Origin of the sequence: Bradyrhizobium sp. 21 (genome assembly GCF_023073335.1) — a bacterium.
Taxonomy (GTDB): Bacteria; Pseudomonadota; Alphaproteobacteria; order Rhizobiales; family Xanthobacteraceae; genus Bradyrhizobium.
Genome location: NZ_JADPJG010000035.1, coordinates 465,447 through 521,705, shown reverse-complemented (window position 1 = coordinate 521,705; position 56,259 = coordinate 465,447). Strand labels below are relative to the sequence as shown.

The 56,259-nt window shown below is 64.1% G+C and carries 52 protein-coding genes and 1 tRNA gene (1 of these 53 cut by a window edge); 25 read left to right on the top strand and 28 right to left on the bottom strand.

The genetic code is table 11. The features are described from left to right. Window positions 1-1,766, top strand: the 3' portion of a protein-coding gene (locus IVB31_RS31110) for a penicillin-binding protein 1A (protein WP_247331774.1). The gene continues 448 nt to the left of window position 1, outside the view; only the last 1,766 of its 2,214 coding nucleotides appear in the window; its start codon lies beyond the left edge, outside the window; it ends in the stop codon at window positions 1,764-1,766. Window positions 1,767-2,021: 255 nt separating this feature from the next. Here the strand turns inward: IVB31_RS31110 and IVB31_RS31105 are convergent, their stop codons facing one another. The 4 genes from IVB31_RS31105 to IVB31_RS31090 form a co-directional block, all read right to left on the bottom strand. Then, on the bottom strand, window positions 2,022-2,861 hold the full coding sequence (locus tag IVB31_RS31105; RefSeq protein ID WP_247331773.1) for a SprT family zinc-dependent metalloprotease: 840 nt from the start codon (window positions 2,859-2,861) through the stop codon (window positions 2,022-2,024). A gap of 217 nt (window positions 2,862-3,078) precedes the next feature. Further along, window positions 3,079-4,407, bottom strand: coding sequence for a polyhydroxyalkanoate depolymerase (phaZ, locus tag IVB31_RS31100; protein ID WP_247331772.1), 1,329 nt, complete (start codon window positions 4,405-4,407; stop codon window positions 3,079-3,081). 121 nt (window positions 4,408-4,528) lie between these two features. Further along, a complete protein-coding gene (locus tag IVB31_RS31095) occupies window positions 4,529-5,347 on the bottom strand; it encodes an ABC transporter permease (RefSeq protein WP_247331771.1) in 819 nt (272 codons plus the stop codon). Beyond that, a complete protein-coding gene (locus tag IVB31_RS31090; protein WP_247331770.1) occupies window positions 5,344-6,147 on the bottom strand; it encodes an ABC transporter ATP-binding protein in 804 nt (267 codons plus the stop codon). The genes IVB31_RS31095 and IVB31_RS31090 overlap by 4 nt, the downstream gene beginning before the upstream one ends. Before the next feature lie 182 nt (window positions 6,148-6,329). Here IVB31_RS31090 and IVB31_RS31085 point away from each other — a divergent pair, with 182 nt between their 5' ends. Further along, window positions 6,330-7,640, top strand: coding sequence for an ActS/PrrB/RegB family redox-sensitive histidine kinase (locus IVB31_RS31085; protein ID WP_247331769.1), 1,311 nt, complete (start codon window positions 6,330-6,332; stop codon window positions 7,638-7,640). A gap of 103 nt (window positions 7,641-7,743) precedes the next feature. Beyond that, entirely contained in the window at window positions 7,744-8,298 is a 555-nt protein-coding gene (locus IVB31_RS31080; protein WP_187436523.1) for an ActR/PrrA/RegA family redox response regulator transcription factor, read from the top strand. 96 nt (window positions 8,299-8,394) lie between these two features. Here the strand turns inward: IVB31_RS31080 and IVB31_RS31075 are convergent, their stop codons facing one another. Next, window positions 8,395-8,883 (bottom strand): MmcB family DNA repair protein, encoded by a 489-nt coding sequence (locus IVB31_RS31075; protein ID WP_247331768.1) that lies wholly within the window; start codon window positions 8,881-8,883, stop codon window positions 8,395-8,397. A 127-nt stretch (window positions 8,884-9,010) separates the two neighbouring features. Between IVB31_RS31075 and IVB31_RS31070 the strand changes: the two genes are divergently transcribed. Then, window positions 9,011-10,708 (top strand): alpha-amylase family protein, encoded by a 1,698-nt coding sequence (locus tag IVB31_RS31070; protein ID WP_247331767.1) that lies wholly within the window; start codon window positions 9,011-9,013, stop codon window positions 10,706-10,708. A 138-nt stretch (window positions 10,709-10,846) separates the two neighbouring features. On the opposite strand, the gene IVB31_RS31065 is transcribed toward IVB31_RS31070, so the two are convergent. Continuing rightward, the gene (locus IVB31_RS31065; RefSeq protein ID WP_247331765.1) at window positions 10,847-12,448 is read right to left on the bottom strand and encodes an alpha-amylase family glycosyl hydrolase; all 1,602 of its coding nucleotides are present in this window, start codon (window positions 12,446-12,448) and stop codon (window positions 10,847-10,849) included. A 171-nt stretch (window positions 12,449-12,619) separates the two neighbouring features. Between IVB31_RS31065 and IVB31_RS31060 the strand changes: the two genes are divergently transcribed. After that, window positions 12,620-13,345, top strand: a complete 726-nt coding sequence (locus tag IVB31_RS31060) for an MBL fold metallo-hydrolase (protein ID WP_247331763.1) — start codon at window positions 12,620-12,622, stop codon at window positions 13,343-13,345. Between the two features lie 3 nt (window positions 13,346-13,348). On the opposite strand, the gene IVB31_RS31055 is transcribed toward IVB31_RS31060, so the two are convergent. Continuing rightward, complete coding sequence (locus tag IVB31_RS31055) at window positions 13,349-13,717, bottom strand: helix-turn-helix domain-containing protein (RefSeq protein ID WP_247331762.1); 369 nt, start codon at window positions 13,715-13,717, stop codon at window positions 13,349-13,351. 194 nt (window positions 13,718-13,911) lie between these two features. Between IVB31_RS31055 and IVB31_RS31050 the strand changes: the two genes are divergently transcribed. Then, window positions 13,912-14,214, top strand: coding sequence for a hypothetical protein (locus IVB31_RS31050; RefSeq protein ID WP_247331761.1), 303 nt, complete (start codon window positions 13,912-13,914; stop codon window positions 14,212-14,214). Between the two features lie 71 nt (window positions 14,215-14,285). On the opposite strand, the gene IVB31_RS31045 is transcribed toward IVB31_RS31050, so the two are convergent. Continuing rightward, window positions 14,286-15,443, bottom strand: a complete 1,158-nt coding sequence (locus IVB31_RS31045; RefSeq protein ID WP_247331760.1) for a PHB depolymerase family esterase — start codon at window positions 15,441-15,443, stop codon at window positions 14,286-14,288. A 140-nt stretch (window positions 15,444-15,583) separates the two neighbouring features. Continuing rightward, a complete protein-coding gene (locus IVB31_RS31040) occupies window positions 15,584-15,916 on the bottom strand; it encodes a hypothetical protein (RefSeq protein ID WP_247331759.1) in 333 nt (110 codons plus the stop codon). Between the two features lie 211 nt (window positions 15,917-16,127). Between IVB31_RS31040 and sthA the strand changes: the two genes are divergently transcribed. From sthA to IVB31_RS31025, 3 genes are all read left to right on the top strand, one after another. Beyond that, the gene (sthA, locus tag IVB31_RS31035; RefSeq protein ID WP_247331758.1) at window positions 16,128-17,519 is read left to right on the top strand and encodes a Si-specific NAD(P)(+) transhydrogenase; all 1,392 of its coding nucleotides are present in this window, start codon (window positions 16,128-16,130) and stop codon (window positions 17,517-17,519) included. Window positions 17,520-17,666: 147 nt separating this feature from the next. Continuing rightward, on the top strand, window positions 17,667-18,902 hold the full coding sequence (locus IVB31_RS31030; protein WP_247331757.1) for an LLM class flavin-dependent oxidoreductase: 1,236 nt from the start codon (window positions 17,667-17,669) through the stop codon (window positions 18,900-18,902). A 216-nt stretch (window positions 18,903-19,118) separates the two neighbouring features. Continuing rightward, window positions 19,119-20,495, top strand: coding sequence for a cytochrome P450 (locus IVB31_RS31025; RefSeq protein WP_247331756.1), 1,377 nt, complete (start codon window positions 19,119-19,121; stop codon window positions 20,493-20,495). Between the two features lie 143 nt (window positions 20,496-20,638). On the opposite strand, the gene IVB31_RS31020 is transcribed toward IVB31_RS31025, so the two are convergent. Beyond that, the gene (locus IVB31_RS31020) at window positions 20,639-21,478 is read right to left on the bottom strand and encodes a glucose 1-dehydrogenase (RefSeq protein ID WP_247331754.1); all 840 of its coding nucleotides are present in this window, start codon (window positions 21,476-21,478) and stop codon (window positions 20,639-20,641) included. 195 nt (window positions 21,479-21,673) lie between these two features. Between IVB31_RS31020 and IVB31_RS31015 the strand changes: the two genes are divergently transcribed. From IVB31_RS31015 to IVB31_RS30970, 10 genes are all read left to right on the top strand, one after another. Then, entirely contained in the window at window positions 21,674-22,639 is a 966-nt protein-coding gene (locus IVB31_RS31015) for a sensor histidine kinase (protein WP_247331752.1), read from the top strand. 208 nt (window positions 22,640-22,847) lie between these two features. After that, a complete protein-coding gene (locus IVB31_RS31010) occupies window positions 22,848-24,584 on the top strand; it encodes an EAL domain-containing protein (protein ID WP_247331750.1) in 1,737 nt (578 codons plus the stop codon). 224 nt (window positions 24,585-24,808) lie between these two features. Beyond that, entirely contained in the window at window positions 24,809-25,993 is a 1,185-nt protein-coding gene (locus IVB31_RS31005; protein WP_247331748.1) for a substrate-binding domain-containing protein, read from the top strand. 185 nt (window positions 25,994-26,178) lie between these two features. Beyond that, window positions 26,179-26,955, top strand: a complete 777-nt coding sequence (locus IVB31_RS31000) for an ABC transporter ATP-binding protein (protein WP_247331746.1) — start codon at window positions 26,179-26,181, stop codon at window positions 26,953-26,955. Continuing rightward, entirely contained in the window at window positions 26,952-27,674 is a 723-nt protein-coding gene (locus IVB31_RS30995; RefSeq protein WP_247331744.1) for an ABC transporter ATP-binding protein, read from the top strand. The genes IVB31_RS31000 and IVB31_RS30995 overlap by 4 nt, the downstream gene beginning before the upstream one ends. After that, window positions 27,671-28,681 carry a branched-chain amino acid ABC transporter permease gene (locus IVB31_RS30990; protein WP_247331742.1) on the top strand — a complete coding sequence of 337 codons (1,011 nt, stop codon included), beginning with the start codon at window positions 27,671-27,673 and terminating at the stop codon, window positions 28,679-28,681. The genes IVB31_RS30995 and IVB31_RS30990 overlap by 4 nt, the downstream gene beginning before the upstream one ends. Continuing rightward, window positions 28,678-29,763, top strand: coding sequence for a branched-chain amino acid ABC transporter permease (locus tag IVB31_RS30985; RefSeq protein WP_247331741.1), 1,086 nt, complete (start codon window positions 28,678-28,680; stop codon window positions 29,761-29,763). The genes IVB31_RS30990 and IVB31_RS30985 overlap by 4 nt, the downstream gene beginning before the upstream one ends. Before the next feature lie 136 nt (window positions 29,764-29,899). Continuing rightward, window positions 29,900-33,022, top strand: coding sequence for an EAL domain-containing protein (locus tag IVB31_RS30980; protein WP_247331740.1), 3,123 nt, complete (start codon window positions 29,900-29,902; stop codon window positions 33,020-33,022). After that, entirely contained in the window at window positions 33,022-34,101 is a 1,080-nt protein-coding gene (locus tag IVB31_RS30975; protein ID WP_247331739.1) for a diguanylate cyclase, read from the top strand. Before IVB31_RS30980 ends, IVB31_RS30975 begins: the two co-directional genes overlap by 1 nt. A 151-nt stretch (window positions 34,102-34,252) precedes the next feature. Continuing rightward, a tRNA-Arg gene (locus tag IVB31_RS30970) sits at window positions 34,253-34,329 on the top strand. A 59-nt stretch (window positions 34,330-34,388) separates the two neighbouring features. On the opposite strand, the gene IVB31_RS30965 is transcribed toward IVB31_RS30970, so the two are convergent. From IVB31_RS30965 to IVB31_RS30940, 6 genes are all read right to left on the bottom strand, one after another. Continuing rightward, complete coding sequence (locus IVB31_RS30965) at window positions 34,389-35,261, bottom strand: amino acid ABC transporter substrate-binding protein (RefSeq protein WP_247331738.1); 873 nt, start codon at window positions 35,259-35,261, stop codon at window positions 34,389-34,391. A 79-nt stretch (window positions 35,262-35,340) separates the two neighbouring features. Beyond that, a complete protein-coding gene (locus tag IVB31_RS30960) occupies window positions 35,341-36,411 on the bottom strand; it encodes an NAD/NADP octopine/nopaline dehydrogenase family protein (protein ID WP_247331737.1) in 1,071 nt (356 codons plus the stop codon). 47 nt (window positions 36,412-36,458) lie between these two features. Continuing rightward, on the bottom strand, window positions 36,459-37,187 hold the full coding sequence (locus IVB31_RS30955; RefSeq protein WP_247331736.1) for an amino acid ABC transporter ATP-binding protein: 729 nt from the start codon (window positions 37,185-37,187) through the stop codon (window positions 36,459-36,461). Then, a complete protein-coding gene (locus tag IVB31_RS30950; RefSeq protein WP_247331735.1) occupies window positions 37,184-37,840 on the bottom strand; it encodes an amino acid ABC transporter permease in 657 nt (218 codons plus the stop codon). The genes IVB31_RS30955 and IVB31_RS30950 overlap by 4 nt, the downstream gene beginning before the upstream one ends. Next, on the bottom strand, window positions 37,837-38,556 hold the full coding sequence (locus IVB31_RS30945) for an amino acid ABC transporter permease (RefSeq protein WP_247331734.1): 720 nt from the start codon (window positions 38,554-38,556) through the stop codon (window positions 37,837-37,839). Before IVB31_RS30945 ends, IVB31_RS30950 begins: the two co-directional genes overlap by 4 nt. 317 nt (window positions 38,557-38,873) lie before the next feature. Next, on the bottom strand, window positions 38,874-39,083 hold the full coding sequence (locus IVB31_RS30940; RefSeq protein ID WP_247331732.1) for a hypothetical protein: 210 nt from the start codon (window positions 39,081-39,083) through the stop codon (window positions 38,874-38,876). A gap of 164 nt (window positions 39,084-39,247) precedes the next feature. Here IVB31_RS30940 and dinB point away from each other — a divergent pair, with 164 nt between their 5' ends. Further along, window positions 39,248-40,348 carry a DNA polymerase IV gene (gene dinB / locus IVB31_RS30935; protein ID WP_247331730.1) on the top strand — a complete coding sequence of 367 codons (1,101 nt, stop codon included), beginning with the start codon at window positions 39,248-39,250 and terminating at the stop codon, window positions 40,346-40,348. Between the two features lie 135 nt (window positions 40,349-40,483). On the opposite strand, the gene IVB31_RS30930 is transcribed toward dinB, so the two are convergent. Together IVB31_RS30930 and IVB31_RS30925 are read right to left on the bottom strand one after the other, a co-directional pair. Next, the gene (locus IVB31_RS30930; protein WP_247331728.1) at window positions 40,484-40,777 is read right to left on the bottom strand and encodes a hypothetical protein; all 294 of its coding nucleotides are present in this window, start codon (window positions 40,775-40,777) and stop codon (window positions 40,484-40,486) included. Between the two features lie 212 nt (window positions 40,778-40,989). Continuing rightward, window positions 40,990-41,676, bottom strand: a complete 687-nt coding sequence (locus IVB31_RS30925) for a DNA-3-methyladenine glycosylase I (RefSeq protein ID WP_247332337.1) — start codon at window positions 41,674-41,676, stop codon at window positions 40,990-40,992. Window positions 41,677-41,888: 212 nt separating this feature from the next. Here IVB31_RS30925 and IVB31_RS30920 point away from each other — a divergent pair, with 212 nt between their 5' ends. Beyond that, entirely contained in the window at window positions 41,889-42,716 is an 828-nt protein-coding gene (locus IVB31_RS30920; protein ID WP_247331725.1) for a metallophosphoesterase family protein, read from the top strand. Here IVB31_RS30920 and IVB31_RS30915 read toward each other — a convergent pair. The 5 genes from IVB31_RS30915 to IVB31_RS30895 all read right to left on the bottom strand — a co-directional run bounded on the left by IVB31_RS30915 (window position 42,655) and on the right by IVB31_RS30895 (window position 45,720). Then, on the bottom strand, window positions 42,655-43,143 hold the full coding sequence (locus IVB31_RS30915; protein WP_247331723.1) for a cyclic nucleotide-binding domain-containing protein: 489 nt from the start codon (window positions 43,141-43,143) through the stop codon (window positions 42,655-42,657). The genes IVB31_RS30920 and IVB31_RS30915 overlap by 62 nt on opposite strands. Window positions 43,144-43,245: 102 nt before the next feature. Then, on the bottom strand, window positions 43,246-43,782 hold the full coding sequence (locus IVB31_RS30910; protein WP_247331721.1) for a GNAT family N-acetyltransferase: 537 nt from the start codon (window positions 43,780-43,782) through the stop codon (window positions 43,246-43,248). A gap of 187 nt (window positions 43,783-43,969) precedes the next feature. Then, window positions 43,970-44,710, bottom strand: a complete 741-nt coding sequence (locus tag IVB31_RS30905; RefSeq protein WP_247331718.1) for a di-trans,poly-cis-decaprenylcistransferase — start codon at window positions 44,708-44,710, stop codon at window positions 43,970-43,972. A 31-nt stretch (window positions 44,711-44,741) separates the two neighbouring features. Beyond that, window positions 44,742-45,116: a transcriptional regulator gene (locus IVB31_RS30900; RefSeq protein WP_247331715.1), complete on the bottom strand. Its 375-nt coding sequence runs from the start codon at window positions 45,114-45,116 to the stop codon at window positions 44,742-44,744. Then, window positions 45,103-45,720 (bottom strand): hypothetical protein, encoded by a 618-nt coding sequence (locus tag IVB31_RS30895; protein WP_247331713.1) that lies wholly within the window; start codon window positions 45,718-45,720, stop codon window positions 45,103-45,105. Before IVB31_RS30895 ends, IVB31_RS30900 begins: the two co-directional genes overlap by 14 nt. A 205-nt stretch (window positions 45,721-45,925) precedes the next feature. Between IVB31_RS30895 and IVB31_RS30890 the strand changes: the two genes are divergently transcribed. Further along, window positions 45,926-47,182 carry a trypsin-like peptidase domain-containing protein gene (locus IVB31_RS30890; protein ID WP_247332333.1) on the top strand — a complete coding sequence of 419 codons (1,257 nt, stop codon included), beginning with the start codon at window positions 45,926-45,928 and terminating at the stop codon, window positions 47,180-47,182. A gap of 32 nt (window positions 47,183-47,214) precedes the next feature. On the opposite strand, the gene IVB31_RS30885 is transcribed toward IVB31_RS30890, so the two are convergent. Further along, window positions 47,215-47,496: a DUF3551 domain-containing protein gene (locus IVB31_RS30885; RefSeq protein ID WP_247331711.1), complete on the bottom strand. Its 282-nt coding sequence runs from the start codon at window positions 47,494-47,496 to the stop codon at window positions 47,215-47,217. A 150-nt stretch (window positions 47,497-47,646) separates the two neighbouring features. Then, window positions 47,647-48,621: a tripartite tricarboxylate transporter substrate binding protein gene (locus IVB31_RS30880; protein WP_247331709.1), complete on the bottom strand. Its 975-nt coding sequence runs from the start codon at window positions 48,619-48,621 to the stop codon at window positions 47,647-47,649. 125 nt (window positions 48,622-48,746) lie between these two features. On the opposite strand from IVB31_RS30880, the gene IVB31_RS30875 reads away from it, so the two are divergent. Then, entirely contained in the window at window positions 48,747-49,157 is a 411-nt protein-coding gene (locus IVB31_RS30875; RefSeq protein ID WP_247331706.1) for a VOC family protein, read from the top strand. A gap of 145 nt (window positions 49,158-49,302) precedes the next feature. Further along, window positions 49,303-50,883: an AMP-binding protein gene (locus tag IVB31_RS30870; RefSeq protein ID WP_247331703.1), complete on the top strand. Its 1,581-nt coding sequence runs from the start codon at window positions 49,303-49,305 to the stop codon at window positions 50,881-50,883. A 103-nt stretch (window positions 50,884-50,986) separates the two neighbouring features. Here IVB31_RS30870 and IVB31_RS30865 read toward each other — a convergent pair whose 3' ends face one another. From IVB31_RS30865 to IVB31_RS30855, 3 genes are all read right to left on the bottom strand, one after another. Next, on the bottom strand, window positions 50,987-52,081 hold the full coding sequence (locus tag IVB31_RS30865) for an HD domain-containing phosphohydrolase (protein WP_247331701.1): 1,095 nt from the start codon (window positions 52,079-52,081) through the stop codon (window positions 50,987-50,989). A 277-nt stretch (window positions 52,082-52,358) separates the two neighbouring features. Next, on the bottom strand, window positions 52,359-54,641 hold the full coding sequence (locus IVB31_RS30860) for a molybdopterin cofactor-binding domain-containing protein (protein WP_247331698.1): 2,283 nt from the start codon (window positions 54,639-54,641) through the stop codon (window positions 52,359-52,361). After that, window positions 54,638-55,129, bottom strand: coding sequence for a (2Fe-2S)-binding protein (locus IVB31_RS30855; protein ID WP_007616069.1), 492 nt, complete (start codon window positions 55,127-55,129; stop codon window positions 54,638-54,640). The genes IVB31_RS30860 and IVB31_RS30855 overlap by 4 nt, the downstream gene beginning before the upstream one ends. A 321-nt stretch (window positions 55,130-55,450) precedes the next feature. On the opposite strand from IVB31_RS30855, the gene IVB31_RS30850 reads away from it, so the two are divergent. After that, window positions 55,451-56,215 (top strand): alpha/beta fold hydrolase, encoded by a 765-nt coding sequence (locus IVB31_RS30850; protein ID WP_247331696.1) that lies wholly within the window; start codon window positions 55,451-55,453, stop codon window positions 56,213-56,215. The last annotated feature ends 44 nt before the right edge of the window (window positions 56,216-56,259 follow it).

Sequence of the window (56,259 nt, the reverse complement as noted above, 5' to 3'; positions counted from 1 at the left end):
TGAAGGACCTGCCGCAATATCTGCCCATGGCGTTCATCGCCATCGAGGACCGCCGCTTCTACTCGCATTTCGGCATCGATCCCGTAGGCATCCTGCGCGCCCTCGTCACCAACGTCTTGCATCGCGGCGTGTCGCAAGGCGGCTCGACGCTGACGCAGCAGCTGGCGAAGAACCTGTTCCTGACCCAGGAGCGCACCATGGCGCGCAAGCTGCAGGAAGCCGAGCTCGCGATCTGGCTGGAGCGCAAGCATTCCAAGAACGAGATCCTGGAGCTCTATCTCAACCGCGTCTATTTCGGCTCCGGCGCCTATGGCGTCGAGGCCGCCGCGCAACGCTATTTCGGCAAGTCGGCCAAGAACGTCACCGTCGCGGAAGCCGCGATGCTGGCCGGCCTCGTCAAATCGCCGTCGCGGCTCGCGCCGAACCGCAACCCCGAGGGCGCGGAAGCGCGTGCGAAGATCGTGCTCACGGCGATGGCGGATGCAAAATTCATCACCGACGCGCAGGCGCAGGCTTCGATCGGCCATCCCTCCTACAACGTGAAGCCGGTCGGCGCCGGCACGGTCAACTACGTTGCCGACTGGATCGGCGAGGTGCTGGACGATCTCGTCGGCCAGATCGACGAGAGCATCAAGGTCGAGACCACGATCGATCCGAAGCTTCAGAGCGTGGCGGAAGCCGCCATCATCGACGAGCTCGCGGCCAAGAGCGTGAAGTTCAATGTCAGCCAGGGCGCGCTGGTGGCGATGACGCCTGACGGCGCCGTGCGCGCCATGGTCGGCGGGCGGAACTATTCCGAAAGCCAGTACAACCGCGCGGTGACCGCCAAGCGCCAGCCGGGCTCCTCGTTCAAGCCATTCGTCTACCTGACCGCACTCGAGCAGGGACTGACGCCTGACACCGTCCGCCAGGACGCGCCGATCGAGGTCAAGGGCTGGAAGCCCGAGAACTACACCCATGAATATTTCGGCGGGGTGACGCTGACGCAGGCGCTGGCGATGTCGCTCAACACGGTCGCCATTCGCCTCGGCCTCGAGGTCGGGCCGAAGAACGTGGTGCGCACCGCGCACCGGCTCGGCATCTCCTCGAAGCTCGAGCCCAACGCCTCGATCGCGCTCGGCACGTCGGAAGTCTCGGTCGTCGAGTTGGTCGGCGCCTATGCGCCGTTCGCCAATGGCGGCTTCGCGACGGCGCCGCATGTCGTCACGCGCATCAAGACGCTCGGCGGCAAGCTGCTCTACATGCGCCAGGCGGACGAGCACAACCAGGTCATCGACCCGCGCTATGTCGGCATGATGAACACGATGATGCGGGAGACGCTGATATCAGGCACCGCCAAGAAGGCGGAGATCCCCGGCTGGTCGGCAGCCGGCAAGACCGGCACCAGCCAGGATTACCGCGACGCCTGGTTCATCGGTTACACCGCCAACCTCGTCACCGGCGTGTGGCTCGGCAATGACGACAACTCGCCGACCAAGAAGGCGACCGGCGGCGGCTTGCCGGTCGAAGTCTGGTCGCGCTTCATGAAGACGGCACACGAGGGCGTGCCGGTGGCAGCCTTGCCGAGCTCTCCGGGTGGCTGGGGCCTGTCGAACCTCGCGCAGGCCACGTCGCAGATATCGCCGCCGACAGCGGCAGCGCCCACGCCGTCACCGGCCAACAACGGCGGCTATCGCCCTCCCCCCACGCGCGCCAATGCGCGACCGGAAGCCGCCGCAGGACTCGATGGCTGGCTGATGGATCGACTGTTCGGCGGGAATCGCTAGGTTCTGATTGAGGTCCGGGTGACCTCAAAACAAAAACTGCGAAAACAACCCCATGCACAGTAGCCGAGGATAACGAAATCAACGGCTTGCGCGGGCAGCAGAGACGCTTGAAACGCGCGCTCGGCTGCCATTCGCTGCGAAGGCGGGGAACCGAGTACGCCGCGGCCTCTCGGTTCAATAACAACCGCCTCGGAATGCTGGATCGCCCGGTCGAGCCGGGCGATGACAGCGTCAGATGGAGGCTAATAGCGAGAGCTAATCCTCGACCCCATACCGGTGCAGATCATTGCCGTATGTGTCGAGCCACTTCTTGGCGCGCTCCATTGACGGGCAGACTTTTCCGCACACGCGCCAGAACCGCGCCGAGTGGTTCATCTCGACGAGATGGGCCACTTCATGGGCGGCGAGATAGTCGAGCACGTAGGGCGGCGCCAGGATCAGGCGCCAGGAGAACGACAGCGAGCCCGCCGAGGTGCAGGAACCCCAGCGGCTGGACTGATCGCGGATCGAGAGCCGCTTCACCTTGACGCCGAGTTCGGCGGCATAGGCTTCCGCCGAGCGCTGAAGATCGCGGCGCGCCTCGCGCTTGAGGAAGTCACTGACGCGGCGGTCGGCATGCTCGACGCCGCCGGCGACGCAGAGAATGCGTTCACCGCTATCGCGCGTCTCGGTCCACACCGTGCCGCGCGTGCCGGCGCGATGAACGATGCGATGGGGCGTGCCGCGAAGCGGTATCACCGTGCCAGGTTGGAACGGCGCGGCCTTCGGCAAACGGCCGAGACGTGCCGCGATCCAGGCGCCGTGACGCTGCGCGAAGTCTTTTGCTTCGGCGAGCGTACCGCGCGGCGGCATGGTGAGGATGGCTTCGCGATCGCTCGGATGGATTCTGAGCGTGTAGCGGCGCGCGCGGCGGTGCCGCCGCAGTCGAATCGCGAAAAATTGCGATCCATGGGTGATCAGGAGGGTCTTCGGTTCGTGGGGCCGACGATAGAGGAGTGCGCGAGTGGCCATGTCTGTCAGTCCGGGGGGCAGGAGGGCGCCCGGATTCTGCCATAACCGCCGCCAGGGAAAGCGCTCGGCGCAAAAACAAATCATTTGCCCAATATACAGGGGTCAGGCGTCCGGGAGACCCTACAGACTGGGGTTGGAACCCGTTTTTTTCGCCCCCGCTGGACGCATGCGGCACCCCCAAGGGGTGAGGTGGGACTCACTCCTACAAAGCTACCTAAATACCGCGAATCTGGAGGGAACTCGGGCCTGCCGGAGCCTCCGACAGGGCGTCGTTTTTCAACGGGAAAGCCGAAAAACGCGTTTATTCGGCTGCGAGAGCCTGCAACGAGCTCGGATTCGCAGCCGAGACCATGAAGTCATGGATGCGCGGCACGATTTCCGACTTGAAACGCGAACCGTTGAACACGCCGTAATGTCCGACGCCCTTCTGGACGTAATGAACGCGGCGATCATCGGGGATCGAGCTGCACAATGTGTGCGTTGCTTCGGTCTGACCGATCCCGGAGATGTCGTCGTTCTCGCCTTCGACCGTCATCAACGCGACGCGCGTGACCTTGGAGGGATCGACGCGTGTTCCACGATGGGTCATCTCGCCTTTCGGCAGCGAGTGCTTCACGAACACGGTATCGACGGTCTGCAGGTAATACTCGGCGGAGAGATCCATCACCGCGAGATATTCGTCGTAGAAGTCGCGATGCTTGTCGACGAGGTCGCCGTCGCCCTTCACCAGATTGGCGAAGAGCTGCTTGTGGGCATCCATGTGCCGATCGAGATTCATGCTGATGAAGCCGTTCAGCTGCAGGAAGCCCGGATAGACGTCGCGCATCATGCCGGGATGCGGGAACGGCACCTTGGTGATGACGTGATTGCGGAACCAATCGATGCCGCGCTCCTGGGCAAGGTCATTCACGCCGGTCGGATTGCGGCGGGTGTCGATCGGACCGCCCATCAGCGTCATCGAGATCGGCACGAAAGGATCGCGGCGCGCTTCCATGATCGAGACGGCAGCGACGACTGGCACGGAGGGCTGGCACACCGCCAGCACATGGGTGTTGCCGCCGAGGACATGCAGCATCTCGATGACGTAGTCGATGTAATCGTCGAGATCGAAGCGGCCGTCGCTGAGTGGCACCATGCGGGCGTCGGCCCAGTCGGTGATGTAGACCTCGTGCGCCGGCAGGAAGGCTTCGACCGTGCCGCGCAGGAGCGTCGCATAATGGCCGGACATCGGCGCGACGATCAGCACGCGCGGCTGCGGGCTGCGCAAGGGACGCGCGAATTTGCGATCGAAGTAGAGCAGGCGGCAGAACGGCTTTTCCCAGACCGGGCGGACCTCGACCGGGACACGGATGCCGTTGACCTCGGTGTCGTTGAGGCCCCATTCCGGCTTGCCGTAGCGCCGCGTGGTGCGTTCGAACAATTCGCAGGCCGCGGCGACCGACTTGCCGATCTCGGTGCGCGCCCACGGGTTCATGGGATTCTGAAACAGGAGCTTGGTCGCGTCGGTGACCGCGCGCGCCGGATTGAGAGAGGCCTGCGCCATCTCGTACATCCAGTACATCGGCGTCGTCAGAACCGGACTGCCTTCAGCCGCCAGGGGCGGCGCGCCGCCAAACTCACCAATCGGCATAATCATATTCCTCTTCGCATCGCAGCATACTGCCGAATGCGTAATATTGCGTCAATGCATGGTTCCGTACATCTACGTAGCGAAGACGGTTAAACCAGCCTGAATCCACGAGAAAGTGACGTTATTCGCCGCCCGACAGCAGCGAACCCTGCTTCCGGGCGCTGCGCAAAAGGGCAAGGAATGCCCCAAAAGATGCCACCAGCAGCACCACGTTGATGGCCAACGCACTCAGCATCAGATCGATCCTGAAAGTGTTTTCGATCAGCAGCGCGCGCATTCCTTCGAACACGTAGGTCGGTGGCAGTGCCCAGGCGACGTATTGCAGCCAGATCGGCAGCACGCTGACGGGATAGTAGACGCAAGCGAGCGGCATGATCGCGAACATCAAGGTCCAGACGATGCTCTCGGCACCAAGACCGTTCCGCAGAACCAGGCCCGAGACGAAGATGCCCACCGACCAGCTCGTGAAGATCAGATTGCAGAAGAATGCGATCAGCGGCAGGCCGAGCGCATAAACGTTGAAGTGAAACAGAAAAAGCGCGAGCAGCGTCATCGGGATGACGCCGATCGCGAGCCGGATCAGGCTCATGATCATCAGCGACAGCAGAAACTCGATCGGCTTCAACGGGCTCATCATGAGATTGCCGAGATTGCGCGCCCACATCTCTTCCAGGAACGAGATGGAGAAGCCGAGCTGTCCCCGGAACAGGATGTCCCAGAGGATGACGGCGCCGATCAGGGTGCCGCCGGCACGCGCGAAGAAATTGGCGTTCTGGGCGATGTAGAACTGGAGAAAGCCCCAGGTGATGACTTGCAGCGCGGGCCAGTACAGCAATTCGAGCAGCCGCGGCCAAGACGACACCAACAGGTACCAATAGCGCAGGATCATCGCGCCGATGCGGTGGGCGGAAATGCCGCGGTGGAGGGAAAGCCCGCTCATCGCACGGCCTCCTTCGCACCGTTCACCCGACCGCGCGCGACGTCGAGAAATACCTCTTCGAGCGTAGAGCGGTTGTAGCGGGCCATGATGGCTTCGGGCGTATCGTCGTCCTCGACGCGGCCGCGCTTCATGATGATGACGCGGTCGCAGAGCCGCTCGACCTCGAGCATGTTGTGCGAAGCCAGGAGGATGGTGGCGTTGTTCTCCTTGCGATAGCGCTCTAGATGACCCCGGACCCAATCGGCCGTGTCAGGATCGAGCGAGGCGGTCGGCTCGTCCAGCAAGAGCAGCTCGGGCTGGTTGATCAGCGCCTTGGCGAGCGCGACGCGGGTCTTTTGCCCGGCGGAAAGCTTGCCGTTGGCGCGGTCGATGAAATCGACGAGATCGAGATCGTCGGCAAGCTTCGCGATGCGATCGGAGAGGTTTTTCACCGCATAGAGCCTGCCGAACACGTTGAGATTCTGACGCACCGTGAGCCGCATCGGCATGTCGACATAGGGGCTCTCGAAATTCATCCGCCCCAGCACGGAAGCGCTCTCCTCCGGCATCCGATGCCCGAGCACCCTGACGCGGCCGGAGGTCGCCAGCACCAGACCCATGACCATCGCGATGGTGGTGGTCTTGCCGGCGCCGTTGCCGCCGAGAAGCCCGGTGATGCTGCCGCGCGGGAGCGAAAACGAGATGTCGTCGACGGCGCGGGTCTGCTTGTAGACCTTGACGAGGCGATCGACTTCGATTGCCGCGGATGGGGTGCTACCCGCGACAGTCGGCCGACTTGAAGCCTGGTCATTCCCGGTCATGCTGGGGCGTTCTTCTGCTATTGCATCGGGGAGCGCAAGCCTTGATGTAATAAGCCTTGATGTAACAAGCCTTGATGTAACAGGACTTGGTCTAACAAGACTTGATGTAAGAGGCTTGTCATTCCGGGTGGTTCCGCGAGCTTCGCGTTTGTGATCGAGAAAGCACCGCCAAATTGGCCGACATGACCGAGACTGCCGCTTCCGATTTCCGCGCCCCGCAGCGGCATATCCGCCTGGACACGATCCTGCGGCTGCGCTGGCTTGCGGTGCTCGGCCAGCTCGCTGCGATCTTCATCGTGGCGCAAGGACTGGAGTTCAACGTCGAGATCGTTCCCTGCGTCAGCATCATCGCGCTGTCGGCGGCGCTCAATCTGGCGCTGCAGACCGTGTCCAATCCGCTGCAGCGGCTGAAGCCCACGCAGGCGGCCGGACTGCTCGCGCTCAACATCGTGGAGCTGGCCGGCCTGTTGTTCTTCACCGGCGGACTCCAGAACCCGTTCTCGTTCCTGTTTCTCGCCCCCGTGCTGATCTCGGCCACCGCGCTGCCGGCCCGCTTCACCTTCGGCCTCGGTGTGCTGGCTGTCGCCTGCGCCTCGGTCCTGTTCTACTTTCATCTGCCGCTGCCCTGGGATTCCGACGATCCGCTGGTGTTGCCGCCGATCTATCTCGTCGGCGTCTGGCTCTCGATCGTGCTCGCGATCGGCGTCACCAGCCTCTACTCGTTCCAGGTGACCGAAGAGGCGCGCAAGCTCGCGGACGCGCTGGCCGCGACCGAACTGGTGCTGACGCGCGAGCAGCACCTGACCCAGCTCGATGGCCTTGCTGCTGCCGCCGCGCACGAGCTCGGCACGCCGCTCGCGACCATCTTCCTGATCTCACGCGAGCTGGAAAAGACGGTGAAGGATGCGAGCTTTGCCGCCGACCTGAAGACCCTGCGCGAGCAGACCCAGCGCTGCCGCGACATATTGAGCAAGATCACCCAGCTTTCCTCCGAAGGCGCGCCGTTCGACCGCATGAAGCTGTCGGAGCTGATCGAGGAAGTGGTGGCGCCGCATCGCGATTTCGGCATCGAGATCAAGGTGCGGATCGCGGTGGCGATCGTGGCCGAGCCGGTCGGCTCGCGCAATCCGGCGATCCTCTATGGTGTCGGCAACATCGTCGAGAATGCGGTCGATTTCGCCAACACCACGGTCGAGGTGAATGCGTGGTGGAACAAGGACACGATCGAGATCCTGATCTCCGACGACGGCCCCGGCATTCCGCCCGATATCCTGAACCGGATCGGCGAACCCTATTTGTCACGGCGACGCACCCAGGACGAAGGCGGCGGCCTCGGATTGGGCGTGTTCATCGCCCGCACCTTGCTCGAACGCACCGGCGCCAAGGTCTCGTTTACCAACCGGACCTTTCCGGAACACGGCGCGGTGGTCCAGATCACGTGGCAGCGAGAGCGTTTTGAGGCTATCGAGACGTTCGAAGAAACAATAGGATAGGCCGCGACCTTGCGTCGCACGACCGGGCCGATCGACTATTGGCGGCCTTGGCACCGTCCGATTGCGACGCCATATGTAGAAGCGCTGGAAAAAGGACAACACCTTGAACGCCATCGCCGAACTGAACGAACAGACCGACCGCTCGCTTCTCATCGTGGAGGACGACAAGCCGTTCCTGGAGCGGTTGTCGCGCGCCATGGAAACGCGCGGCTTTGCGGTGACATCGTGTGACACCGTTTCGGATGGCCTCGCACAGATCGGCAAGGCGGCGCCGGCCTTCGCCGTGGTCGATCTGCGGCTCGGCGACGGCAACGGCCTCGACGTGGTCTCGGCGCTGAAGAAGAAGCGGCCCGATGCCCGCGCGATCGTGCTGACCGGCTATGGCAACATCGCCACCGCCGTCACTGCGGTGAAGATGGGCGCAATCGATTATCTCTCGAAGCCCGCGGACGCCGATGACGTCGTCGCCGCGCTGCTGTCGACCGGGACGGACAAATCCGAGCTGCCGGCGAACCCGATGTCGGCCGACCGCGTGCGCTGGGAACACATCCAGCGCATCTACGAGATGTGCAACCGCAACGTCTCGGAGACGGCGCGGCGGCTGAACATGCACCGCCGCACGTTGCAGCGGATCCTGGCCAAGCGCGCGCCAAGGTGACGGTTCCGTAGGGTGGATTAGCCGAAGGCGTAATCCACCTTTTCTCGTGCGACGGCAAAAATGGTGGGTTACGCTACGCTAACCCACCCTACGAAATCATTCCCAAAAATCCGCATGACCTTGCGGATCGACCAGGCGGTTGATCCTCAGCGCCGCCGCCATCGCGAAACGCACCGTCATCTGCTTGCGCGTGGCCGCAGCGAGCTTGTGCTCGGGTGCCTCGCACTGCAGGTGCGCGCCATAGGCGTCGGCGATGATCAGGCCGGTATCTTGCGGAAAGATCTCGCAAGGCAGATCCTGCGTGAAGGCAAAGAACAGCCGATCGCAATGGGCGCGGTATTCGTGCCATTTCTGGTCGGCGCGCAGATCCTCCACCGACGACTTGATCTCGACGATCCAGATCTCGCCGCGCTCGTTCAGCGCCACGAGATCGGCGCGCCGGCCCGAGGGCAGCGGCAATTCGCTGACACAGGTGAAGCCGAGCGAGCGGAGCAACCGCGCTGTGCCGCGCGCGATCGCCAGCGCCGTCTCGGATTGACGGCGGTCGGGCGGCGGCACCAGGGCGATGCGGGCGGAATTGTCCATGGAAGGAGGATAGCCGATTCCATCCCCAGTGTCGTCCCGGCGAAGATGGGCCGGGAACCTCCCTCTCCCCTCGCACTTATCACGCAGCCGCCGGAGGTCGCGGGCGGACCCATGAGGCTGCCCCGCCATGATCGACGATCTCTGGTACAAGAACGCTATCATCTATTGCCTCTCCGTCGGCACCTATATGGACGCCAACGGCGACGGCGTCGGCGATTTCAAGGGGCTGCTGCGCCGGCTCGATTATCTGCACGGGCTCGGCATCACCACGATCTGGCTGATGCCGTTCCAGACCTCGCCGGGCCGCGACGACGGCTACGACATCGCTGACTATTACAGCGTCGATTCCCGCTACGGCACGCTTGGCGACTTCGTCGAGTTCACCCATGGCTGCAAGCAGCGCGGCATCCGTGTCATCATCGACCTCGTGGTCAACCACACCTCCGACCAGCACCACTGGTTCAAGGAAGCCCGGCGCGACAAGAGCTCGCCCTACCGCGACTGGTATGTGTGGTCCGACAAGAAGCCGGCCAATGCCAACAAGGGCATGGTGTTTCCCGGCGTGCAGAAATCGACATGGACACGCGACAAGGAAGCGGGCGCCTATTACTTCCATCGCTTCTACGATTTCCAGCCGGACCTCAACACCTCGAACCCGCACGTGCAGGCCGAGATCCTCAAGATCATGGGCTTCTGGATCCAGCTCGGCGTCTCCGGCTTCCGCATGGATGCGGTGCCCTTCATCATTGCGACCAAGGGCGCGAAGGTGAGGAAGCCTGTCGAGCAATATGACATGCTGCGCGCGTTCCGCGAATTCCTGCAATGGCGGCAAGGCGACGCCATCATCCTCGCCGAAGCCAACGTGCTGCCGGAGACCGACATGGAATATTTCGGCCGTGATGGCGACCGCATGCACATGATGTTCAACTTCCACGTCAACCAGCATCTGTTCTATGCGCTGGCATCCGGCGATTCGCGCCCGCTGGCGAAATCGCTGAAGGCGACCAAGCCGCGGCCGGCCGCGGCACAATGGGGCCTGTTCCTGCGCAATCACGACGAGCTCGATCTGGGACGATTGACCAAGGCCCAGCGCGACATCGTCTTCAAACGCTTCGGTCCCGACAAGGACATGCAGCTCTACGACCGCGGCATCCGCCGCCGTCTCGCGCCGATGCTGGGCGGCGACCGCCGGCGGCTCGAGCTCGCCTACAGCCTGATGTGCACGCTGCCGGGAACGCCCGTGATCCGCTATGGCGACGAGATCGCAATGGGCGATGATCTGGCGCTGCCCGAGCGCAATTGCGCGCGCACGCCGATGCAATGGTCCACTGAGCCCCATGGCGGTTTCACCAAGAGCGACAAGCCGGCATGCCCCGTCATCGACCAGGGGCCTTACGGCTTCGAGCACGTCAACGTCGCCAAACAGCGGCGCGATCCCGATTCCATGCTGAACTGGACCGAGCGTATCGTCCGCATGCGCAAGGAGGTGCCGGAGATCGGCTGGGGCGATTTCGCCATCATCCCGACGCGCGATCCCGCCGTGTTCATCATGCGCTACGACTGGCGTAACAATTCCGTGCTGTTCGTGCACAATCTCGACGAGAAGCCGCGCGAGATCGCATTTTCCGTGGGCCTGCCTGATGATGCCGGCGAGCATCTCATCAACCTGCTAGCGGAGGATCACAGCCACGCCGACAAGCGCGGCCAGCACCGCATCGTGCTGGAGCCGTACGGCTATCGCTGGTATCGCGTCGGCGGGCTGGATTATTTGCTGAAGCGGAGCGACATCGACGAGACGGTGCGGCGCAACAAGCATCCGGGGTGAACTTGTCGTCCTGGCGAAAGCCAGGACCCATTACCCCAAAGGTCGTTGTGGCGCGCAGGCAGTAACCACGAATCTTCGCCAAACCATTTGCCGTGGTAATGGGTCCTGGATCTGCGCTTCGCTTGTCCAGGACGACGGCTAAGCGGGTGGCGCGATGATCACGCCCTCATTCCCGCGCAAATCCAGCACGCCCTCCAGCCGCTCGCCCTCCCGATCCAGGAATGTCGACAGCAATATCTCGCTGCCGAACCTGATCGCGCTGGTGGTGACGGCGATCGGCTCGGAGCCGAGATTGAGCACCACGATCACCGCCCTGCCCTCGGCCTCGCGGCGATAGATCAGCAGATCGCCTTGCGCCGCGATCGGGTGATAGTCGCCCGAGACCAGCGGCTTGCATGTCTTCCGCAACGTGATCAGGCGCTTGTACAGCGCGAGGATCGAGCGCGAATCGGCCTCGAGATTGACGACGTTCTCATGGATGTGATCCTCGGGCAGCGGCAACCACGGCTTGACGCCCGAGAAGCCGCCGAAGCCGGAGGAATCCCATTGCATCGGCGTGCGGCAGCCGTCGCGGCCGACACCGATGCCGGGCACGTTCTTCTCGAAGGGGTCGCGCACGTCCTCGGGCGCGATCGCGAGCTGATGCATGCCAATCTCGTCGCCGTAATAGAGCGTCGGCGTGCCACGCAGCGTCAGCAGCAGCATGGCGGCGACGCGGGCCTGCTCGGGCCCGACGCGGCTTGCCACGCGCGGACGATCGTGATTGCCGAGCACCCAGTTCGGCCAGGCGCCTTTCGGCAGCGCCTTCTCGTAATCATCGATGATCTTCTCGATCGAGCGCGCGCTCCAGAACGTCGAGAGCAGCGCGAAATTGAACGGCATCTGCGCGCCGGTGAGATCGTTGCCGTAATAGGCCATGAGCCGATGCAGCGGCAGATAGACCTCGCCGATCAGCACGCGGGCCTCATACGCGTCGGTGACGCGCCGCATCTCGGCGATGACGTCATGCACCTCCGGCTGGTCGGTGGAATATTGCGTGAGGATTTTTTCGTTCGGCGGCCGGCCCTCGACATAATGCGGGTTTTGCGGATTGTCGCGGAACTCGGCATCCTTGATCAGGTGCCAGATCACGTCGACGCGAAAGCCGTCGACGCCCTTCTCCAGCCAGAACCGCATCACGTCGTAGATCGCGGCGCGGACATCGGGATTGCGCCAGTTCAGGTCGGGCTGCTGGGCCAGGAAGGCGTGGTAATAATATTGGCCTGTCGTCTCCTCGAACTGCCACGCGCTGCCGCCGAATTCGGACAGCCAATTGTTCGGCACGCCGCCGTCGGGGCCCGGATCGCGCCAGACGTACCAGTCGCGCTTGGGGTTGTCGCGCGAGGCACGGCTCTCGGCGAACCAGGGATGCTGGTCCGAGGTGTGGTTGGGCACGAGGTCGAGGATCAGCTTGAGGCCGTTGTCATGCGCGGCCGTGAGCAGCGCATCGAAATCCTCCATCGTGCCGAACAGCGGCTCGATGCCGGTATAGTCGGAGATGTCGTAGCCGAAATCAGCCATCGGCGAGGGGAAGATCGGCGACAGCCAGATCGCGTCGACGCCGAGCGATGTCACATAAGGCAGCCGCTGCAAAATGCCGGCGAGATCGCCGACGCCATCACCGTCGCTGTCCTGAAAAGAGCGCGGATAGATCTGATAGAAGATGCCGTCGCGCCACCAATTCCCGCCGCCCTGAGCCATGCCGGAGATACCGCCCTGAATTGACCTTGCGCGAGAGAACGCGGAAGGAACGTCCCGGTTCAAACCGGGAAGCGAAATGGGGCGTCCGTGTGACGGCCGAGGTGCATGTTCCCCAGGCCCGGCACGAATCTTTTGCTTGGCGGCATGGCAAAAATCGGCATTGTGAGGCCCATGACCGAGCAAAATGACACCCAGGAATCCTCGCAAGTCGAATCCTCGCAAGCCGAATCCGCACATGCCGAATCCGCACCTGCCAAGGCCGGCGCGATCATCGTCCCCGTGACGCTGTTCGAGCAGAACTGCACCATCATCTGGGACGAGCCTTCCAAGAAGGCCGTGGTGATCGATCCCGGCGGCGACGTGCCGAAGATCCTTGAGGCGATCAAGCAGACCGGCGTCACCGTGGAGAAGATCTGGCTGACCCACGGCCATATTGATCATGTCGGCGGCGCGGCCGAATTGCGCGATGCGCTGAAGGTGCCGATCGAGGGGCCGCATGCCGCGGACAAATTCCTGCTCGACAACGTGGTCGAGAGCGGCGCCCGCTTCGGCATGACGGGGGGTCGCAATTTCGAGCCGGACCGCTGGCTCGACGAGGGCGACACCGTCTCGATCGGCGATCTCAAGTTCGACATTTATCACTGCCCCGGCCATTCGCCGGGCAGCGTGGTGTTCTTCAACAAGGATTTGCGCTTTGCCCATGTCGGCGACGTGCTGTTTGCCGGCTCGGTCGGACGCACCGATCTGCCCGGCGGCAGTCACGCCACGCTGATCAATTCGATCAAGACCAAGCTGCTGCCGCTCGGCGACGATGTCGGCTTCATCTGCGGCCATGGCGCGGGCTCGAGCATCGGCCAGGAGCGGATGACCAATCCGTTCATCACCGGCGAGATGTAGCGCCTATTCCGCGGCGTCTGCGAACGCTGCGGGCTGGCTCAGGTTGCGGTCGCCCCATTCGCGGATCGCGGCGACGACGGGCACAAAACTCTTTCCTTTCCGCGTCAGGCGATACTCGACCTTGGGCGGCACCTCGCCGAAATCCTTGCGGTCGATCAGGCCGCTCGCCGTCAGCGCCTTCAATTCGCGGCTGAGCACGCGCGGGGTGACCTCCGCGCTGCCTTCCGTGCCTCGCAACAGGCCGGTCCTGATCTCGCCGTAGCGGCGCGGGCCGTCCTTGAGGTCCCAGACGATACGCAGCTTGTACTTGCCGCTGATCATCTTCTGAAAGGCCGCGACCGGACAGTTGCGCGCGGGGACTGTCTTCGCCATGTCGTTTCCTCCATATGCGAGCTTTTTGTTTTGACGCGTTTTCTTCACGCGAACCGGTATCCACTTCGCTCGAAAACGCTTTGGCCGAGCATAGGAGCGACGCCGAAAAAGTCCATACTATCAATTTTGTCCATACTTGCAGGATCGTATCCAGAACGCAGATGATGACGCACAACGCGAACAGGGAGCGTCACATGAAGCACTTCATGATCCGATACGAATTCAAGAACGGCACGCCGGAAGCCTGGCACCAGGAGATCGGCCGCTTCGTCAAGGCGATCGACGGCGATCCGGAGCTCAAGGGACGGATCGGCTATCGCGTCCTGAAGAACCGCGACAATGGCAGCTATTTCCATCTCGCCAGCGTCAGCGACGATGCCGCGCAAAAAGCGCTGCAATCGCGCGAGTTCTTCAAGGTCTATCAGGAGATGACGCGAAAGGTCGCCGGCGGCGAGGTGACGGCGACGCCGATCGAGGTGATTGACGCGACGGCGTAGCGTCGATGGCGCTGGAGTAGGGTTAGCCAAAAACGCCACTGTCGTCCCGGCGAAGGCCGGGACGACGAAAACTACTTCATCAATCCCGCAGCGGTGAGCGCGCGCGTGATGATCTGTCCGAGATCGAGGCCGCGGGCCTCCGCGCGCTCCGGTTCGGCCCGCTCTTCGGCGACCGCGGCGCGGATCGAGCGTGCCAGATGCGGCGCGGACGTCAGCGCCGGCTTCGACGTTGCCGGCTTCGCGTCGGCAATCCAGCCGGTGAGGCCGAAGAACTTTGCGATGTGGTAGGACGAGGAGATGCCGGCCTCGATCAGGAACGCGCCTTCGACGCCATAGCGCTCGTCGTTGTCGGCAAGGCCGAGCGGCGTGCCGTGCGCCATGTCGGTGATGGCGTAGGACTCGACAAGGGTCTCGCCATCCTTGTTCCACCAGGCCTGGCGCGGATAGCCGTCGACTTTGGTCTCCGCCATCGGCACGTCAGGCAGATCGTGCAGATCGAGCCACTGCTTGACGATCTCGTTGGCATTGCCGGGATTGACGGTGCGGTCGGCGCTGCCGTGCCACACCGACATCCTCGGCCACGGTCCGCGATGATTCGAGGCCCGCCGCACCAGATCGCCGAGCTCGCGCGCGGGACGCGCCGGGGAATGAAACATGCCGTCCAGCGCCTCGCGCAGATTCGAGGCAATGCCATAGGGCAGCCCGGCAATGACGGCGCCGGCCGCGAAGACTTCAGGATAGGTCGCGAGCATCACCGACGTCATGCCGCCGCCGGCCGACAGACCCGTGATGAAGATGCGTCTGGGATCGATGCGATGCGTTTCGATCATGTGCGCGATCATCTCGCGAATCGAGCACGCCTCGCCGCTGTCCCGCGCGGTGTCTTCCGGATTGAACCAGTTGAAGCAGGTGTTGCCGTTGTTGGCGCGCTGCTGCTCGGGCATTAACAGCGCAAAGCCGTAGTGCTCGGCGAGAGTCGACCATCCGGCACCGAGGTCGTAAGCCGCTGCCGTCTGGCCGCAGCCGTGCAGCACGACGACGAGCGCGCGCGGCTTCTGCAACTGCGCCGGCACGAACGCGAACAGGCGCAAGTCTCCGGGATTGTCGCCGAAACCGGTGACCTCTTTCAGAGGGCTCGACGCATCCGCGCTCCGGCCGAACTCGGCCAAGCGCAATCCGTCCAGCTTTGGCAGACGTCTCAAGAGATCGATATTTCTGGTTAACGACACGGCAGCTCCCGACAGGCGACGTTCAACGTCCACCCAAACCAAATAGTTGCTGCAGCGCAAAATAAAAAGACCGTGTGCTGTCGATCGCGCGAAAATCGCCGGAAATCCCGCAAGAATCCGTGGGTATTAACCGCAATGCCTCAACTTCGTGCAGATGCAAGGCGCATCGACGGCCGAAATCCGGCGCGGATCATGATTAACGTCACAAACAGCGCGAGCGAGCCGAGAACTCCTGCGCGCGCTGATTGCGCGGCTTCGACGGCGAAGAATTCCCCAACGATTGCGGCCACTCCGGCCGCATCTCCGATCTGCGCCGTCGTGCCGTAGATGACGGACACCGAGCCTGCCGCGACGAGCACGGATTCGATGTGTGCCGGCGACGCCTTCAGTTCGACCGCGATGGTGGGACTGGCGACGTCGACCGCGACAGCATCGACACCGAACATGAATTGCGCGGCGACGACGATCGCCACCACCCACCGCGGCGCGACGAATCGATCCGCTTTGTGACGGCTTGATGCATCGGCGCTCGAGCCTTCGGGAATTTATTTGCGCTTCAAACGCGCAGACCGGCGTTATTCCACGCGATCGCCTCCGAAGCGAGACCTGCCGCCCTCTTGTTGCCTTGGCCCGATAGCTGCATGTCGGTTCCCGCTGATTTCGCAGGGTTCGGAAGCGCATCCGATGTACGACTACGACATGGTGGTGATCGGATCGGGCCCGTCGGGGCGCCGGGCCGCGGTGCAATGTGCCAAGCTCGGCAAAGCCGTGCTGGTGGTGGAGAAGGGCCGGCGGGTCGGCGGCGTCTCCGTTCACACGGGGACGATTCCCTCGAAGACCCTGCGCGAGACCGTGCTCAATCTGTCCGGCTGGCGCGAGCGCGGCTTCTACGGCCGCTCCTACCGCGTCAAGCAGGACATCGCGGCGAGCGATCTGATGACCCGGCTCCAGAAGACCCTCGACCACGAGGTCGAGGTTTTGGAGCATCAATTCAGCCGCAATCTGGTGCGGACCGCCAATGGCGAGGCGCGCTTGGTCTCGCCGCATGAGGTCGAGATCACCAGCCCGATCGGCGAGACCAAAACTGTGTCGGCCGCCTTCATCCTGATCGCCTGCGGCACGCGCCCGTTCCGACCCGACTACGTCCCGTTCGACGGCGCGACCGTGCTCGACAGCGACGAGATCATCGAGCTGCCGAAGCTGCCGCGCAGCCTCGCGGTGATCGGCGCGGGCGTGATCGGCGTCGAATATGCCACCATCTTCAGCGCGCTCGACGTGCCCGTGACCCTGATCGAGCCGCGACCGACATTTCTCGACTTCATCGACAAGGAACTGATCGACGAATTCATGCACGAATTGCGCGACCGCAATGTCGCGCTGCGGCTCGGCGCCAAGGTCAACTCGATCGAGAAGACCGCGCAGGGAAGCATCGTCACGCACCTTTCGGACGGGCGGCACGTCACCACGGAGATGCTGCTGTTTGCTGCGGGGCGCGTCGGCGCCACCGACCGGCTCAACCTCGAGGCCGCGGGCATCGCCGTCGACCACCGCGGGCGGATCAAGGTCGATCCCGTCACCTTGCAGACCAGCGTGCCGCACATCTATGCCGCCGGCGACGTGATCGGTTTTCCCAGTCTTGCCTCCACGTCGATGGAGCAGGGCCGCGTCGCCGCGTGCCACGCGCTCGGCATGGAGCCGATGGCACCGCCGGAATTCTTTCCCTACGGCATCTATTCGGTGCCCGAGATCTCGACCACGGGCCTGACGGAGGAAGAGGTGCGCACGCGTGGCATTCCCTATGAGGTCGGCATCGCGCGCTTCCGCGAGACCTCGCGCGGCCACATCATGGGGCTGAACAGCGGCATGATGAAGATGATCTTCTCGACCAAGACGCGCCGCCTGCTCGGCGTGCACATCCTCGGCGAAGGCGCCACCGAGCTGATCCATATCGGCCAGGCCGTGCTCAACCTCAAAGGCACCATCGACTATTTCATCCAGAACACGTTCAATTATCCGACGCTGGCGGAGGCGTACAAGATCGCCGGCCTCGATGCGTGGAACAGGATGACGCGGTAGTTCTCACCTCGCCCCGCTTGCGGGAGAGGGAGAAGAAATACGCATGCCTGCATTCCGTCGCGCGGGACATCTCGCGATTGCGTTCGCTGCCTTCAGCACGTAGCTTCGCGCCACAAACAAGCAAAAAATGAAGCCGGAGAGAACGCCATGGCGCGCCTGAAGTTCGGAGCCTTCCTTGCCCCGCATCACCCGATCGGTGAGCATCCGATGCTCCAGTTCCGGCGCGATCTCGACTTGGTCGAGCAGTTGGATAGCCTCGGCTATGACGAATTCTGGTGCGGTGAGCATCACTCCTCCGGCTGGGAGATGATCGCTTCGCCCGAGATGTTTTTGGCGGCCGCCGGCGAGCGCACCAAGCGGATCAAGCTCGGCACCGGCGTGGTGTCGCTGCCCTATCACCATCCCTACAACGTCGCGCAGCGCATGGTGCAGCTCGACCACATGACCGGAGGCCGCGCCATCTTCGGTTCCGGTCCCGGCGCGCTCGCCTCCGACGCGCACACGCTCGGCATCGATCCGATGACGCAGCGCGACCGCCAGGACGAGGCGATCGCCGTGATCCGCCGCCTCTTCAACGGCGAGCGCGTCACGGCGAAGAGCGACTGGTTCACCATGAACGACGCCGCGCTGCAGATCCTGCCGCTACAGGAAGAGATGCCGTTCGTGGTGGCCTCGCAGATCTCGCCGTCCGGCATGACGCTCGCCGGCAAATACGGCATCGGCATCATCTCGCTGGGCTCGATGACGACGCAGGGCCTGATGTCGCTGCAGCAGCAATGGCAGTTCGCCGAGGACGCGGCGAAAAAGCACGGCACCAAGGTCGATCGGGCGAACTGGCGCGTGCTGCTGACCTGGCACCTCGCCGAGACCCGCGAACAGGCCCGCCGCGAAGCCGGCGCCGGGCTGATGCGCTGGCACAACGAATATAACGTCGGCACGCTGCAACGGCCGGGTCTCACCGCCTTTGCCTCGCCCGACGAAGCCGTGGACAAGACCGCCTTCGTCGAGGGCGCGGCGTCCGTCATCGGCACGCCCGACGATCTCGTCAAGATGATCAAGAACGTGATGCAGGTGTCGGGCGGCGTCGGCGCCGTCATCGGCTTCGTGCACGATTGGGCCAATCCGGAAGCGACGCGCCGGAGCTGGGATCTGGTGGCGCGCTATGTCGTGCCGGAGATCAACGGCTACATCGATTCTTTACGCAGGTCGCAAAAATTCGTGATCGAGAACCGTGCGATCTTCGAACGCGCGGGCCAGGCCGTGATGGCCAAGATCATGGAGAACGAGAAGGCCGCGGAGGCGCTGAAGGTGACGGGCGCCGGCCGCGTCGCCATTCCCGCCGTCAACGCGCCCGATTTGCAGAAGGAAGCGGCGAAGCGGTAAGCCGCACTTGTCGTCCCGGCGAAGGCCGGGACCCATACCACCAAATTGTGTTTGGCGAAGACTCGCGATTACCGGCTCGCGACAAACTTCTCCCTGGGGTTATGGGTCCCGGCTTTCGCCGGACGACCAATGGCATGTATGCGAGGAAAACGGCCGCCGCATCATCGCAGCCGGATTGTGCTATGCTCGCCGGGTCCGCCAACCGGAGCCATCATCATGTCGATGCAGAATTTGGCCGCCCCGGCGCTCGGCTTCACCCCGCCCAGGCGCAACGAGCTGACGCACATCCCCGGCGACGAAGGCTGGCCGATCATCGGCAAGACCTTTCAGGTGCTCGCAGATCCCAAGGGACATATCGAGGCGAACGGCGCCAAATATGGCCCGATCTATCGCACCCATTTTTTCGGCGAGACCAATGTCGTGCTGCTTGGCCCCGAGGCCAACGAGCTCGTGCTGTTCGACCAGCAAAAGCTGTTCTCCTCGACCCATGGCTGGAACAAGGTGCTTGGCCTGTTGTTTCCGCGCGGCCTGATGCTGCTGGATTTCGACGAGCACCGGCTGCATCGCAAGGCGCTGTCGGTCGCGTTCAAGTCCGGACCGATGAAGTCGTATCTCGGCGACCTCGACCGCGGCATTGCCGCGCGGGTCGCGCAGTGGAAGGCCAAGCCCGGCGAGATGCAGCTCTATCCGGCGATGAAGCAGCTCACGCTCGACCTTGCCGCGGCGTCCTTTCTCGGCGCCGATATCGGGCCGGAGGTCGACGAGATCAACCGCGCCTTCGTCGACATGGTCGCCGCCGCCGTCGCCCCGATCCGCCGACCGCTACCCGGCACGCAGATGGCGGCCGGCGTCAGGGGACGCAAGCGCATCGTCGCCTATTTCCGCGAGCAGATTCCGCTGCGGCGCGGCAATCTCGGCGGCGATGATCTGTTCTCGCAGCTCTGCCGCGCAACGCACGAGGACGGCGCGCTGCTCTCGGAACAGGACATCATCGACCACATGAGCTTCCTGATGATGGCGGCGCACGATACGCTGACCTCGTCGCTGACGTCCTTCATCGGCGAGCTCGCCGCAAATCCCGACTGGCAGGACAGGCTGCGCGCGGAAGTCATGGCGCTGAGGCTCGCCCCGGATGCGCCGAGCAGCTTCGACGATCTCGAAAAAATGCCGCTGTCGGAGATGGCGTTCAAGGAAGCATTGCGGATCAAGCCGCCGGTGCCGTCGATGCCGCGCCGCGCCATGCGCGATTTCACCTTCAAGGGTTTTTCGATTCCGGCCGGCACCGCGATCGGCGTCAACCCGCTCTACACCCACCACATGAAGGACATCTGGCCGGAGCCGGATCGCTTCGATCCCTCTCGCTTCGCCGAAGAAGCCCAGCGCAACCGCCACCGCTTCGCCTTTGTGCCGTTCGGCGGCGGCGCGCATATGTGCCTCGGCCTGCACTTCGCCTACATGCAGGCCAAATGCTTCGCGCGGCACTTCTTGCAGAACATCGAGGTGTCGCTGGAACCCGGCTACAAGCCGGATTGGCAGATGTGGCCGATCCCGAAACCGCGGGACGGGCTGCGGGTCAGGGTGAAGGCGGTGTAGCGCGCAACTCTCGTGTCCCGGACGCGCGGAGCGCGAGCCGGGACCCAGAATCGTGAGACACGTTCCGTGCGAGAGGTGGGCCCCGGCTCTGCAGCGCAACGCTGAAGGAGCGCTGCGTTGCGTCCGGGGCACGAAACCTGCGCCTACGCCCCCTGATCGAACGCCTTGCGCAGGGCCACGTAACCCTGCTGCTGCTGGCTCCAGTTGCGGCCGCCGGTCATCGCGCCGTCGATGACGAGATCATGGCCGTTGATGAAGCTGGATTCGTCGCTGGCCAGAAACACTGCGGCATGGGCGATGTCATCAGGAAGACCCGCGCGCGGGATCGGCTGCGCGGTCTTGTAGACCTCGCGCATCACCGCCGGCGTCTTCTCCGCCGCATCGGTCGAAAGCCCGAGCGCCTTGCCGAAAATGCCGGTCGCGATCGCGCCAGGCGAGATCGAGTTGACGCGGACGTTGGACTCGCCGAGCTCCATCGCCACGCATTTGGTGAGATGGATTACCGCCGCCTTGGCCGCGCCATAGACCATCGAGGACGAGAAGCCGGCGAGGCGGCCGGCGATGCTGCCATTGTTGATGATGCTGCCTGTCCCCTGTTTCTTCATCTGGGGCGCGGCGTGCTTCATGCCGAGCATGACGCTGCGCACCAAGGTCGCCATCGCCGCGTCGAAGCGCTCGACCTCGAGGCCTTCGATGCCGCCGGTCTGCGCCGGGCCGCCGGCATTGTTGAACAGGCAGTCGATGCGGCCGAATTTGTCCACCGCGAGCGCGATCAGCGCCTGCATCTGCGCTTCGACCGTCACATCCGTCTGGCGAAAGACGCAGTTCGCCCCGAGTTGCTTCGCCAGCGCCTCGCCTTCCGGTATGCGCCGCCCTGCGATCACAATTTTGGCACCTTCGGCAACGAAGACTTCCGCAGTCCGCAACCCGATCCCGCTCGTCGCGCCCGTGATCACCGCGACCTTGCCGTCCAGCCTGCCCATGGAATGTTCCTGTTTTCGAACCCCTTGACGCCAAATGGCGGACACCGATCGATGACGGCGCCGCGGCACTCGGCGCCGCAGCAGGCACTATTCCTGCCGGCTGCCGACAAGGCAAGCTTTGCTTGGGGCCTGCGACATGCGTAACATTCCTGGCGACCGCTCGATTGTCGAACGCATATCGCGACCGGATTGTGCATGGGGAAGCTGATCGACGAATTCCGCAAGGGCTGGCAGGGCGAGGCACCGCCATCGCTCGGTCTGAGCCTTGCGTTTGCGGTCGCCTGCCTGCTCGTTGCGACGCTGGCGCGCTGGGCTCTCGCCCATGTGCGGCCCGACGTCTACTTCACGCCGTACTTTCCGGCGGTGTTCTTTGCGGCTGCGTTCGGAGGCTTCCGCATCGGCGTCATCACGGCGCTGGTCGGCGGCGTGCTCGGCGTCGTCGTGAATTTCGGCGATGCTTTTGCCGATCGCGCGCGATTTGCCCTGCTGGCGCTCTATTGGGCGGTGTGCGCGCTCACCATCTGGGGCGTCGAGCACTATCGCTCGCTTCTCGCCGAGCAGCGCCGGGTTTCCAAGCGCCTGATCGAGGAAGAAGACTATCGCAAGCTGCTGGTCGACGAGCTCCAGCACCGGCTGAAGAACAAGCTGTCGACGGTGCATGCCGTGCTGCATCAGGTGCTGCACGACCAGCCGCAGGTCTGGGCCCGGATCGATCCGCGGCTGCGGTCACTGGCGACGACCGACGATTTGATCTCGCGGATCGACAAGGCAGGCTGCGACATCCGCGATCTCCTGATCGCCGAGCTCGGGCCTTACGGCCATGTCCGCTTCACGCTCAACGGCGAACGGCTGTTCCTGCCGCCGAAGCTTGCGGTCACGCTGTCATTGATGTTTCACGAGCTCGCCACCAACGCGGGAAAATATGGCGCGTTCTCCGCGCCGCGCGGATTGTTGCAGGTGTCATGGACCGTCAGCGACGACCGTCTGACCGTCACCTGGGATGAAACCGAGGGCCCGAGCGTCGACAAGGTGTCCGAGCCGGGCTTCGGCACCAAGCTGTTGAAGTCCGCGCTGTCGGCCTTCGACGGCAAGACGGAGGTCTCCTATCTCAGGACAGGACTCCATTGCATCATGCAATGCCGTATTCCCAAAAGCGGTTAGACACAGCGTAGACGAAAACCGGTCGCGCGCTTCGCTCGCGGTTTCGCATGCGCCGTTGACGCTCTGTTAATGACGATGGGCTGCACGCGCCGCATCGCCGCAAAACACCCCCGTATTTCTCCGGACCCCTTAACCAAACTTAAGAGGGAACCGCGCAAGATCGCGGCCATTGCAAAGGCGCGCTGAAACAACAAGATTCATGACTTCTATGAACGACAACAAATATTCCGGCGCGAGTGAAGCCGAACTCGGATTTCTCAAGGAAATCGTTAGAATGCTGCCTGCCGGCCTGACCGTGCAGGACGCGCAGGGTGAACTTCTCCTGGTCAACGATGTCGCAGCCGCTCAGCTCGGCATGGATGGCAGCCGTCCCTCACGCGATCTCGGGCCGCGCCGGGAAGCCTGCCAGCAGGCCCTGAACTCCGGCCAGGCGGTCGTATCCGAGGAAGCGCTCCACGACGGAGCCGCACGCCAGGTGCTGCTGACCACCCATCGTCCGGTCCGCCTCGACGGACGCGAGCTGCTGATCTCGGCCTCCTCCGACATCACCGAGCAGAAGAACTTCGAGGACCAGCTGTTCCGCTCGGCCTATTTCGACGAGCTGACCGGCCTACCCTCGCGGCGCGTGATCGAACACCACGCCGCCGGTCTGCTCGCGCAGGGTCGCGCCGGCGAGCGCTTTGCGCTCGCCTTTCTCGACGTCGACAATTTCAAGCACATCAACGACTATTACGGTCACGCGGTCGGCGATGCGCTGCTGGTCGAGCTCGCGAAGCGGCTTGGGCGCGACTTGCGCGATTCGGACATGCTGTCGCGCATCTCCGGCGACGAATTCCTGCTGCTGCTGTCGCCGATCCAGAGCCAGGAGGAGGTCGCCGAATTCATGCAATCGACGCTTGAGCGGCTGACGGCGCCGTTCTTCATCGACAATTCGGAAGTCTTCGCCTCCACCTCCGTCGGCATCAGCCTCTATCCCGATCACGGAAGCAACTTCGAGACGCTGCGTCAGAACGCGGACATCGCGATGTATCGCATCAAGAACAATGGCAAGGGGTCGGCGGCCTTCTTCGATTCGAGCATGGAGCGCGAGGCGCTGGCGCGGATGAAGATCGAGCAGTCGCTGCGGCAGGCCATCCTCGAAAAACGCTTCTGCTGCGCCTTCCAGTCCAAGGTCGATATTCGCACCCAGGAAGTGAAGGGCATTGAGGCCCTGGTGCGTCTGCGCGACGACGAAGGCGTTATCCAGGCGCCCGGCTCGTTCATCAATCTTGCGGTCGAGCTCGGGCTGATCGACGAGCTCACCCATCTCGTGCTCGCCGAGATCGTCAAGTCGGTCGACCTGATCAACGAGACCTTTGGCGCGGAAGCGACGATCAGCATGAACGTCGCGGCCAAGCAGGCCGGTAATCCGGAATTCATGCGCAGCTTCGCGCAGGCGCTCGACGACACCGGTTTCCCTCAACGCTTCATGATCGAGGTGACCGAAGACGCCTTTGTTGCCAAGAGCCATTTCCAGTCGGAAATCCTGCCGATGTTCCGCAAGCTCGGCGTCGGCATCTCGATCGACGATTTCGGCACCGGCTATTCCTCGCTCTCGGCACTCGCCGACATTACCGCCGACGAGATCAAGATCGACCGCTCCTTCATCACCGACATCCATAAGCGACCGCGCAGCCAGGGCATCCTGCGCGCGATCGAATCCCTCAGCGAAGCGCTCGGCATGACCGTGATCGCCGAGGGCATCGAAACCTACGAGGAGCTGGCCTATCTCCAGGCCGCGACCAAGATCCGCCATGCGCAAGGCTATTATTTCTCCCGGCCGATCTTCCTGGAGGAGTTGAAGCTCGCGACGCCCGTCTCCAGCGAGGCGCGGGCCAGCGTGGCCAGCCGCCCACATCAACTGAACCGCCAGGGCTATTCGCGCGCGAGCGGGTATCGGCGGTAATCGCTCCCCTTCCCGCGGCCCCGACCTTGTATGATCGCGGCAGACCGATCCGGGCGCCTCGGCAGAGACCTGCCGATTTCTGCGTCGGACGCAATCGGTAACGCGCGACGTCAAAACAGTGTCATACGGACTTTCGAGCAAGACCCGCCGGAAGGTGGAATTGCAATGTTTGCACCGTTGTGCAAATCGCTGTGACCAACACAATTCAAGAGGGAGGAATCATCGTGCGTCGATCGCTCATTTTCACAGCAGCCCTTCTCGGTCTGGCCGCGGGCACCTCCGCCCGAGCCGACGATCTCAAGGTCGCGCTGATCTACGGCAAGACCGGACCGCTGGAGGCCTATGCCAAGCAGACCGAGACCGGCCTGCAAATGGGCTTTGAATACGCCACCAAGGGCACCATGACGCTCGACGGCCGCAAGATCGTCGTCATCACCAAGGACGACCAGGGCAAACCCGATCTTTCGAAGGCCGCGCTCGCGGAAGCCTATCAGGACGACAAGGCCGACATCGCCATCGGCACCACCTCGTCGGCCGCAGCACTCGCGATCCTGCCCGTCGCCGAGGAGAACAAGAAGATCCTGATCGTCGAGCCCGCGGTCGCGGATCAGATTACCGGCGAGAAGTGGAATCGCTACATCTTCCGCACCGCGCGTAACTCGTCGCAGGACGCGATCTCGAACGCGGTCGCGATCGGCAAGCAGGGCGTCACCGTAGCGACCCTGGCGCAGGACTACGCCTTTGGCCGCGACGGCGTCGCCGCCTTCAAGGAAGCGCTCGCCAAGACCGGCGCGACGCTCGCCGCGGAAGAATATGCCCCGACCTCGACCACCGACTTCACCGCGGTCGGCCAGCGCCTGTTTGACGCGCTCAAGGACAAGCCCGGCCGCAAGGTGATCTGGGTGATCTGGGCGGGTGCCGGCAATCCGCTGGCCAAGCTCCAGGACATGGACCCGAAGCGCTACGGCATCGAACTGTCCACCGGCGGCAACATCCTGCCCGCGCTCGCGGCCTATAAGGGCCTCCCCGGCATGGAGGGCGCGACCTACTATTTCTACGAGATCCCGAAGAACCCGGTGAACGACTGGTTCGTCGCCGAGCATCAGAAGCGCTTCAAGGCGCCGCCGGACTTCTTCACCGCGGGGGGCTTCGCCGCCGCGATGTCCGTCGTCGCCGCCGTCACCAAGGCGAAGTCGACCGACACCGAGAAGCTGATATCGGCGATGGAAGGCCTGGAGTTCGACACGCCCAAGGGCAAGATGGTGTTCCGGAAAGAGGACCATCAGGCGCTCCAGAGCATGTATCACTTCAAGGTCAAGGTCGATCCGAACGTCGCCTGGGCCGTGCTCGAGCCGGTGCGCGAGCTGAAGATCGAGGACATGGACGTTCCGATCCGCAACAAGAGGTAGGCTCGGCGGTATCCCGCCTCTTACTTCACCTCCCCGCTTGCGGGGGAGGCCGGGTGGGGGCTCCATCCTCTTGGGGGGCAATCCCATCGCGGGGGCACCTTCTCCCCAACCCTCCCCCGCAAGCGGGGGAGGGAGCGCAGCGTGATCGTGGATGCGTCTCAACCCTATCATTCGCCGGACTGTTTATGACGCCAACCCTCGAAACCCGCGACCTCACCATCCGTTTCGGCGGTCATGTCGCCGTCAACAGCGTCACCTGCAGCTTCCGCCCCGGCGAGCTCACCGCAATCGTCGGCCCGAACGGCGCCGGCAAGACCACCTATTTCAACCTGATCTCGGGCCAGCTCCGCGCATCGACCGGCAGCGTCCTGTTCGACGGCACCGACATCACCCAGCACTCCGCGCCGATGCGGACGCGCGCAGGCCTGGGGCGCGCCTTCCAGCTCACCAATCTGTTTCCGAACCTCAGTGTGGAGGAAAACGTCCGCCTCGCCGTGCAGGCCGCCAGCGGCACGCACTACGATATGCTGCGGCCCTGGATGGTCCGCCGCGATCTGATCGCGCGCGCAGACGCCATCCTCGATCAGGTCGCGCTCGGCGGCCGCCGCGGCGTCGCAGCGACCGCGCTGTCGCATGGCGACCAGCGCAAGCTCGAGGTGGCGCTGATGATCGCGCTGGGGCCAAAGGTGTTCATGTTCGACGAGCCGACCGCCGGCATGAGCATCGACGAGGTGCCGGTCGTGTTGAACCTGATCGCGCAGCTCAAGCAGGACAAGAGCAAGATCATTCTTCTGGTCGAGCACAAGATGGACGTGGTGCGCTCGCTCGCCGACCGCATCATCGTGCTGCATAACGGCCAGCTAGTCGCGAATGGTCCGCCGGCCGAAGTGATTGCGTCACCGATCGTGCAGGAAGCCTATCTCGGCGTCGCTCCCAGGAAGGCTGCGGGGGGTGCCACGTGACCGAGCTCCTGAAACTCTCCGGCGTACATACCCATATCGGGCGCTATCACATCCTCCAGGGCATCGATCTCGCTGTCCCGCAAGGGCAGACCACGATGCTGCTCGGCCGCAACGGCGCCGGCAAGACCACGACGCTGCGCACCATCATGGGCCTGTGGCAGGCCTCCAGCGGCGAGATCAGCCTCGCCGGCGAGCGCATCGAGAGCCGCGCCACACCGGACATCGCGCGGCTCGGCGTCGGCTACGTGCCGGAGAGCATGGCTGTGTTTTCCGACCTCACGGTGAAGGAAAATCTGGTGCTGGCGGCGCGCGACGGACCGCTCGACGACGCCCAGCTCGACTGGATCTTTGGCTTCTTCCCCGCGCTGCGCCGGTTCTGGCTGTCGCGCGCGGGAAGTCTCTCGGGCGGACAGAAGCAGATGCTGTCCATCGCCCGCGCCATCGTCGAGCCGCGCAAGCTGCTGCTGATCGACGAGCCTACCAAGGGGCTGGCGCCGGCGATCGTGATGGCGCTGATCGAGTGCCTGAAGGAGATCAAGCGCAAGGGCGCCACGATCCTGATGGTCGAGCAGAATTTCTTCGCCGCCCGCGAGCTCGGCGACAACGTGCTGGTGATGGACAACGGCACCATCGTCCATCGCGGCGAGATGGCGGCCTTGGCCTCCGACGTACCGTTGCAGGAGCGCCTGCTCGGCCTGAGCCTGGAGGCGCATCAGTGACTGAACTCGCCGCAACCGACCCGCTGCCGAAGCCGAAGCGCGACATCGCGCCGATCCTGCTGCCGGTCGCGGTCGCCGTCGTGATGATCCCGTTGATCGGCTCGCCCAGCACCTGGCTGACGCTGACCGCCGCGAGCCTCGCGATGGGCATGATGATCTTCATCATGGCCTCCGGGCTGACCCTCGTGTTCGGCCTGATGGACGTGCTCAATTTCGGCCATGGCGCCTTCATCGCGGTCGGGGCCTATGTCGCGACCCTGGTGCTGGCGCCGTTCGCGGCCTCGCTTCAGGTGGACTCGCTGTGGATGAACCTCGCGGTGCTGGCGCCGGCCGCGTTGCTGTCGATGGCGGTGTCCGGCGCGCTCGGCCTGATCGTCGAGCGTGTGCTGATCCTGCCCGTCTACGGCCAGCATCTGAAGCAGATCCTGATGACGACGGGCGGCCTGATCGTCGCCGAGCAGACGCTCTATGCGGTATGGGGGCCGCAGATCATCCCGACGCCGCTGCCGACGTCGCTGCGCGGCTCCTTCATCCTCGGCGATGTCGCGATCGCCAAATATCGCGTGCTGGCGATGTTGATCGGGCTGGCCGTCTTCATCGCGATCCAGCTCGTGCTCAACCGCACCAAGCTCGGACTCCTGATCCGCGCCGGCGTCGAGAACCGCGAGATGGTCGAGGCGCTCGGCTATCGCATCCGCCGCCTGTTCCTCGGCGTGTTCATGACGGGATCGGCGCTGGCCGGCCTCGGCGGCGTGATGTGGGCGCTCTATCGCGAGCAGGTGCACGCCTCCATGAGCGACGACCTCACGGTGCTGATCTTCATCGTCGTCATCATCGGCGGCCTTGGCTCGATCGGCGGCTGCTTCATCGGCGCGATCCTGGTGGCGATGGTGGCCAATTACGGCGGCTTCCTGGTGCCGAAGCTTGCCCTCGTCTCCAACATCCTGCTGATGGTCGCCGTTCTGATGTGGCGGCCACGCGGCCTCTACGCGGTGACCAGCCGATGATGATTTTGTCAGGCGATCCGCCGCGCAGCCGTGTGCTCACGCTCGTTCTCGTCGTCATCATCCTGGCGCTGGTGGCGACGCCGTTCCTGTTTCCGGGCGCCAAGGCGCTGAATGTCGCGGCCAAGATCTGCGTCTTCGCAGCCCTGGTCGCCTCCTACGATTTGCTGCTCGGCTATACCGGCTCGGTGTCGTTCGCCCACACCATGTTCTATGGGATCGGCAGCTACGCGATCGCGATCGCGCTGTACGGGATGGGTCCGAACTGGGGGGCGGTCGCAACCGGCATCGTCATCGGCCTGCCGCTTGCCGCGCTGCTTGCGCTTGCGATCGGGCTGTTCTCGCTGCGGGTCGCCGCAATCTTCTTTGCCATGATCACACTCGCGGTCGCCTCCGCCTTCCAGGTGCTGGCCTCGCAGCTGTCCTGGCTGACCGGCGGCGAGGACGGGCGCAGCTTTCAACTCCCGGAACTGCTCAGGCCCGGCACGGTGCTGATCTCCAAAAGCGTGCTCGGCTTCGAGGTCAACGGCCGCATCCTGACCTACTATCTGGTGTTCGCCGTCTCGGCCCTGATGATCCTCGCTTTGCTTCGCGTGGTGAACTCGCCGTTCGGGCGCGTGTTGCAGGCGATCCGCGAAAACCGCTTCCGCGCCGAGGCGCTCGGCTTCCGCACCGTCTTCCACCTGAGTTACGCCAACTGCCTTGCCGCGCTGGTGGCCGCCGGCGCCGGCATTCTCAATGCATTGTGGCTGCGCTACGCCGGCCCTGACACCTCGCTCAGCTTCTCGATCATGCTGGACATTCTCCTGATGGTCGTGATCGGTGGCATGGGCACGATCTACGGCGCGATCATCGGCGCAACCATCTTCATCCTCGCCCAGAACTATCTGCAGTCGCTGATGGGCATCGCCTCCAAGGCGGCGTCGGAAGCCGGCCTGCCGCTACTGCCGGGGCTGTTGCACCCCGACCGCTGGCTGCTGTGGCTCGGGCTGCTGTTCATCGCCAGCGTCTACTTTTTTCCAACCGGCGTGGTCGGACGGCTGCGCAATGTGGGTGGCGACAAGAGCGCGGGTGGCTCGCATTAACGCGCGATTCATGATGCAGCGCAGCGGCTCGCGGTTCACGACCGTGATCGCGCAACGAGATTAATGCTTAGGTAACTGGCTTTCCTAAGGTTTGCGCCATTTGTGCGGTGTATTCCTGTCCCTCCAGGGAGGGGGAATGCGCCAGGTCTTGTCAGGGGTCGCAGCCGGAATGTCCCTAGCCGCGAAGAACGGCTGGGAGGCGGCGATTCGCCGCGGACCGGTGCTGTGGCTGACCCTGTGCGGCGTGTTGCTGGTCGCGGGGATCTTCGCCGTGACCGCCATGGCGGTCGGCGAATTCCGCGAACGTACCCTGGCCAACCGCGAGCGCGAGCTGGAAAACACGGTGCAGCTGATCACGCGGCACTTCGATCAGCAATTTGAAGATTCCGACATCGTCGCCGCCGATCTGATCGGGCAGATGAACCTGCCGGAGATCACTTCACCCGCGATGTTCCGCGAGCGGATGTCCGGGCCTGCCGCCAACCAGATGCTGCGCGGCAAGATCAGCGCGGTATCCTATCTCGGCGACATCGTCATCTACGACGCGGAGGGCGAGATCGTCAATTGGTCGCGCGCCCAGCCGCTGCCCAAGATCAACGTCGCTGCTCGCGCCTATTTCCAGACCTTCAAGTCGGACCCGCGATCCGAGCCGGTGCTGCTGGAATCCGTGCGCAGCTACCTCATCGGCAAATGGACCACGGTCGTCGCGCGACGGTTGAACATGCCGGACGGCACTTTCCTCGGCGTCATGGTGCGCCGGATCGATCCCGACAATTATCACCGCTATTTTGCCTCCGTGGCGCTCGGCGACGGCGCGGCCATCTCGCTGTTCGACCGCGAAGGCAAGATGCTGGCACGCCACCCGCATGTCGAAGAGCTGATCGGCAAGAACTTCAAGGACGCGCCGCTGATGCACAAGATGCTGGCCGACGGTGGCCGGCACACCCTGCGCGTCAAGGGTCCGATCGCCGGCGAGGACCGCCTCGGCTCGGCGGCCTCGCTTTCGCATTTCCCGCTGGTCATCGTCGCGACCAACACCACGAGCGCCGCGCTGGCCGACTGGCGGCAGCAGACCGGCTTCATGGTCACCACGGCCGCGCTTTCGGCCACGGTGATCGCGCTGATCCTCTTCCTGATCATTCGACAGATCAACCGGCAGAACCGCGAGGCCCAGCAACGACTGGAAGCCGAGCGAGGGCGGCTCGACACGGCCCTGAACAACATGTCGCAAGGGCTGATCCTGTACGACGCCGCCGGATACATCGTCACCTGCAACCGCCGCTACGCCGACTTGTTCGGACTCTCGCACGATGTCATCAAGCCCGGCTGCCACATCCAGGAGGCGATGCGCCATCGCAAGGAGCGTGGCGTGTTCAACGGCGACGTCGAGGCGTTCTGCGCCGAGGTGATGAGGGTCGTCGCCGAAGGCACGGTCTCGACGAGGATGCATGAGCTGCCCGGCGGGCGCACCTTCCAGGTCATCAACACCCCGCTCGCGCAGGGCGGGTGGGTCGCCACGATCGAGGAGATCACCGAACGCCGCAATCTGGAGCAGGAACGCGACCGCAACTACATGTTCCTGCGCGAGATCATCGACCATATCCCCTCGCAGATCACGGTGAAGGACGCCCAAACCCGGCAATATCTGCTGGTCAACCGGACCGCCGAGGAGCAATTCGGCCAATCGAGCGAAGACATCGTCGGCAAAACTCCCTTCGACATATACCCGGAAGCTTCCGCCGCGGTCGTGACCGACGACGACAGCAAGGCGCTGCAGGAGACCACGGGATTGTTCAAGGACGAGCACCCCTGGCAAAGCCACACCAAGGGACCGCGCTACATCACCTCAACCCGGATCGGCATTCGCGACAAATCCGGCGAACCGCGCTACCTCATCAATGTCGTCGAGGACGTCACCGAACGGCGGCGCGCCGACGAGAAGATCGCGCATATGGCGCATTACGACGCGCTGACCGACCTGCCGAACCGGGCGCTGTTCCGCGAGCAGATCGAACACGAGCTGGAGAAGGTCGCCGGCGGCCATCAGTTCGCCCTGCTCTACATCGACGTCGACGAATTCAAAGGCATCAACGATTCGCTCGGCCATCACGTCGGCGACGAGCTGTTGAAGGCGATCGCGGGCCGCATCCGCGGCTGCCTCGGACAAGGCGACCTGATCGCGCGGCTCGGCGGCGACGAATTCGCGGTGATCCAGACCGGGATCGAATCGTCTGCCGACGTGGTGTCCTTCGTGACGCGAATCTTCGAGGCGATCCGCCGTCCCTATCACTGCTTCGGCCATCAGCTCTCCACCGACGCCAGCATCGGCATCGCGCTGGCGCCGCAGGACGGCACCGATCTCGACCAGCTGATCAAGAATGCCGATCTCGCGATGTACGGCGCCAAGGCCGAAGGACGCCGCACCCACCGCTTCTTCGTGCCGGAGATGGATGCGAGCGCCAAGGCGCGCCTGTCCCTGGAGCAGGATCTGCGCCAGGCCCTGGTGAACGGTGGTTTCGAGATTCACTATCAGCCGCTGGTCGACCTGCGCAGCAACGAGGTCGCCGGCTGCGAGGCGCTGCTGCGCTGGCATCATCCCGAGCGCGGCATGGTGTCGCCGGCGGAGTTCATCCCGATCGCCGAGGACACCGGCCTGATCAACGAGCTCGGCGACTGGGTGCTGCGCACGGCCTGCAACGAGGCCGCGAGCTGGCCGGCACATGTGCGGATCGCGGTCAACGTCTCGCCGGTGCAGCTCAAATGCGAAACGCTGGCGCTGCGGATCGCCGGCGCGCTCGCCGCTTCCGGGCTCGCTCCGTCCCGACTCGAGCTCGAGATCACCGAGGCCGTGCTGATCCGCGACGACGAGGCGGCGCTCTCGATCCTGCACCAGCTCCGCGCCATCGGCGTGCGCATCGCGCTCGACGATTTCGGCACCGGCTACTCTTCGCTCAGCTATCTGAAGCGCTTCCCGTTCGACAAGATCAAGATCGACCGCTGCTTCGTCGCCGACATCGCGGAGACCAGCGGCGCGCCGGTGATCGTGCAGGCGGTGGTGAACATCGCCGCCGCCAGCAACATGACCACGGTCGCCGAGGGCGTCGAGACCGAGGCGCAGCGCGAGATGCTGCGCGCGCTCGGCTGCACGCAGATGCAGGGCTATCTATTCAGCAGACCGAAGCCGGCCAGCGAGGTGCGAAAGCTGTTCGGCCCGGGCGATGGTTTGCCCCAAGCCTTGCCGGTGGCGGCGGTGGCCTGATGACGAAGCCAGGCAAGACGCCAAGCAAGACTTCAAGCAAGACTCCCGCCAAAACCGTCGACGTCGCGGATTCCTATGCCGTGCGGCTGATGCAGCATCTGGTGGTGCCGACCTTCGTGATCGACCCGAAGCGCCGCGTCGTGATCTGGAACAGGGCCTGCGAGCGGCTGACCGGCGTCGCCGCCTCGGAGGTGATCGGCACCAACAAGCACTGGCAGGCCTTCTACGAGACCAAGCGTCCCTGCCTCGCCGACCTCGTCGCGCTCGACCGGCCGGAGCAGTTGCCGGAGTTCTATTCGGAATATGCCGCACGCGGCCATAACGGCCTCGGCTTCAGCGCCGAGAACTGGTGCGTGATGCCGAAGCTCGGCAGCCAGCTCTATCTCGCCATCGACGCCGGCCCCATCCACGACGAGGCCGGCCATCTGATCGCCGTGGTGGAGACGCTGCGCGACCTCACCGACCAGAAGCGCGCCGAGACCGCGCTGAAGGAGCTCGCCACCAAGGACGGGCTGACCGGCCTGTCGAACCGCCGCGCGTTTGACCAGATGCTGATGAGCGAATGGGCCCGCGCGCAGCGGACGCAGAAGCCGATGGCGCTGCTGTTCGTCGATGTCGATCATTTCAAGCTGTTCAACGACCGCCACGGCCACCAGAACGGCGACGAATGCCTGCGCGCGGTCGCCGCCGTCGTCAGCCGGCACGCCGTGCGCCCGCTCGACCTTGCCAGCCGCTATGGCGGCGAGGAATTCGCGCTGATCCTGCCGGACCTGAATGGCGATGCCGCCTGCGCCATCGCCGAGGAGATCCGCTGCGCCGTGATGGCCTTAGCGATCGCCCATGGCGCCATCGGGGCCGGCGATCACGTCACCCTCAGCGTCGGCGTCGCCAGCCACATTCCCGGCGAAGCCGACGGCAGCCCCGACCGGCTGTTAGGCGCGGCCGACGAGGCGCTCTATGCAGCCAAACGGCTCGGCCGCAACCGCGTCATCTGCGCCGAACGCATTCTCGCCGAATTCGCCGGCCACGGCCGCGATCCCACGGCGGTTCCGGCCCCTGTCCGGCGTAAAACGGCCTAGCGCTTCCGTTCCCGCGAACGGAAGCTCTAGATTCTTGTTTTGACGCGTTTTCTTGACGCGAAACGGTGTCCACTTCGCTGGAAAACGCCCCGGCGCAACGCGGCGAGAAGCGGTTGCCCGCCCCTCGCCAATCGGCTACATCAGGCCCACTGCACCCGTAGCTCAGCTGGATAGAGCGTTGCCCTCCGAAGGCAAAGGTCACACGTTCGAATCGTGTCGGGTGCGCCAGTCTGGCAGGATCCGCCCTGCGCAAGGCGAGGCGAAACCGGCGCGATGTCAGGCCCGGCTCATTCGGCGTAGGACTGGGTGGACCACGCCGCCCTTAGTTTCGGCGAGACGTGAGCGCCGAACTGGCCGAACCATTTGTTGAACAGCGCCTCGGCATCGCCCGATTTGAACATCTTCCCCATGGAGTGGTTGACGATCCAGAGAATCGTCGGGTTGAGCTTGGGCACCATGAAGCCCTGGGGCGCATAGCCATATTCGTCACCGACGATTTCAAGCGCGTCGGGCTTCTTCGACTGCCGTATCAGACCGAAGAAGGCGCCATTGTCGCTGAAATAAGCGTCGGCGCGCCGGGTCTCGACGGTGATCAGCCCGGCCGCATGGTCATCGACGTTCAGGATGCGGATGCTCAGCTTCTTTTCGGCGATGAGGTTTTTGAGGTCAGGCTCGCTACTGCCGCCGGTCGCTACGGCGACGATCTTGCCGTTCAAATCGTCATAGCTCTTGATGCCTGTGCTCTTGAGGACGAGCATCTGGCTCGACGAAACGTAAGAGACCGACGAGAAGTCGACCTGCTTGTTACGGCCGAAGGTGTTGACCGTGCCTTCGCATTCGAGGTCTATCGTGCCATTGGCGACGAGCGCCTGACGGTTCTGGATCGTGACCGGGACGTATTTGATCTTGATCTCCGGCAGCTTCAACTCGGTCTTGATGTCGTCGATGATGCGCGTGCAGAACTCCACCGAATAGCCGGTCGGATTCTTCTGGTCGTCGAGATAGCTGTAGGGAAACAAGGCGTCTCGGACGCCCATGGTGATGGTCTGGGTGTCGCGCAACTTCTTGACGATGGAGTCCACCTCCTGCGCCCCTGCAGACGAAGCTGCGAGACCGATGGCCAGGAAGGCGCCTGCAGCGGCAGCAAGATTGAGTGTCATGGGTTTCTCTCGGTTGTCGCGATCGCTCGCATGGTGATCCGCGCCCGGCTGAGGGCAAGTGTCTGGTATCCTCAGGTGTCTAGTATCCTCCGTGTGCCCGCGCCTGGAGTTCCTCCCTCGTCATCTGCTCGAAGCCGAGCGCGGGCAAAAGGTCGTTATCTCCTGCGAAGTCGCGGCCGTAGGCCGCCGAAAGCATGGTCATCCCAGCCTCGTGCAAGGTCGCCGGCCGCGCGACGAGCTGCCCGAGCAGCACCGTCGGCAGCAATCCGAAGGGCGCGTCCTCGAGGACATACCGGCTGTCCAGCGTCGCGGGACCGAAGCCGCCGCGCCCGCGGTTATGGAGTTCGGCGTTCATCTCGGCGATGCTGGCGACCGTGAGTTGATAGGAGTAGGCGTAGTGTTCGTGGATGGTGCGGACCGAAACGCCGAAGGCTTCGGCGATCGCCAGCCGCTCGGCGTCGAGCGCTTCCATGACACGCCCGACGGCGGCCGTGACGTTCTCCGCCTGCCCCCAGCGCTCGCCGCGCTCCATGCGTGTCAGGTTGAACAGGGCGATGGCGAGGTGGTTCTGCGGGTTGAGATTGCTGAGCGCGATGGCGAGAAGCCCCTGGCGTTCGACGAAGCGGTCGCCGAACAGCGCGGTGCAGAGCGCGAGGCCTTCGGCACTGCCGCCTTGCGGCACCGTCGCGAGGTCGATCTTCGATCGCACCGAGTTGACGGCGACCTCGGTCGGCGAAATCTTGCGGCCGGTCGTCAGCGTCGTGCCCCAATTGATGATCGGTGAACGGACTCCCCGCGCCGCGAGCTGCCGCGACAGATAGAGCGCGCCAAAGGAGGCGTGCGAGCTGATGATGATCGGCTGTCCATCCCGCAGGTGCTGCGCCGCTTCATCGAGGGCCATCTTGTGGGCGTATCCCGGCATGGCGAGCATCACGACATCCGCGTCGGCGATGGCTTCGGCGGCACCGTCGGCAATGCGCGGATGGAAACTGGTCTCGATCGCCATCGTCGCCTGCAGCGGCTCTCCTGCCGCGAAGGCTGCCGTGCTCCGGCCGGAAGGCGACCACAGCATCGGGTCATGCCCGGCCGTCGCGAGATAGGCGGCGGCACCGCAGGCGGCGGAGCCGGCTCCAAGAATACTTACGCGCATCGTGCGAGCGCCTTTTCTGGTTGAGGAGGGGCGGTCATCTCACCGGCTCAATGCGTGAGGACCTTGGTGAGGAACTGCCGGGCCCGCTCCGAGGCGGGGGCGGTGAAGAACTGGGTCTTGGGCGCGTCCTCCACGATCTGGCCGCGGTCCATGAACAGCACGCGATCGGCGACGCGCTGGGCGAAGCCCATCTCATGGGTCACGACCATCATGGTCATGCCTTCGAGCGCGAGCTCCTGCATGACTTCCAGCACCTCGTTGATCATTTCGGGGTCGAGCGCCGACGTCGGCTCGTCGAACAGCATGGCCCGCGGGTCCATGGCCAGAGCGCGGGCGATCGAGACGCGCTGCTGCTGCCCGCCCGAAAGCTGGCTGGGTCGGCTGTCCCGCTTGTCGCCGAGCCCGACCCGCGCCAGAATTTTCTCCGAGCGCGCATCGGCCTCCGCCCGTGAGCGTCTCAGCACATGGATTTGCGCAAGGCTGACGTTCTGCAACGCGGTCATATGTGGATAGAGTTCGAAAGTCTGGAACACCATGCCGATGCGAGCGCGCAGGGCCGGCAGGTCTGTCTTTGGCGAGGAGACGGAGACGCCATCCACGGTGATCGTGCCGCGCTCGAACGGCACGAGCCCGTTGATGCATTTGATCAGCGTGCTCTTGCCGGAGCCGGACGGCCCGCAAACCACCACGACCTCGCCGAGGCTGACCGTCGCGGAGCAGGCGCGCAGGATGTGCTGGTTGCCGTAGGATTTATGCACGTCCTCGATGACGATCATGACGGAAGGCCCTTCCTGTAGAACTCGGCGGCCTTCGTCGTGCTAAGGCAAATCACCAGATAAACCACGGCAACCAGCGCGTACATCTCCGTGGCGCGCCCATCGCGGGATGCGACGACGCTCGCCGCGGTCAGGAAATCATGTAGTGAGACGACATAGACCAGCGAAGTGTCCTGAAAGACGATGACGATCTGGTTCAGGATCAGCGGCATCATCGCCCGCAGTGCCTGTGGCAGGATGATGAGGCGCAGCACCTGGGCGCGCCGCAGCCCGGTCGCCAACCCCGCATCACTCTGTCCATGGCGAACGTTGGAGATGCCGGCGCGGACGATCTCGCAGTAGAATGCCGCCTCGAACAGCACAAAGGCCAGCAGGGCCGAAGTGAGCGAGCCGACCGGCCTGCCGATGACGAGTGGCACGAGGAAGTAGAACCAGAACAGCACGAGCACCAGCGGCAGCGTGCGCATCACAGTGACGTAGGTCGAGGCGGGGACCGAGAGCAGCCGATGCGAGGACAGCCGCATCAGCGCAAGCCCGAAGCCCAGGACCAGCCCCCCGACGGTCGCGACCAGGACCAGCAGCGCGCTGAGCGCCATGCCTTCCGCCAGAAACGCCGCGGAGCGGGCGATGATGCCCCAGTCGAAATCGCTCATGCCGGCGTCTTTCGCAGGGCTGCGCCGCCGATCCTGATATCGATGAAGCGCATCAGTCCCGTCACGCACAGGCCGATGACGAGGTAGCCGATCGTCGCGAAGGTGAAGGCCTCGAAACCTTGGAACGTGTAGTTCTCGACATGGCGGCTCTGCGCGGTGAGTTCGAGTACGCCAATCGTGAGGCTGAGAGAGGAGAGCTTGACGGTGATCAGGAATTCCGAGGTCAGCGGCCCGACGATGGCGCGCAGGCCCAGCGGCAGGACGATCAGCCGAAAGGCCTGCGCCGGGCGCAGCCCCGTCGCCAGCGCTGCCGGCATCAGCGGGGCGCCCACCGCCTCGATTCCGGCGCGGACCTGCTCGGCGACGCGCGAGCCGGCAAACAGGCCGATGGCCACAACAGCGGTGACGATCTCCGGATAGGGCAGGTCCCGCTTGAGCCAGAGCCCGAAGGAATCGGGGACCACCTCGGGCAGAACAAAATACCAGAGAAAGAGCTGCACCAGTGGCGGAACGTTGCGGAAGACGTCGATGTAGAGTCCGGCCAGCAGTCGGGCACCGCGCGAAGGGGCGCTCCGGGCGGAGCCGGCCAGGAGGCCGACCGTGAGCGCAACGGCCCAGCTGGCAAGGCTGATAATCACGGTCCAGAGCAGGCCGCTCCACAGCCAACCCATATAGGTGTCTTTGAAGAGGATCGACCAGTCCCAACGGTAATTCATGTCGCGAGAGCCCCGTCGCGCCATATCTCCACGATGCAGCGCGGGTCTCGGTCGTTCATTGGCGCCCCTTGAATTCCACTCTCGGAATGATTCCGCCATCGATTGAATATTGTCAAACGTTCCGGCTGCAAGCGGCGGGCCAATTGGCGCCATTCTGGCAGAACGTTCAGCGTGCGCACATCAGCGTCGCGCGTTCCAGCCCAAAGGGGGTCGAGATGGCGCGCCAGTCGCGTCCAGTATGCGTGGACGCACCCTCGCTCGAGCACTCCTCGTCACCGCCCGCGCGGGAGTCATCGCCCGCTCAACCGAGCCCGCCCTCAATTCAGCATCGAGACAATCGCCTGGATTTGGTCGGAGGCCGACGTGACCAGCCCGTCGTACGACGTCTGACCGTGTGCAGCCGACTTCAGGATGCATTCGGCTACGGCCGCTTTCAAACCGAAGACCGACTGATCGGCAGGCACGCTCGCCATCACGGTCTCGAGTGCCTGGCGCATGGTCTGAATGAGCTCGGAGCTGTATTGCATGGGCTGTCCTCCGCACGCTCATATTAGAGCGCATGCCCATGCTTGCCACTCACAAGCCTGAGATTGCCTTTTGATGAACTGGTTGGAGCGGCGGTCAGCCTGTCTCGACAAACTGAACCACACCCCACCTCGCGCTTCTCGTCGCTCAATTGTATCATCCTGCCATGAGCGAATCCGACACGGTGACTGGCAACGCCTCGCCCGTCCGCAAGATCATCCATATCGACATGGATGCCTTCTATGCGTCCGTGGAACAGCGCGATAATCCGGAGCTGCGCGGAAAGCCCGTCGCCGTCGGGGGCTCCGCGCAACGCGGCGTCGTCGCCGCCGCCAGTTACGAGGCCCGCAAGTTCGGCGTGCGCTCTGCGATGCCGTCGGTGACGGCGAAGCGGCAATGTCCCGACCTGATCTTCGTCAGGCCGCGCTTCGAGGTCTACAAGGCGATCAGCCGGCAGATCCGCGAGATCTTTGCTGAGCACACCCCCATCATCGAGCCATTGTCGCTCGACGAGGCCTATCTCGACGTGACGGACAATTTGCAGGGCATTCCGCTGGCGCGGGACATCGCCCTCCAAATCCGCGAGAAGATCAAAACCGAGACGGGCCTCAACGCTTCGGCGGGCATCTCCTACAACAAGTTTCTGGCAAAACTCGCCTCCGATCATCGCAAGCCCAACGGTCAATTCGTGATATCGCCGGAGATGGGATCCGCTTTCGTCGAGACGCTGCCCGTCGGAAAATTCCATGGGATCGGCCCGGCGACCAGCACGAAGATGAACGCGCTTGGCATGTTCACCGGCCTCGATATTCGCAACCAGACGCTGGAGTTCATGAATGCGAATTTCGGCAAGGCGGGCGCGTATTATTACTGGATCTCGCGCGGTGTCGACGAACGGCCGGTCCGGGCCAACCGGATCCGCAAGTCCATCGGCGCAGAGACCACGTTCTCGACCGATCTCACCGAATTCGACGCGCTGTTCGCCGAACTCAAGCCGCTCGTCGACAAGGTCTGGCGCCATTGCGAGGCGACCGGCAATCGTGGCCGCACTGTCACCCTGAAGATCAAATTTGCCGACTTCGAGATCATCACGCGCAGCAGGTCCGTCGCAGCGGCGGTTGCAGGCCGCGACGATCTGGAGCGGCTGGCCGGCGGCCTGCTCGAGGTCGAGATGCCGCTGCCCAAGAGCGTCAGGCTCTTGGGAGTATCGCTATCTTCTCTCCAGATCGGGGACGATGCGGAGCCGCAGCTGACTTTCGGCATTTGAACCAGATTGTGAATCAGGTTGGAAATGCCCTCCGCGACAGCGACATTTTTATCCGCGGCGCGGCGCCAAGCCTGTCGTGGACGATGACGGGATTTTCAGACCCGCCACCGTTGAAGATCGATCCGCTCAGACCGATCAATGCCTCACGTGCTCGAACACCACGATCACACCCGTCGGCTCGGGCTCGTGCGCCATCAGGCGGGTCAGCTCGGTGTCACCCCAATCGGCGAGGCTGATGACTTCGCCGCTCTGGCGCTCGATGCCGGGCGGTGCCGTGGGCTCGAGCACCTTGAGGCCCGTGTCGTCGACGAAGAAGGTGTGCTCGCCGAACATGCTGTTGAGCTGCGGCATGGCGGGATGCTCGTCGGGCAGCACCTGGGCGCCGAGCTGGTTGACGGTCTGCTTCACTTGTTCGGTCGTGAGCTTCATGAGCTGCTCCGTTCTGTCGTCTCGGGTTTCATTGAGCTGAGCCGCGGGCGTTCCCTGCGCCTGTGTCGCCTGGCTCAATTCCCGAACGGGTGCTGCGCACGAATGTTCCGACAAAAATGCATTTCGTGATGGCGCGTCGCGCCTGCCGCACTCGCGGCACGAGATGGCCACAGCATGCACATGATTCGGCACGATGCGGAGATCCGGACCTGCTACTCGCTTCGGCTCTCTCCGACCGACAATGCGCAGATCCGTGACAGATATGTGTAGGGCAGACCAGTCTCCTCGGCCCAGGCGTTGAACTGCGCCTGCACTTTTGCGAGATCACCTTTCGACTTGACCTCTTCGGCGATGTCGAGGCCGGCATCGCGCAGGCAAACCGCCACATCCCTGGAGGTCACAAAACCGTCCCAGCCGACGAAGCGCAGCAGCATCTGTCCGGTGTTGCCGCCGAGACGGCTGCCGCGCTTGGTGAGGAGATCGAGCAGACCGACCTCGTTGGAGGGCGGCCATTTCGCCAGAAACTTGCCGAAGCTGCCGTGCTCCTTCGCGATCTCCTGCACGAAGGCGGAATTGTCGCGCACCGACATGATCTTGGCGCCGTTGCGCACGATGCGCGTGTCGCGCAGCAGGCCCTCCCAATAGTCTTCGGGCTGGAAGGTGAGCTTGGCCGGCAGGAAGCGCAGGAAGGCCTCTTCAAACCCGTCCCATTTCGTCTCGATCACGCTCCAGGCAAAGCCCGCGCAAAACACCCGCTTACTCATCTCGGCGAGGATGCGGTCGTCGCCGAGCCCAGCCAGCCGCTTCAGGTCGGGCTTGTCCGGCATCAGTTTGTCCAGCGCCTTGGGTCCGCCCTTGCGCTTCTCGGCGCGGGCGCGAATGGTCTTGAAGGAAGGCATGCGGACACCGGCGTTGAGGGTGCGCCACGACATCAGAATTCGATGGTCCGGTCCAGCCCTGCGGCGCGCCAGCACTTGCGTCCGCGACCCCGCCGCAGCATGCTTACCGCATTGGATGGACACGAAGAGGCGGCCGCGCTGGTCTGCTTCTTGCTTCTTATCATTTTGGAATTACTAGACATTTTCAATCGCTCCCGCGGACGGATTTTCAAATGCGCTGCCTGGTCGTGGCCGACCTGCACTATTCGCTGCCGCAGCTCGACTGGCTGGTCAGCGCGGCCCCGCAATTCGACCTCGTGATCTTCGCAGGCGATGCGCTCGACATCGGCTCGACGGTGGATTTTCGTGCGCAGATCGTGGTGGTGAAGAAGTACCTTGCGCTGCTCGCCACCCGGACCCGCGTGATCCTCTGCTCCGGCAATCACGATCTCGACGAACGCAATGCGGAAGGCGAGAAGATCTCGCGCTGGATCTCGGAGGTGCGCGAGCTCGGCATTGTCTGCGACGGCGACAGCCTCACCGTCGGCGACACGCTGTTCACGGTGTGCCCGTGGTGGGACGGGCCGCTGGTCAAAGAGCGCATCATCGAACAGCTGCGCAATGCCGCCGCCAATCGCCCGCAGCGATGGATCTGGGCGCATCATGCGCCGCCGGCGAATTCACCGACGAGCTGGGGCGGCAAGCGCTTCTTCGGCGATGTCGAGCTGGTGCAGTGGATCATGCAGTATCAGCCCTCCATGGTGATCTCGGGCCACGTGCACCAGTCGCCTTTCATCACCGACGGCTCGTGGTTCGACCGGCTCGGTCAGACCTGGGTATTCAACGCGGGCCTGCAACCGGGCCGGCCGCCGACGCATATCGTGCTGGATCTCGATGCGAACCAGGCGTTCTGGCTCGCGGCAGGTGAAGCGCAGTGGATCGATCTCGACGCGCCGCTGAAGCGGCCGGCTGCCTATATCGAGGAGCCGCCGGACTGGCTCACATCCTTGGGTCGGATTGCCGATCCGAGCCTGGCGACACCTCAAGCGGCGGCAAGTTGATCATGCTCTGCAGCACCTCGCTGACCATCGCAAGGTGGGTGCCGTGACCGGCATATTGCCGCTTGAGATCGGCGAGATAGGTGTTGGCGACATTGAGCCGCTGCGCCAGCGTGCGCGCGAGCAGCAGCGCGACCTCCGGCTTCTGGATGAGGAATGACGCCGCGTCCTCGAACTCATAGATGACCGAATCCGCGCAGGCCCGCACCGTGGCGGTATGCGGCAGCCCGAGCAACACGGACATCTCGCCGAACACGGCGCCGGGCTCGACGATGGTCGCGACCACCACGTCGCTTTTGATCACCTCGAGCTTGCCTTCCACGAGCACGTAGAGGTGGCCGCTGCTGGTGCCGCCCTCGCTGACGACGAGCGTGCCGGCCGCCACCTGCCGCTCGGTGCCGCCGGTGCAATGGTCCAGAACTGCGCGCATCTTGCGAAAACTCCCGTGACGGGAGGCAGTAGAGCACGATCCGCGGACGCGCGCAGCGATTTTCAATCGCATTGCGCTTGCTCACATTTGCGGCAAGCTGGACTATCGTGACAGGCGCTTGGCGAGGTGGATCGACTGCCAATCGCCGAGGCCGGTATCCTCGAAACCCGCTTTCCTGGCGAGGCCGCGCATCTCGGCGTTCGCCCGCGCGGTCTCGGCTGCGATCATCTCGTGACCGAGATGGCTCGCATGCCTCTCCATCGCCGTCATCATCTGCAGGCCGACGCCTTTGCGCTGAAAGACATCGGCAACAGAGATGGCGAAATCACCATGACGGGCGGCCGCGTCGTATGCGTAGCGCGTTTCCCCGATGATCGTGCCTTGCCCTTCGTGCCCCTCCTGCCTGATCTCGGCGAGCAGGGTGAAATGATCAGGATGGCTGATCCTGGATATGCACTCGGCCGCGACCACGGCAAAGTCGGTGCGCGCCCCCATAAAGCGCTTGTTGCGCGATGTCGTGGAAAGGCTCGTGAAATAGATCGAGAGGCTCACGACATCGGACGCGCTGGCGGGCCTGATACAGACCGGGCCGTTTGCTCCGGCCGACTCGACAACGGCATCCAGCAACAACTGTGACATGCGCGAGGCTCCCGGCAGGTTGCGTCGATTGCACACCTAGCCGAGACCGTGCACGGACCGCTTGGACATTGCCGTCAATCTTGCGGCTGGAAACGAACAGCTACGCGTTCCTGGACACGGCTGGATTTTCATCGACGAAGTTGACGACTTTGACGCAGCCCCGGGGACCGTTGCCCCGCTTTCTGCGTCACGCGCGAGAGAGTGAAGGCGCCTCCTCCGGCACGATCGCCTGGAGGCCGCCGAAGCGGCGCTCGCGGCCATGGAAGGAGGCCAGAGCCGCGGCGAGATCGCCCGCGTCGAATTCGGGCCACATCCGCTCCGTGAAGTGCAGCTCGGCATAGGCGCCTTCCCAGAGCAGGAAGTCCGACAGCCGCTTCTCGCCCGAGGTGCGGATGATGAGATCGACGTCGCGCAAACCGGCCTCGCCGGTGACGAGCTGTGAGAACGCTTCGCGGGTCAGGCTGGTCAGCGCCGCCGCCTTCGCCGCCGCGTTGAGGATGGCATCGCGCGCGGAATAGTCGACGGCGATGCGCAGATGCAGCGTGCCGCCGTGAGCGGTGGCCGCTTCGGCACGCGTGATCGCGCTGGCGATGCCGTCGGGAAGACGATCGCGGCGGCCGATCACGGTGAGGCGCACGTCGTTCTTGACCAGGCTCTGCACCTCGTTGGCGAGATAGAAGCGCAACAGCGTCATCAGCGCGGCAACTTCGGCCTTCGGCCTTCGCCAATTGTCGGCGGAGAAAGCGTAGAGCGTCAGCGTGCCGATGCCCTGTTTGGGTGCGGCCTCGACGACGCGGCGGATCGTCTCGACCCCAGCCTCATGGCCGCGCACGCGCGACAGCCCGCGCCGCGTCGCCCATCTGCCGTTGCCGTCCATGATGATGCCGACGTGAAGCTTCTCGCTCTGGGACATGGCGTCACTTTGCATTGCAAAGTCTCCGGTCAAAAAAGGGGAACGATCAGGTCGAGAGGATGCCGAGGCGGCCGAGTGCAGGTGCCTCTCGACCCGCTGCCTTGGCGGCGTCGCGCACCAGGCGCTCGAGCACGGCGAGATAGTCGAGGAAGCGGCGGCGGCCGGCCTTGGTCAGGCGGCAGGTCGTGTGCGGGCGATTGCCCTCGTAGCCCTTGGTCACCTCGACGAGGCCGGCTTCCTGGAGCACGGCGAGATGCCGGCTGAGATTGCCGTCTGTGAGGCCGCAGAGCTGCTTGAGATCGGCGAACGCCAGACCCTTCGGATGCGCCATCAGCGAGGTCAGAAGCCCGAGCCTCGCCTTCTCGTGGATCACCCGGTCCAGTCCTTCATACGAGTAGGGTGCGCTGTCAATCTTCGACATCATGGTCTCCGGATGCGAAATGCAGAATGCCCGCCATCACCGATTGCCCGATCACGAAGGGCAGGCCCATGGTCCATGGCGACAGCGTGTGGGTTTGGCTTGCGAGCGCGACTACCGCGAAGCCGGAGATGAAATACCAGGCGCCGGCGAGCGCGACGGTGCGCGGCAGCGAGCGGACGGAGGCGAAAATGCCGAGCGACACCAGGATCTGCCACAGGCCCGGCAACAGCCACAGCGTTTCACCTGCGAATTTCCACATCACCACCGCAAGCAGCACACCGGCAACGCCTGCGGGCAGGAACTGCTCGACCGCCTGGTGGATCATGGCGTCGGCAAGACCTGAATGATGGCGGCGCGAACGTGCACGCATCTCGACGCCAATGATCAGGCCGGAAAGCGCGGCGGCAATGAACCAGCCAAAGAAGAAGCCGAGCGGCTCGCCGGTGGGATCACCGAGCAGCCAGAATTGCAGGATTGCGGTGAGCAGCGCGACCGCGCCGGTCGCGGCCATCGTCGCCGGGCCATAGCCGCGGAACGCCGTGCCGGCCGCAATCTGGCTGCGGATCGCCACGATGTCGGCCAGTGCCTTGTCGAGATCGCGCATTGGCAACGCCAAAACCTCGCTCCGCCCACGCTTGCCGGGATTGCTGGTCCCGTCACTTTGTATTGCAAAGTATATAGGATCGCAAAGTAAAGGCAAGCCCGAAGTGCATCGCATCGAGAACACTGAACTGGATGAGCAACTGCTGGTTGCGCAGCACCTCCCCCCGCGGATAAGATGGAACGAAAAGCATTCCCGGGGGGCTGGCATGTGGCTTAAGTCGTTAGTCGTTTTGTCTTTATTGCAGGTGAGCGTCGGCAGCGTTGCGCATGCGGCCGGGCCATTCGGCAGCGTTAAAATCGGCAACTGGGTCGGCGGCGCGTTCAGCAACGATGAAACGGGGGCCTTCTCGCATTGTGCCGCGACGGCGCCTTATGCCAACGGCGTTATTCTCGTCGTCGGCCAGAATTCCGGGGGCTCGTGGATATTGAGCTTTGCGAGTCCCAGCTACCGCTTCAAGCAGGGAGAGAACGCCGCGATCGACGTCATCTTTGACGGACAGGAGCAGGCCAGATTGTTCGCCACGGCCAACCAGACGAACATGCTCTCCTCCGTCATGCCTGCCAACGTGGTACGAACGTTTCAGAAGGCGAGCTTGATGGTGGCGACCAGCGGCCGCACTGTCCTGAATTTCGACCTGACTTCGGCCGGGCCCGTGATCGCGGCACTGGCCAATTGCGTCACCAAGGTGAAAGCCGACGGGCTCGACAAGGCCGGCGACTTCACCAAGATCGCCGCCAAGCCGCAGCCCGCGCCGGACAAACAGGCGCCGCCGACCGGCAGCAAGGCCGCCCGGGCCAAGAGCGGCACCGGCTTTGTCGTGAGCGCCAGCGGACACATCGTCACCAACCACCATGTGATCAATGGCTGCGTCGGCGACATCAAGGGCAACCTCACCGGCGAGGCCGCGATGGTTCTGCGCGTGGTGTCGAGCGACGCCAACAACGATCTCGCCCTGTTGCAGGCGCCGTCGACAACCCCGTTCAAGGACTTCGCCCGCATCCGCGACCGTTCGATCCGCTCCGGCGATTCCGTCGTCGCGATCGGCTTTCCCTTCCACGGCCTGCTGACCTCGGACTTCACCGTGACGACCGGGATCGTCAGCTCGCTCAGCGGACTGCGCAACGATTCACGGTTCCTGCAGATCAGCGCGGCCGTGCAGCCCGGCAATAGCGGCGGCCCGCTGTTCGACACCACCGGACAGATCGTGGGCGTGGTCACCGGAAAGCTCGACGGACTGCGGATCGCCGCGGCAACCGGGAACATCCCCGAAAACATCAACTTCGCCATCAAGACCGGCGCGCTGCGCGACTTCCTCGACAATTCCGTGGTGCCCTACCAGACCTCCGAGCCGAAGGGCGAGCTCAAAGGAGAGCTCAAGACGACCGACATCGCCGGCAACGCGCGCGCCTATACGATGCTGATCTCGTGCACCGGGACCGAGCAGGCCGACGCGAAGCGGTAGCGGCAACGCCGGCCGCGTAGCCCGATACCGCGCTAATAAGGCGCGACGGGCCGCGTGCGCCGCTGCGTCCGGGGTTGCGGCTGAGGCGCCTGACCGTAGGCGACGAGCGGATTGGGTCCGCAGTCCATGAGCCGGCCCGACACACTGGCCTGACATTGCTCATAGGTGCTGTAGGTGCAATCGCCGGGATAATCGTACCCGCCGCCACGGGCACACCAGGGATAGTCGCGCGCCGCCGCGGGCGTGACGGTGGCGAAGCCGGCAAGGACTGTCGCCCCGAGCGCCAGCAGCGCCAATTGCACCTTCTTGCGCATGATCCCAACTCCTCTGTTCGTGGCGCGAGATACGGCGCCATCTATCATCAGGTTTCGTCGCGCCGTTTTATTCCGGACCGACAGGGCCAGGTCCGCAAGAAAAAAGCCCTGCCCAACGGCAGGGCTCCAATCAGGGACATCACAAGATCGCTACTCGACCTTCAGGCCGGCGAACTCGACGACCTTCTTCCACTTCTCGGTCTCGGCCTTGATCTCCTCACCGAACGCCTCGGGCGTCTGCACCCGCGGCTCGCCGCCGAGCTCGACCAGGCGCTTGGCCATGTCCGGCTCCTTCAACAGCGTGTTGATCTCGCTGTTGAGCTTGGCGATGATCTCCTTGGGCGTATTCTTCGGCGCACCCATGCCGAACAGCGCGCTTGCCTCGTAGTCCTTCACCGTCTCGCCGATCGCCGGCACGTCGGGCAGCTGCGCGGAGCGCTCCGCCGTGGTGACGCCGATGGCGCGGAGCGAGCCGGAGCGGATGTGCTGGATGATCGAGGGCATGTTGTCGAAGATCACCTGAACCTGACCGCCGAGCATGTCGGTGATCGCGGGCGCCGCGCCGCGATAGGGCACGTGCTGCATCTTGCAGCCGGTCAGCGCCATGAACATCTCGCCGGACAGATGCACCGAGGTGCCATTGCCGGACGAGGCCATGTTGACCTTGCCGGGATTGGCCTTCACGTATTCGATGAACTCGGCGACGGTCTTGGCCGGCACGTCCTTGTTGACGGTCATCACGTTCGGCACGCGCTGGAACGAGGCGACCGGCGCGATGTCGCGCACGAAGTTGAACTTGAGATTGGTGTAGAGCGAGGCATTGATGAAGTTGGCCGGATTGACCAGCTGCAGCGTGTAGCCGTCGGGCTCGGCATTGACGACCGATTCGGTGCCGATATTGTTGCCGGCACCCGGCTTGTTCTCGATCACGAATTGCTGCCCGAACTTCTCCGACAGCCGCTGGCCGATCAGCCGCGCCAGAATGTCGGTGGCCCCGCCCGGCGGATAGCCGACCACCCATTTCACCGGGTGGGTCGGATAATCGGCGGCAAGCGCCTTCGACAGCGGACTGGCTGCAAGCGGACTGGCGGCGAGCAGGCTCAGCGCGGTACGGCGAGTGATCATCTCAAGGGTTCTCCCAACGTGTTGTTCTTGAAGCCAGACAGCTTGAACGTGGCGTCGATGCGGTTGTAACAAAGCTTGCCGCAGGCGGAAAGTGCACGGGGCGCATCACGACGAAAGGATAAGGCATGCCGGTCAAGGTCGAAGCCCTCGATCATCTCGTGATCAACGTCGCCGACGTCGCAGTGACCGCCGAGTGGTATCGCAAAATTCTCGGCATGGAAGTCAAGGTATTCGACCCCGGCGGCGGCAAAGCGCCGCGGACTTCGCTCCAGTTCGGTAACCAGAAGATCAACGTTCGGCCCCGCGATGCCGACAAGGTGGAGTGGTTCACCGCGGATCACCAGACCGCCGGCAGCGAGGATCTCTGCTTCCTCACCTCCGCCACCCCCGGCGAGGTAGTGGCGCATTTGAAGGCACATGGCGTCACGATCGAGGAAGGCCCGGTTCCCAAGCAGGGCGCCCGCGGCACGCTGCGCTCGATCTATTGCCGGGATCCGGACGGAAGTTTGATCGAGATTTCGTCGTACGAGGATTAGAGCCCCACCGTGGACCCCAAGAACCGTCGTCGCAATGACGGCGGGGAAGAGGGTTCGCGAATTGATCGACGCCCTGTCCGGTGGCAAAAGAACTCCCGACGACAAAAGCAGCCAGAACCCAAAATAGGCTGCACGGGGAGGACACATGCCGAATTCACAAGCCGCAGCCGGAATCGTCAGCCCGTTCGATGGGCTCGACGTGCCCTGGCTCTTGAGGATGCGCGCCGAAATGCGCGGCTCACATCCGTTCCTGATCTGGGCGCCGTTCGACGCGCCGGCGCGGCGCTGGAGCTATGGCGAGTTTCACGAGCGGGTCGGCGCGCTCGCGGCGGGGCTCGCGAAGCGCAACATCAGGCCCGGCGATTATGTGCTCATTCATCTCGACAATTGCATCGAGGCGCTGCTGGCCTGGTTTGCCTGTGTCGAGTGTGGGGCCATCGCGGTCACCACCAACACGCGCTCGGCCCCGGCCGAGCTGGACTATTTTGCCGATCATTGCGGCGCAGTCGCCGCGATCACGCAGCCGGCCTATGCCGAGGTCGTCGCGCAGAACTGCCGCAACATCCGCTGGATGGCGGTGACCTCGCATGATTCGGGCGCGGTGCCTGCGCAAGCGGTCCCGCGCGGCGACAGTTTCGAGGCGCTGTTCGCCGACAGCGCCGACCGTCCCAGGCGCGCGACTGATCCGCTCGCGCCGTGCAGCGTGCAATATACCTCCGGCACGACATCGCGCCCGAAGGCGGTGCTGTGGACCCACGCCAACGCATTGTGGGGCGCCAAGGTCAACGCCGCGCACGAGGACCTGCACGCCGGCGACGTGCACCAGGCCTATCTGCCGCTGTTCCACACCAATGCGCTGGCCTATTCGATGTTGGCGACGCTGTGGGTGGGCGCCACCTGCGTGATCCAGCCGCGCTTCTCCGCCAGCCGGTTCTGGCGCGCCGCGCGCGAGCACGGCTCGACCTGGACCTCGACGATACCGTTCTGCATGAAGGCGCTGCTCGAGCAGGAGATCCCGCGCGATCACAGATTCCGCCTGTGGGGCACAGCGATCAACGAGCCGCCGGCCTTCGCCGCGTTCGGCGTCAAGATCATCGGCTGGTGGGGCATGACCGAGACCATCACCCACGGCATCGTCGGCGAGGTCGACCAGCCCAACATCCCGATGTCGATCGGCCGCGCCGCGCCGGAATATGTCATTCGCATCGCCGATGATGACGGACGGCCGACCGAGGTCGGCGACACCGGCAATCTCGCGATCAAGGGCATTGTCGGCCTGTCGCTGTTCGCCGAATATCTGCACAACGAGGCGGCGACGCGCGAAAGCTTCGATGCGCACGGCTTCTTTCTCACCGGTGATCGCGTGGTGCGGCTGGAGAACGGCTACATCCGCTTCGGGGACCGCAGCAAGGACATGCTCAAGGTCGGCGGCGAGAACGTCGCCGCGTCCGAGATCGAGCAGGTGATCGCACTCGTCCCCGGCGTACGCGAGGCCGCCGTGGTGGCGAAGGCGCATCCGATGCTGGACGAGGTGCCGGTCGTCTTCATCATCCCGCAGGGTGGCGTCGCCAGTGCGCGGCCCGGTCTGCACGAGGCCGTGATGGCCGCCTGCCGCGCCGGCCTCGCCGACTTCAAGGTGCCGCGCGAAATCCGTTTCGTCGACGACATGCCGCGCTCGACGCTGGAGAAGGTGGCGAAGGCGGAACTGCGGAAGATGGTGGGGTAGTTTGTAGGGTGGGTTAGCCGAAGGCGTAACCCACCATGCTTCTGCGATCGCCGAACGAAGTTGGTGGATTACGCCTCGGCTAATCCACCCTACGGCGTCGTGTTCAGAACGATCCCAGTGCCACCGGGCGGAACGCCTGCAACAGCTGCTGGTCCAGCTTGCCGCCCATGCCTTCCATCATCGCAAACGCGCGCGAGTGGGTGAAGGGCATGCGGTAGGCGCGCTTCTCCACGAGTGCCGCGTAGATGTCGACGATCGTCGTGACGCGCACGATGTCGCTGATCTGGTTCGACGACAGTCCGTTGGGATAGCCGCTGCCGTCGAGGAATTCGTGGTGATGCAGCACGACGTCGAGCATCTCCGGCGGGAAGCCGCCTTGTGCCGCGAGCGCGTCATAGCCGCGGCGCGGATGCTGGCGAACCTCTGCCATCTCCTCGTCGGTGAGCTTGCCGGGCTTGTCGAGCAGCACGGAGGGAACGAAAGCCTTGCCGACATCGTGCAGCAGCGCGGCGCGGGTCAGCCGGCGCTGGTCGTCCTCGCGCATGCCGAGATGCTGCGCGAAGGAGACCGCAAAACCGGTGACGAACAGGCAGTGCCGGTAGCTGCCGACATGATGGCAGCCCACCGTGGTGAGCCATTCGCGCAACGAGGAGTGCTTGATCGCCTTCAGGATCTTGCTCTCGGCGGCGATGATGTCGTCGAAGGTCAGGGGCACGCCGAGCGGCAGCTTCTCGAACATCTTCCGCAGCACCGCGTGCGCCGCCTCGACGCCGCGGTTGAGCGTCTTGCCGCGATCGGTCGCGTCATAGGTGGCGGTATCGGGAAAGGCGGCGCGGATGCGCTGCAGAATGTCCTCGGGCTGCAACGGCCGCGAGATCGTGTCGGTGGCGCCCAAGGCCCAGGCCTGCATGGTGCCGTGATGCAGGGCATCCGCAAGCACGAACAGCCGCGGCATCGCGCGATAGGCATCGCCGCGCAGCTTGTTGCGTACCCGCTGCACGCTCTCGGGCGAGCGCAGATTGATGTCGACCACGAGGCCGGAGAGATCGCGCGCCGGCTGCTCGGGGATCTCCTGGGTCGTCACCGTCGCGACGTCGCCGACCGCCTTGAGGATGCTGGCGAGCTCGCTGCTCTCGTCGCTCCGGTCGGAGGCGAGCAGAAGCCGGCGGTTGGCGGCGGTCTTGGCTGAGGCGTTCATGGCTTCCCCAAAAGCACGTGATGAGCACACGGACTGGATCTGGCGTCAGCCTAAGCCGGATCAGGTTCTCCGGCCCTTAAGAGGCGTGCTCAAGGGAAGCCTGCGAAATTACGAGCAATTTTACGGATTCCACCGCCCAAGGCGGATCCAATCAAAAGGCGCGAAACAACCCCATGCACAGTAGAGATGTACTTGTAAACAAAGGGCTTTTCTAACGACAAATCCGCCGGAGGTTGCCCCTCCGGCGGATCATGTCACGTCACGATCGCAAGCCGCCTTACGCCTTCATCGCGCCCTTCACGGCTTCGGCCGTGATCGGCAGGGCCCGGACGCGGGCGCCGGAGGCGTTGAAGATGGCGTTGCCGATCGCGGGGGCGACCACCGTCACCGCGGGCTCGCCGACGCCGGTGGCTTTTTCGCCATTGGCGATCACGGCGACCGCGACCTCCGGCATCTGGCTCATGCGCAAGGGCGTGTAGCTGTCGAAATTGGTCTGTTCGATGCCACCGTCCTTGAGCGTCGCTTTCTCGTACAGCGCCAGCGACAGGCCCCACAGCGCCGCGCCCTCGACCTGGGCGCGGATGTTGTCGGGATGCACTTGCGTGCCGACGTCGGTCGCGACCGTGAGCTTCTTCACGGTCACCTCGCCCGACGCCGCCACCGCGACATGGGCGACGCAGGCCGTCCAGCTCGCGGTCGCGCGCTCCTGCGAGGAGACGCAGGCAACGCCCATGCCCTCGCCTTTCGGCAATTGCCGGGTGCCGTAGCCGGACAGCCCCATCGCGGCGAGCAGTGTGTTGCGCAGCCGCTGCGCACCGCCGTCGTTCTTGCCCTTGCCGTCGAGCAACGCGATGCGGAACTGCGCTGGGTCCTTGCCCGCCGCAGCCGCGATCTCGTCGATCATGCTTTCGACCGCCCAGAACGTCCAGCCCGGCGCCACCGAGCGGAGCTGGCCCGACGGGGTAGCGTTGTGCGCCATCTCGTTCTTGATCGCCCGCACATGGTGGTTCGGCACGGTGTAGAAGAAGTCCGCGCCGTTGACCGTGAACGCGTCGAGCGGCCCCTTCTTGTCGACCGAGGGCGAGAGGAAGTCGGGGATGCCCCAGCGCTGGGTCGGCCAGGCCGAGACCACGTCGTGGCTGAGCGCGACGAGCTTGCCGTCGCCGTCCACGCCGGCCTTCACTTTCTGGTAGGTGAGCGGACGCGAGAAATCCATCGTCATGTCGTTCTCGCGCGTGTAGATCACCTTCACCGGCTTGCCGATGGCCTTCGCCGCCTGCACCGCCGGAATCATCATGTCGGCATCGAGACGCCGGCCGAAGCCGCCACCGAGCCACATCTGGTGCATCACCACGAACTTCGGATCGATCCCGGCGGCACCGGCCGCGATCGCGCCGGAGCGCGTCGCGAACTGGTTGCCGGAATAGATGTGCAGGATGTCGCCCTTGAACTCCGCGGTGGCGTTCATCGGCTCCATCGGCGCGTGGATGTTGATGCTGGTGGTGTACTCCGCCTCCAGCACCTTGGCTGCCGAGCCGAATGCAGCATTCGGATCGCCGTCCTTGACGAAGAACTGGCCGGAATCTTCCAGCTTCTGAAGCCGCTTGGCTTCATCGAGCAGCGACTGGCTCGATACCTTAGCGTTGGGGCCGCCGTCATAGGCGATCTTCAGCGCTTCGGCGGCCTTCTTCGCCGAGGCGAAGGTGTTGGCGACCGCGACGACCCAGCCGGTGGTCGTTCCGGTCTTGTCGTCGAGGGTGACGGCCTTGATGAAGCCGGGCACTTTCTTCGCACCGCTGTCGTCGACCGACTTCACCGTGGCGCCGTAGCGCACCGGCGGCGTCACCACCGCACCATAGGCCATGCCCGGAATCATCACGTCGATGCCGTATTTGGCGGTGCCGTTGGTCTTGGAGGGGATGTCGAGCTGCGGCACCGACACGCCGATCATGGTGTATTGATCCGGCGTCTTCAGCTTGATCGCCTTCAGCTCGTCCGGCGTGAAGGTCTTGGTGGCCTTGCCGCTCTTGACGATGTCGGCGAACGACATCTGCTTCTTCGACTTCGGATGCGCGATCATGGACTCGCGCACCACGAGCTCCGAGGCCGGCACGCCCATCGCGGCGGCCGCGCCTTCGGTCAATGCCATGCGGCCGGCGGCACCCGCACGGCTCATGGCGTCGAAGTTCATCATGGTCGACCAGCTTCCGCCGGTGATCTGCGCGCCGAGCACGGGATCGTTGAACTTCGGATCGTTGGAGGCGAGCGCGACGCGCATGTCGCTCCATTTGGCCCCTAACTCTTCGGCCACGATCTGCGCCATGGTGGAGGCGATGTGCTGGCCCATGTCGGCCTTGCCGCAGGTGACGGTGACGAGACCGTCGGGCGCGATCGCGTACCAGACACTGGGCTCGAAATTCGAGGGCGCCGCGAGCGCCTGATCGATCCCGGGCACGCCGGCATAGCCGAGCACGAGGCCGGTTGCTGCCGTGCCGACGAGGAAGGAGCGACGGCTGAGATCTGATGTCTCGGGGGTGATGGTCTTCATGTGCTTATTCATGTGGGCCTCCGTTCGTTGCCGGAGGCGGATGCGGTGCGCATCTCGGTGGCAGCGCGCATGATTGCCTTCTGGATCCGCGAATAGGTCATGCAACGGCAGAGATTGCCGTCCATATGCGCCACGACCTCTTCCTTGGTCGGATTGGGATTCTTCGCAAGCAGCGAAGCCGCCTGCATGATCTGCCCGGACTGGCAGTAGCCGCATTGCGGAACCTGCTCGGCGATCCATGCTTTCTGCAAGGGATGGTCGCCCTTGGCGGCGAGGCCTTCGATGGTGGTGATCTTCTTGCCGGCGACGTCGCCGACCATGGTCTGGCACGAGCGCACGGCTTCGCCGTTGACATGCACGGTACAGGCCCCGCACAGGCCGGCACCGCAGCCGAACTTGGTGCCGGTCATCTGCAATTGCTCGCGGATCGCCCAGAGGAGCGGCGTGTCGTTCGCCGCATCCACGGACAGACTCCGCCCGTTGATGGTGAGAGTTGGCATAGGCGTCTTCCCCTGCCGGTGCATGAAGCCGCTTACGGCGGCAACTTGTGTCGCGGGCGCCCACCGGGCCGGCGCCAGCCTTGCCCGCAAGAATGATCGCGTTCGTAGCCGGAGGCAAATGCAATTTGGAATCGCTCGAAACAAACGCGGTGCGCGCATCTTGTGCGTTGCGACAAGGGTGGCGGCCCAGCGACTGAACGCAACAGAGTGCGGCACCAAGCATGCAAGCCATCGCGAGCAGGCAGTTTCCCCCGAGTAACCGAGCGCGCTAGGATGGACGAAGAACAAGACAATAAAGAAACAAGATAACAAGGTGACGCAATGCCGGGGATCGATCGGGACGGTGTCGGAATCTATTACGAGGTTCATGGCGAGGGTCCGCCGCTGCTGCTGACCCACGGGTACTCCTCGACATCGGCGATGTGGCATGGGCAGGTCGATGCGCTTGCCAGGGATCACAAGCTCATCTTGTGGGACATGCGCGGTCACGGCCAATCCGACTATCCCGACAATCCCAACGCTTACAGCGAAGCGCTCACGGTCGGCGACATGGCCGCGATCCTCGATGCCGTCGGCGCCGAGCGCGCCATCATCGGCGGGCTGTCCCTCGGCGGCTACATGTCGCTCGCGTTCTATCGCGCTTATCCGGAGCGCGCCCGCGCGCTGCTGATCATCGACACCGGCCCGGGCTTTAGGAAGGACGATGCGCGCGAGGCCTGGAACGCGCGGGCGCTCGCCATTGCCGACAGGCTCGATCGCGAAGGCCTCGATCTGCTGAAGGCGGCGACGCGCGAGCGCGCCACCGCGAGCCATCGCAATGCCAGCGGGCTGGCGCTTGCCGCGCGTGGCATGCTGACCCAGCGCGATGCGCGCGTGATCGAACTGCTCCCCGAGATCAGGGTGCCGTCGCTGATCGTGGTCGGCGCTGACGACACGCCGTTCCTCGCGGCGTCGGACTACATGGCGGCCAAAATCCCCGGCGCACAAAAAATCGTGATTCCCGCCGCCGGACACGCCGTCAACATCGATCAGCCCAAGGCTTTTGTTGACGCGGTGGCGCCTTTCCTGAAGAACTTGCCGGGATAGGACGGTCGGACGGGAACACAGGCCATGAAGCGAGCGATGTTGGC

Bases quoted from the DNA above. Each gene is read 5' to 3' on its own strand.
- IVB31_RS30965 (WP_247331738.1), bottom strand. From the start codon at position 35,261: ATGACACTCAATCTTGCTGCCGCTGCAGGCGCCTTCCTGGCCATCGGT.
- IVB31_RS30955 (WP_247331736.1), bottom strand. From the start codon at position 37,187: ATGATCGTCATCGAGGACGTGCATAAATCCTACGGCAACCAGCACATC.
- IVB31_RS31070 (WP_247331767.1), top strand. From the start codon at position 9,011: ATGATCGACGATCTCTGGTACAAGAACGCTATCATCTATTGCCTCTCC.
- IVB31_RS31010 (WP_247331750.1), top strand. From the start codon at position 22,848: ATGAACGACAACAAATATTCCGGCGCGAGTGAAGCCGAACTCGGATTT.
- IVB31_RS30985 (WP_247331741.1), top strand. From the start codon at position 28,678: ATGATGATTTTGTCAGGCGATCCGCCGCGCAGCCGTGTGCTCACGCTC.
- IVB31_RS30890 (WP_247332333.1), top strand. From the start codon at position 45,926: ATGTGGCTTAAGTCGTTAGTCGTTTTGTCTTTATTGCAGGTGAGCGTC.
- IVB31_RS31050 (WP_247331761.1), top strand. From the start codon at position 13,912: ATGAAGCACTTCATGATCCGATACGAATTCAAGAACGGCACGCCGGAA.
- IVB31_RS31075 (WP_247331768.1), bottom strand. From the start codon at position 8,883: ATGGACAATTCCGCCCGCATCGCCCTGGTGCCGCCGCCCGACCGCCGT.
- IVB31_RS30855 (WP_007616069.1), bottom strand. From the start codon at position 55,129: ATGCCAACTCTCACCATCAACGGGCGGAGTCTGTCCGTGGATGCGGCG.
- IVB31_RS30945 (WP_247331734.1), bottom strand. From the start codon at position 38,556: ATGAATTACCGTTGGGACTGGTCGATCCTCTTCAAAGACACCTATATG.
- dinB (WP_247331730.1), top strand. From the start codon at position 39,248: ATGAGCGAATCCGACACGGTGACTGGCAACGCCTCGCCCGTCCGCAAG.
- IVB31_RS31065 (WP_247331765.1), bottom strand. From the start codon at position 12,448: ATGGCTCAGGGCGGCGGGAATTGGTGGCGCGACGGCATCTTCTATCAG.
- IVB31_RS30900 (WP_247331715.1), bottom strand. From the start codon at position 45,116: ATGTCGAAGATTGACAGCGCACCCTACTCGTATGAAGGACTGGACCGG.
- IVB31_RS31030 (WP_247331757.1), top strand. From the start codon at position 17,667: ATGGCGCGCCTGAAGTTCGGAGCCTTCCTTGCCCCGCATCACCCGATC.
- IVB31_RS30925 (WP_247332337.1), bottom strand. From the start codon at position 41,676: ATGCCTTCCTTCAAGACCATTCGCGCCCGCGCCGAGAAGCGCAAGGGC.
- IVB31_RS31095 (WP_247331771.1), bottom strand. From the start codon at position 5,347: ATGAGCGGGCTTTCCCTCCACCGCGGCATTTCCGCCCACCGCATCGGC.
- IVB31_RS30920 (WP_247331725.1), top strand. From the start codon at position 41,889: ATGCGCTGCCTGGTCGTGGCCGACCTGCACTATTCGCTGCCGCAGCTC.
- phaZ (WP_247331772.1), bottom strand. From the start codon at position 4,407: ATGCCGATTGGTGAGTTTGGCGGCGCGCCGCCCCTGGCGGCTGAAGGC.
- IVB31_RS31090 (WP_247331770.1), bottom strand. From the start codon at position 6,147: ATGACCGGGAATGACCAGGCTTCAAGTCGGCCGACTGTCGCGGGTAGC.
- IVB31_RS31060 (WP_247331763.1), top strand. From the start codon at position 12,620: ATGACCGAGCAAAATGACACCCAGGAATCCTCGCAAGTCGAATCCTCG.
- sthA (WP_247331758.1), top strand. From the start codon at position 16,128: ATGTACGACTACGACATGGTGGTGATCGGATCGGGCCCGTCGGGGCGC.
- IVB31_RS30950 (WP_247331735.1), bottom strand. From the start codon at position 37,840: ATGAGCGATTTCGACTGGGGCATCATCGCCCGCTCCGCGGCGTTTCTG.
- IVB31_RS30885 (WP_247331711.1), bottom strand. From the start codon at position 47,496: ATGCGCAAGAAGGTGCAATTGGCGCTGCTGGCGCTCGGGGCGACAGTC.
- IVB31_RS31025 (WP_247331756.1), top strand. From the start codon at position 19,119: ATGTCGATGCAGAATTTGGCCGCCCCGGCGCTCGGCTTCACCCCGCCC.
- IVB31_RS31020 (WP_247331754.1), bottom strand. From the start codon at position 21,478: ATGGGCAGGCTGGACGGCAAGGTCGCGGTGATCACGGGCGCGACGAGC.
- IVB31_RS30930 (WP_247331728.1), bottom strand. From the start codon at position 40,777: ATGAAGCTCACGACCGAACAAGTGAAGCAGACCGTCAACCAGCTCGGC.
- IVB31_RS30960 (WP_247331737.1), bottom strand. From the start codon at position 36,411: ATGCGCGTAAGTATTCTTGGAGCCGGCTCCGCCGCCTGCGGTGCCGCC.
- IVB31_RS30860 (WP_247331698.1), bottom strand. From the start codon at position 54,641: ATGAATAAGCACATGAAGACCATCACCCCCGAGACATCAGATCTCAGC.
- IVB31_RS30980 (WP_247331740.1), top strand. From the start codon at position 29,900: ATGCGCCAGGTCTTGTCAGGGGTCGCAGCCGGAATGTCCCTAGCCGCG.
- IVB31_RS30850 (WP_247331696.1), top strand. From the start codon at position 55,451: ATGCCGGGGATCGATCGGGACGGTGTCGGAATCTATTACGAGGTTCAT.
- IVB31_RS30865 (WP_247331701.1), bottom strand. From the start codon at position 52,081: ATGAACGCCTCAGCCAAGACCGCCGCCAACCGCCGGCTTCTGCTCGCC.
- IVB31_RS31105 (WP_247331773.1), bottom strand. From the start codon at position 2,861: ATGATTTGTTTTTGCGCCGAGCGCTTTCCCTGGCGGCGGTTATGGCAG.
- IVB31_RS30905 (WP_247331718.1), bottom strand. From the start codon at position 44,710: ATGCAAAGTGACGCCATGTCCCAGAGCGAGAAGCTTCACGTCGGCATC.
- IVB31_RS30875 (WP_247331706.1), top strand. From the start codon at position 48,747: ATGCCGGTCAAGGTCGAAGCCCTCGATCATCTCGTGATCAACGTCGCC.
- IVB31_RS31055 (WP_247331762.1), bottom strand. From the start codon at position 13,717: ATGGCGAAGACAGTCCCCGCGCGCAACTGTCCGGTCGCGGCCTTTCAG.
- IVB31_RS31085 (WP_247331769.1), top strand. From the start codon at position 6,330: ATGACCGAGACTGCCGCTTCCGATTTCCGCGCCCCGCAGCGGCATATC.
- IVB31_RS31015 (WP_247331752.1), top strand. From the start codon at position 21,674: ATGGGGAAGCTGATCGACGAATTCCGCAAGGGCTGGCAGGGCGAGGCA.
- IVB31_RS30940 (WP_247331732.1), bottom strand. From the start codon at position 39,083: ATGCAATACAGCTCCGAGCTCATTCAGACCATGCGCCAGGCACTCGAG.
- IVB31_RS30915 (WP_247331723.1), bottom strand. From the start codon at position 43,143: ATGCGCGCAGTTCTGGACCATTGCACCGGCGGCACCGAGCGGCAGGTG.
- IVB31_RS31000 (WP_247331746.1), top strand. From the start codon at position 26,179: ATGACGCCAACCCTCGAAACCCGCGACCTCACCATCCGTTTCGGCGGT.
- IVB31_RS30910 (WP_247331721.1), bottom strand. From the start codon at position 43,782: ATGTCACAGTTGTTGCTGGATGCCGTTGTCGAGTCGGCCGGAGCAAAC.
- IVB31_RS30975 (WP_247331739.1), top strand. From the start codon at position 33,022: ATGACGAAGCCAGGCAAGACGCCAAGCAAGACTTCAAGCAAGACTCCC.
- IVB31_RS30870 (WP_247331703.1), top strand. From the start codon at position 49,303: ATGCCGAATTCACAAGCCGCAGCCGGAATCGTCAGCCCGTTCGATGGG.
- IVB31_RS30895 (WP_247331713.1), bottom strand. From the start codon at position 45,720: ATGCGCGATCTCGACAAGGCACTGGCCGACATCGTGGCGATCCGCAGC.
- IVB31_RS30880 (WP_247331709.1), bottom strand. From the start codon at position 48,621: ATGATCACTCGCCGTACCGCGCTGAGCCTGCTCGCCGCCAGTCCGCTT.